At 72.5% G+C, this 55,408-nt stretch carries 54 protein-coding genes and 1 riboswitch (1 of these 55 only partly in view); of the genes, 32 read left to right on the top strand and 22 right to left on the bottom strand.

All coding sequences use genetic code 11. The features are described from left to right. From ACIBQ6_RS11280 to ACIBQ6_RS11255, 6 genes are all read left to right on the top strand, one after another. Nucleotides 1-613, top strand: the 3' portion of a protein-coding gene (locus ACIBQ6_RS11280) for a DUF58 domain-containing protein (RefSeq protein WP_352350747.1). It extends 320 nt beyond the left edge of the window; 613 of the gene's 933 nt are visible here — the last part of the coding sequence; its start codon lies beyond the left edge, outside the window; its stop codon occupies nt 611-613. Beyond that, a complete protein-coding gene (locus ACIBQ6_RS11275) occupies nt 610-1,557 on the top strand; it encodes a VWA domain-containing protein (protein WP_387675369.1) in 948 nt (315 codons plus the stop codon). Before ACIBQ6_RS11280 ends, ACIBQ6_RS11275 begins: the two co-directional genes overlap by 4 nt. Nucleotides 1,558-1,568: 11 nt before the next feature. Beyond that, nucleotides 1,569-2,159, top strand: coding sequence for a class I SAM-dependent methyltransferase (locus ACIBQ6_RS11270; protein ID WP_397211315.1), 591 nt, complete (start codon nt 1,569-1,571; stop codon nt 2,157-2,159). Then, on the top strand, nt 2,156-2,695 hold the full coding sequence (locus ACIBQ6_RS11265; protein WP_352350753.1) for a TrmH family RNA methyltransferase: 540 nt from the start codon (nt 2,156-2,158) through the stop codon (nt 2,693-2,695). Before ACIBQ6_RS11270 ends, ACIBQ6_RS11265 begins: the two co-directional genes overlap by 4 nt. A 34-nt stretch (nt 2,696-2,729) precedes the next feature. Next, a complete protein-coding gene (locus ACIBQ6_RS11260) occupies nt 2,730-3,530 on the top strand; it encodes a glycerophosphodiester phosphodiesterase (RefSeq protein WP_358286606.1) in 801 nt (266 codons plus the stop codon). 144 nt (nt 3,531-3,674) lie between these two features. Further along, the gene (locus ACIBQ6_RS11255) at nt 3,675-5,108 is read left to right on the top strand and encodes an MFS transporter (RefSeq protein WP_397211313.1); all 1,434 of its coding nucleotides are present in this window, start codon (nt 3,675-3,677) and stop codon (nt 5,106-5,108) included. A gap of 6 nt (nt 5,109-5,114) precedes the next feature. On the opposite strand, the gene ACIBQ6_RS11250 is transcribed toward ACIBQ6_RS11255, so the two are convergent. Together ACIBQ6_RS11250 and ACIBQ6_RS11245 are read right to left on the bottom strand one after the other, a co-directional pair. Beyond that, nucleotides 5,115-5,570, bottom strand: a complete 456-nt coding sequence (locus ACIBQ6_RS11250) for a hypothetical protein (protein ID WP_397211311.1) — start codon at nt 5,568-5,570, stop codon at nt 5,115-5,117. A 114-nt stretch (nt 5,571-5,684) separates the two neighbouring features. Beyond that, nucleotides 5,685-6,164, bottom strand: a complete 480-nt coding sequence (locus tag ACIBQ6_RS11245) for a helix-turn-helix domain-containing protein (protein WP_352350760.1) — start codon at nt 6,162-6,164, stop codon at nt 5,685-5,687. 33 nt (nt 6,165-6,197) lie between these two features. Here ACIBQ6_RS11245 and ACIBQ6_RS11240 point away from each other — a divergent pair, with 33 nt between their 5' ends. The 3 genes from ACIBQ6_RS11240 to ACIBQ6_RS11230 all read left to right on the top strand — a co-directional run bounded on the left by ACIBQ6_RS11240 (nt 6,198) and on the right by ACIBQ6_RS11230 (nt 7,918). Next, nucleotides 6,198-6,692 carry a hypothetical protein gene (locus ACIBQ6_RS11240; protein WP_397211309.1) on the top strand — a complete coding sequence of 165 codons (495 nt, stop codon included), beginning with the start codon at nt 6,198-6,200 and terminating at the stop codon, nt 6,690-6,692. A 113-nt stretch (nt 6,693-6,805) separates the two neighbouring features. Then, nucleotides 6,806-7,420: a hypothetical protein gene (locus ACIBQ6_RS11235; RefSeq protein ID WP_397211307.1), complete on the top strand. Its 615-nt coding sequence runs from the start codon at nt 6,806-6,808 to the stop codon at nt 7,418-7,420. A 153-nt stretch (nt 7,421-7,573) separates the two neighbouring features. Continuing rightward, nucleotides 7,574-7,918 carry an RNA polymerase-binding protein RbpA gene (locus ACIBQ6_RS11230; RefSeq protein ID WP_043625492.1) on the top strand — a complete coding sequence of 115 codons (345 nt, stop codon included), beginning with the start codon at nt 7,574-7,576 and terminating at the stop codon, nt 7,916-7,918. 60 nt (nt 7,919-7,978) lie between these two features. On the opposite strand, the gene ACIBQ6_RS11225 is transcribed toward ACIBQ6_RS11230, so the two are convergent. The 4 genes from ACIBQ6_RS11225 to ACIBQ6_RS11210 are packed head-to-tail and all read right to left on the bottom strand — an operon-like array spanning nt 7,979 to nt 13,550. After that, nucleotides 7,979-8,962: a DUF2804 domain-containing protein gene (locus ACIBQ6_RS11225; RefSeq protein WP_358286596.1), complete on the bottom strand. Its 984-nt coding sequence runs from the start codon at nt 8,960-8,962 to the stop codon at nt 7,979-7,981. Beyond that, nucleotides 8,949-10,655 carry a glycoside hydrolase family 2 protein gene (locus ACIBQ6_RS11220; RefSeq protein ID WP_397211305.1) on the bottom strand — a complete coding sequence of 569 codons (1,707 nt, stop codon included), beginning with the start codon at nt 10,653-10,655 and terminating at the stop codon, nt 8,949-8,951. Before ACIBQ6_RS11220 ends, ACIBQ6_RS11225 begins: the two co-directional genes overlap by 14 nt. Further along, a complete protein-coding gene (locus ACIBQ6_RS11215; protein WP_397211303.1) occupies nt 10,652-12,271 on the bottom strand; it encodes an alpha-amylase family glycosyl hydrolase in 1,620 nt (539 codons plus the stop codon). Before ACIBQ6_RS11215 ends, ACIBQ6_RS11220 begins: the two co-directional genes overlap by 4 nt. 28 nt (nt 12,272-12,299) lie before the next feature. Beyond that, complete coding sequence (locus tag ACIBQ6_RS11210) at nt 12,300-13,550, bottom strand: MFS transporter (protein ID WP_397211301.1); 1,251 nt, start codon at nt 13,548-13,550, stop codon at nt 12,300-12,302. Nucleotides 13,551-13,624: 74 nt separating this feature from the next. Here ACIBQ6_RS11210 and ACIBQ6_RS11205 point away from each other — a divergent pair, with 74 nt between their 5' ends. From ACIBQ6_RS11205 to ACIBQ6_RS11165, 9 genes are all read left to right on the top strand, one after another. Next, on the top strand, nt 13,625-14,260 hold the full coding sequence (locus tag ACIBQ6_RS11205; protein WP_358287560.1) for a TetR/AcrR family transcriptional regulator: 636 nt from the start codon (nt 13,625-13,627) through the stop codon (nt 14,258-14,260). A gap of 76 nt (nt 14,261-14,336) precedes the next feature. After that, complete coding sequence (locus ACIBQ6_RS11200) at nt 14,337-15,461, top strand: zinc-binding dehydrogenase (RefSeq protein WP_397211299.1); 1,125 nt, start codon at nt 14,337-14,339, stop codon at nt 15,459-15,461. A 30-nt stretch (nt 15,462-15,491) separates the two neighbouring features. Further along, nucleotides 15,492-16,850, top strand: a complete 1,359-nt coding sequence (locus ACIBQ6_RS11195) for an ABC transporter substrate-binding protein (RefSeq protein ID WP_397211297.1) — start codon at nt 15,492-15,494, stop codon at nt 16,848-16,850. Then, on the top strand, nt 16,847-17,731 hold the full coding sequence (locus tag ACIBQ6_RS11190) for a carbohydrate ABC transporter permease (RefSeq protein WP_397211295.1): 885 nt from the start codon (nt 16,847-16,849) through the stop codon (nt 17,729-17,731). Before ACIBQ6_RS11195 ends, ACIBQ6_RS11190 begins: the two co-directional genes overlap by 4 nt. Then, entirely contained in the window at nt 17,725-18,543 is an 819-nt protein-coding gene (locus ACIBQ6_RS11185; protein ID WP_352324937.1) for a carbohydrate ABC transporter permease, read from the top strand. The genes ACIBQ6_RS11190 and ACIBQ6_RS11185 overlap by 7 nt, the downstream gene beginning before the upstream one ends. A 7-nt stretch (nt 18,544-18,550) precedes the next feature. Continuing rightward, nucleotides 18,551-19,711, top strand: coding sequence for a mandelate racemase/muconate lactonizing enzyme family protein (locus ACIBQ6_RS11180; RefSeq protein WP_397211293.1), 1,161 nt, complete (start codon nt 18,551-18,553; stop codon nt 19,709-19,711). A gap of 14 nt (nt 19,712-19,725) precedes the next feature. Beyond that, entirely contained in the window at nt 19,726-20,391 is a 666-nt protein-coding gene (locus tag ACIBQ6_RS11175) for a GntR family transcriptional regulator (protein WP_358286581.1), read from the top strand. Continuing rightward, a complete protein-coding gene (locus ACIBQ6_RS11170) occupies nt 20,384-21,787 on the top strand; it encodes an NAD-dependent succinate-semialdehyde dehydrogenase (RefSeq protein ID WP_397211291.1) in 1,404 nt (467 codons plus the stop codon). Before ACIBQ6_RS11175 ends, ACIBQ6_RS11170 begins: the two co-directional genes overlap by 8 nt. 11 nt (nt 21,788-21,798) lie before the next feature. After that, the gene (locus tag ACIBQ6_RS11165; RefSeq protein ID WP_387675411.1) at nt 21,799-22,812 is read left to right on the top strand and encodes a DUF2804 domain-containing protein; all 1,014 of its coding nucleotides are present in this window, start codon (nt 21,799-21,801) and stop codon (nt 22,810-22,812) included. A gap of 5 nt (nt 22,813-22,817) precedes the next feature. Here ACIBQ6_RS11165 and ACIBQ6_RS11160 read toward each other — a convergent pair whose 3' ends face one another. From ACIBQ6_RS11160 to ACIBQ6_RS11145, 4 genes are all read right to left on the bottom strand, one after another. After that, nucleotides 22,818-23,315: an FxsA family protein gene (locus tag ACIBQ6_RS11160; RefSeq protein WP_358286576.1), complete on the bottom strand. Its 498-nt coding sequence runs from the start codon at nt 23,313-23,315 to the stop codon at nt 22,818-22,820. A gap of 97 nt (nt 23,316-23,412) precedes the next feature. Beyond that, nucleotides 23,413-24,159 carry a polyprenol monophosphomannose synthase gene (locus ACIBQ6_RS11155; RefSeq protein ID WP_358286574.1) on the bottom strand — a complete coding sequence of 249 codons (747 nt, stop codon included), beginning with the start codon at nt 24,157-24,159 and terminating at the stop codon, nt 23,413-23,415. Further along, nucleotides 24,156-25,874: an apolipoprotein N-acyltransferase gene (lnt, locus tag ACIBQ6_RS11150; RefSeq protein ID WP_397211289.1), complete on the bottom strand. Its 1,719-nt coding sequence runs from the start codon at nt 25,872-25,874 to the stop codon at nt 24,156-24,158. Before lnt ends, ACIBQ6_RS11155 begins: the two co-directional genes overlap by 4 nt. Before the next feature lie 519 nt (nt 25,875-26,393). Further along, the gene (locus tag ACIBQ6_RS11145) at nt 26,394-28,586 is read right to left on the bottom strand and encodes a HelD family protein (RefSeq protein ID WP_397211287.1); all 2,193 of its coding nucleotides are present in this window, start codon (nt 28,584-28,586) and stop codon (nt 26,394-26,396) included. A 314-nt stretch (nt 28,587-28,900) separates the two neighbouring features. Between ACIBQ6_RS11145 and ACIBQ6_RS11140 the strand changes: the two genes are divergently transcribed. From ACIBQ6_RS11140 to ACIBQ6_RS11115, 6 genes are read left to right on the top strand one after another with little or no spacing between them, the layout of a single operon-like run. Continuing rightward, entirely contained in the window at nt 28,901-30,097 is a 1,197-nt protein-coding gene (locus ACIBQ6_RS11140) for an ROK family transcriptional regulator (protein ID WP_358286568.1), read from the top strand. 46 nt (nt 30,098-30,143) lie between these two features. After that, complete coding sequence (locus tag ACIBQ6_RS11135; RefSeq protein ID WP_358286566.1) at nt 30,144-31,475, top strand: ABC transporter substrate-binding protein; 1,332 nt, start codon at nt 30,144-30,146, stop codon at nt 31,473-31,475. 6 nt (nt 31,476-31,481) lie between these two features. Beyond that, a complete protein-coding gene (locus ACIBQ6_RS11130) occupies nt 31,482-32,423 on the top strand; it encodes a sugar ABC transporter permease (protein WP_358286564.1) in 942 nt (313 codons plus the stop codon). After that, nucleotides 32,420-33,310, top strand: a complete 891-nt coding sequence (locus ACIBQ6_RS11125; RefSeq protein WP_352326807.1) for a carbohydrate ABC transporter permease — start codon at nt 32,420-32,422, stop codon at nt 33,308-33,310. Before ACIBQ6_RS11130 ends, ACIBQ6_RS11125 begins: the two co-directional genes overlap by 4 nt. Further along, nucleotides 33,307-34,566 (top strand): 6-phospho-beta-glucosidase, encoded by a 1,260-nt coding sequence (locus ACIBQ6_RS11120; RefSeq protein ID WP_397211285.1) that lies wholly within the window; start codon nt 33,307-33,309, stop codon nt 34,564-34,566. The genes ACIBQ6_RS11125 and ACIBQ6_RS11120 overlap by 4 nt, the downstream gene beginning before the upstream one ends. Further along, on the top strand, nt 34,566-35,540 hold the full coding sequence (locus ACIBQ6_RS11115; protein ID WP_397211283.1) for an N-acetylglucosamine kinase: 975 nt from the start codon (nt 34,566-34,568) through the stop codon (nt 35,538-35,540). Before ACIBQ6_RS11120 ends, ACIBQ6_RS11115 begins: the two co-directional genes overlap by 1 nt. Before the next feature lie 75 nt (nt 35,541-35,615). Here the strand turns inward: ACIBQ6_RS11115 and ACIBQ6_RS11110 are convergent, their stop codons facing one another. From ACIBQ6_RS11110 to ACIBQ6_RS11090, 5 genes are all read right to left on the bottom strand, one after another. Further along, entirely contained in the window at nt 35,616-36,101 is a 486-nt protein-coding gene (locus ACIBQ6_RS11110; protein WP_358007428.1) for an Lrp/AsnC family transcriptional regulator, read from the bottom strand. A 23-nt stretch (nt 36,102-36,124) separates the two neighbouring features. Beyond that, entirely contained in the window at nt 36,125-36,718 is a 594-nt protein-coding gene (locus ACIBQ6_RS11105) for an ATP/GTP-binding protein (RefSeq protein WP_352326803.1), read from the bottom strand. A 248-nt stretch (nt 36,719-36,966) separates the two neighbouring features. After that, nucleotides 36,967-37,833, bottom strand: coding sequence for a terpene synthase family protein (locus ACIBQ6_RS11100; RefSeq protein ID WP_397211281.1), 867 nt, complete (start codon nt 37,831-37,833; stop codon nt 36,967-36,969). A 238-nt stretch (nt 37,834-38,071) separates the two neighbouring features. Further along, entirely contained in the window at nt 38,072-38,836 is a 765-nt protein-coding gene (locus ACIBQ6_RS11095) for a protein phosphatase 2C domain-containing protein (RefSeq protein WP_397211279.1), read from the bottom strand. 4 nt (nt 38,837-38,840) lie between these two features. Further along, on the bottom strand, nt 38,841-39,956 hold the full coding sequence (locus tag ACIBQ6_RS11090) for a Xaa-Pro peptidase family protein (RefSeq protein ID WP_358286554.1): 1,116 nt from the start codon (nt 39,954-39,956) through the stop codon (nt 38,841-38,843). 176 nt (nt 39,957-40,132) lie between these two features. Here ACIBQ6_RS11090 and ACIBQ6_RS11085 point away from each other — a divergent pair, with 176 nt between their 5' ends. Both ACIBQ6_RS11085 and ACIBQ6_RS11080 read left to right on the top strand, forming a co-directional pair. After that, nucleotides 40,133-41,377, top strand: a complete 1,245-nt coding sequence (locus ACIBQ6_RS11085) for a PP2C family protein-serine/threonine phosphatase (RefSeq protein ID WP_397211277.1) — start codon at nt 40,133-40,135, stop codon at nt 41,375-41,377. 10 nt (nt 41,378-41,387) lie between these two features. After that, the gene (locus tag ACIBQ6_RS11080) at nt 41,388-42,281 is read left to right on the top strand and encodes a 5'-3' exonuclease H3TH domain-containing protein (protein ID WP_387675590.1); all 894 of its coding nucleotides are present in this window, start codon (nt 41,388-41,390) and stop codon (nt 42,279-42,281) included. Here ACIBQ6_RS11080 and menD read toward each other — a convergent pair. Both menD and ACIBQ6_RS11070 read right to left on the bottom strand, forming a co-directional pair. After that, nucleotides 42,271-43,932, bottom strand: a complete 1,662-nt coding sequence (gene menD, locus ACIBQ6_RS11075) for a 2-succinyl-5-enolpyruvyl-6-hydroxy-3-cyclohexene-1-carboxylic-acid synthase (protein WP_358286550.1) — start codon at nt 43,930-43,932, stop codon at nt 42,271-42,273. The two genes, ACIBQ6_RS11080 and menD, sit on opposite strands and share 11 nt — an antisense overlap. Continuing rightward, the gene (locus ACIBQ6_RS11070; RefSeq protein WP_397212164.1) at nt 43,929-44,822 is read right to left on the bottom strand and encodes an o-succinylbenzoate synthase; all 894 of its coding nucleotides are present in this window, start codon (nt 44,820-44,822) and stop codon (nt 43,929-43,931) included. Before ACIBQ6_RS11070 ends, menD begins: the two co-directional genes overlap by 4 nt. Before the next feature lie 82 nt (nt 44,823-44,904). On the opposite strand from ACIBQ6_RS11070, the gene ACIBQ6_RS11065 reads away from it, so the two are divergent. The 3 genes from ACIBQ6_RS11065 (at nt 44,905) to ACIBQ6_RS11055 (ending at nt 47,943) form a co-directional block, all read left to right on the top strand. After that, nucleotides 44,905-46,050: an AMP-binding protein gene (locus ACIBQ6_RS11065; RefSeq protein WP_397211275.1), complete on the top strand. Its 1,146-nt coding sequence runs from the start codon at nt 44,905-44,907 to the stop codon at nt 46,048-46,050. A 46-nt stretch (nt 46,051-46,096) separates the two neighbouring features. After that, on the top strand, nt 46,097-46,435 hold the full coding sequence (locus ACIBQ6_RS11060; protein WP_397211273.1) for a hypothetical protein: 339 nt from the start codon (nt 46,097-46,099) through the stop codon (nt 46,433-46,435). Nucleotides 46,436-46,605: 170 nt separating this feature from the next. Then, on the top strand, nt 46,606-47,943 hold the full coding sequence (locus ACIBQ6_RS11055; protein ID WP_397211271.1) for an RNA polymerase sigma factor: 1,338 nt from the start codon (nt 46,606-46,608) through the stop codon (nt 47,941-47,943). A gap of 146 nt (nt 47,944-48,089) precedes the next feature. Here the strand turns inward: ACIBQ6_RS11055 and ACIBQ6_RS11050 are convergent, their stop codons facing one another. Continuing rightward, complete coding sequence (locus ACIBQ6_RS11050) at nt 48,090-48,488, bottom strand: hypothetical protein (RefSeq protein ID WP_358286540.1); 399 nt, start codon at nt 48,486-48,488, stop codon at nt 48,090-48,092. A 109-nt stretch (nt 48,489-48,597) separates the two neighbouring features. Here ACIBQ6_RS11050 and ACIBQ6_RS11045 point away from each other — a divergent pair, with 109 nt between their 5' ends. Both ACIBQ6_RS11045 and ACIBQ6_RS11040 read left to right on the top strand, forming a co-directional pair. Then, nucleotides 48,598-49,158, top strand: coding sequence for a TetR/AcrR family transcriptional regulator C-terminal domain-containing protein (locus ACIBQ6_RS11045; RefSeq protein WP_358286538.1), 561 nt, complete (start codon nt 48,598-48,600; stop codon nt 49,156-49,158). 198 nt (nt 49,159-49,356) lie between these two features. Next, a complete protein-coding gene (locus tag ACIBQ6_RS11040) occupies nt 49,357-49,554 on the top strand; it encodes a DUF5999 family protein (RefSeq protein WP_125637444.1) in 198 nt (65 codons plus the stop codon). On the opposite strand, the gene ACIBQ6_RS11035 is transcribed toward ACIBQ6_RS11040, so the two are convergent. Then, entirely contained in the window at nt 49,511-50,146 is a 636-nt protein-coding gene (locus ACIBQ6_RS11035) for an alpha/beta family hydrolase (RefSeq protein WP_358286536.1), read from the bottom strand. The two genes, ACIBQ6_RS11040 and ACIBQ6_RS11035, sit on opposite strands and share 44 nt — an antisense overlap. A gap of 82 nt (nt 50,147-50,228) precedes the next feature. On the opposite strand from ACIBQ6_RS11035, the gene ACIBQ6_RS11030 reads away from it, so the two are divergent. After that, entirely contained in the window at nt 50,229-50,585 is a 357-nt protein-coding gene (locus tag ACIBQ6_RS11030; protein ID WP_358286534.1) for a hypothetical protein, read from the top strand. Nucleotides 50,586-50,600: 15 nt separating this feature from the next. Here ACIBQ6_RS11030 and ACIBQ6_RS11025 read toward each other — a convergent pair whose 3' ends face one another. From ACIBQ6_RS11025 to ACIBQ6_RS11015, 3 genes are all read right to left on the bottom strand, one after another. After that, nucleotides 50,601-51,401, bottom strand: a complete 801-nt coding sequence (locus tag ACIBQ6_RS11025) for a hypothetical protein (protein ID WP_358286532.1) — start codon at nt 51,399-51,401, stop codon at nt 50,601-50,603. Nucleotides 51,402-51,528: 127 nt separating this feature from the next. Then, nucleotides 51,529-54,354 carry an aminomethyl-transferring glycine dehydrogenase gene (gene gcvP / locus ACIBQ6_RS11020; protein ID WP_397211268.1) on the bottom strand — a complete coding sequence of 942 codons (2,826 nt, stop codon included), beginning with the start codon at nt 54,352-54,354 and terminating at the stop codon, nt 51,529-51,531. 166 nt (nt 54,355-54,520) lie between these two features. Next, a riboswitch (glycine riboswitch) is annotated at nt 54,521-54,617 on the bottom strand. A 48-nt stretch (nt 54,618-54,665) separates the two neighbouring features. Continuing rightward, nucleotides 54,666-55,286 (bottom strand): MerR family transcriptional regulator, encoded by a 621-nt coding sequence (locus ACIBQ6_RS11015; protein ID WP_352325612.1) that lies wholly within the window; start codon nt 55,284-55,286, stop codon nt 54,666-54,668. Between the last annotated feature and the right edge of the window lie 122 nt (nt 55,287-55,408).

Raw genomic sequence — 55,408 nt, 5'->3', positions numbered from 1 at the left:
GATCGGCTTCCTGTCCAGCCGCATGGGCGACCGGTTCGGCGCGCTGGTGCTGCACGAGGAGTACATCCACCGCATGCCCGCCCGTACCGGCCGCCCGGCCCTGTACGGGCTGCTCAACTCCCTCATGGACGCCCCGCGCGGCCGGGCCGTGCCCGACGCCCCCGACCTGGCCGAGGGCATCGACGTGCTGGCGGCCACCCGCCGCCGCAGGGGCCTGCGGCTGATCGTCTCCGACTTCCTCGACGACCGCCCCGAGCTCGACCCCGACGCCGAACGCCCCTGGGAACGCCCGATCAGGCGGCTGGCCGCCCGCCACCAGGTGCTGGCCGTGGAGGTCATCGACCCGCGCGAGCTGGAGCTGCCGGACGTCGGCCGGGTGGCGTTCACCGATCCCGAGACCGGGAACGTACGTGAAGTGCATCTTTCTCCCAAAGTCCGGCAAGCATATGCGGAGGCCGCCGCCCTCCAGCGTGAGGGCACCCGGCTCGCCCTGCGCCGCGCCGGGATCGCCCACCTGGTGCTGCGGACCGACCGGGACTGGGTGTTCGACGTGGCGCAGTTCGTCCTGCGCCAGCGCCGCATGAGCCACCTCGCCCACCGGAGACCCGTATGACGTTTCTCGCGCCCGGCTGGTTGTGGCTGTTCGTGCTGGTGGCGCTGCTGGTGGCCGGATACGTCGTGGCGCAGTTCGCCCGCCGCCGCTACACCGTGCGCTTCACCAACCTGGCGCTGCTCAACCTCGTCGCCCCCGCCGGGCCGGGCTGGCGCCGGCACGTGCCCCCGGCGCTGTTCCTGGTCATGATGTCGTTCCTGGTGGTCGGCGCCGCCAAACCCGCCGACCAGGTACGCGTCCCCCGCGACCGCGCGACCATCATGATCGCCCTCGACGTCTCCCTGTCCATGGACGCCGGCGACGTCCAGCCCAACCGCATCAGCGCCGCCAAGGCCGCAGCCCAGGCGTTCGCCAGGGAGCTGCCCGACCGCTTCAACGTCGGCGTGGTCTCCTTCGCCCGCTCGGCCAACGTCGTCATCTCCCCCACCACCGACCACCAGGCCGTCGTCACCGCCATCGGCAACCTGACCACCCGGCCCGGCACCGCGATCGGCGAGGCCGTCTTCAACTCGCTCGACTCGGTGCGCTCCTTCGACCAGCAGGCCGCCACCGACCCGCCGCCCGCCGCGATCGTGCTGCTGTCCGACGGCGACAACACCTCCGGCCGGTCGGTGACCGAGGCCATCGAGGCCGCCCAGCAGGCGCACGTCCCGGTCTCCACCATCGCGTACGGCACCCAGGAGGGCACCGTCGACATCGACGGCAGGCCGGTGAACGTCCCGGTCAACAAGCAGACCCTGCAGTCGCTCTCCGACGGCACCAGCGGCCGGGCCTACGCCGCCGAGTCCGGCAGCGAACTGCGCGACGTCTACGAGCAGATCGGCACCTCCCTGGGGTTCAAGCTGGTCAGCCAGGAGATCACCCAGTGGTTCATCGTGGCCGCGATCGTGCTCGGGCTGCTGGTGGCCGGCGCCGCGGTCTTGTTCGGCACCCGCATCCCGTAACGTTTTCCCACGTGGCCCACTACTTCTCCGAACGTCCCGAGACCGCGAGCAGGCCGGGCTCGGTCGACCTGGTCCTGCCCGACCTGCACCTGCGGCTGGAGACCGACCGGGGCGTGTTCTCGCCCGACCGGGTCGACGTCGGCACGCGCGCGCTGCTGGAGTCGGTCCCGCCGCCGCCGCAGGAGGGCGACCTGCTCGACCTGGGCTGCGGCTACGGGCCCATCGCGCTGACGATGGCCTCGCGGGCGCCCGGGGCGACGGTGTGGGCCGTCGACGTGAACCGGCGCAGCCTGGAGCTGACCGGACGGAACGCCCAGACCGCCGGCCTTTACAAAGTAAGACCCGTTCATGTTGATGAAGTGCCGGATGACGTGAAATTTCGGGCCATCTGGTCCAATCCCGCCATCCGGATTGGCAAGCCGGCTCTGCACGAGATGCTCACCAGGTGGCTCACCCGGCTGACGCCCGACGGCGTCGCCTACCTGGTCGTCCAGAAACACCTCGGCTCGGACTCCCTGCAGCGCTGGCTCGGCGAGCAGGGCTGGCAGGCCTCCCGCGAGGCCTCCCGAGCCGCCTACCGCATATTGAAGGTGGCCCGATGAGAAGGCAGCTGCGCCCCACCGACGTCAAGCGGCTCAACCGCACCTGGCGCAGGAACACCGACAACCGGCTCGCGCTGATCCTGGAGTCGGTGACGGGCCCGTTCAACGTCGGCTCGATCTTCCGCAGCGCCGCGGCGTTCGGCGTCGACCAGATCTGGCTGGCGGGCAACGCCACGCCGCCCACCAACCCCAAGGCGGGCAAGACGGCGCTCGGCACCGAGCGCCTGGTCACCTGGCACGAGCCGGTCCCGGCCACCGAGGCGGTCAAGGCCGCCAAGGACGACGGCTACGCCGTGCTGGCCATCGAGCTGACCGGCGAGGCCGTGCCGCTGCACCGCGCCGACCTCGGCCGCGACGTGTGCCTGGTGGTCGGCAGCGAGGACCACGGCTGCTCCCCCGCCCTGCTGGAGGCCGTCGACGGCGTCTGCTACATCCCGCAGGTCGGGCGGGTCGGCTCGTTCAACGTGTCGGTGGCCGCGGCCATCGCGCTGGCCGAGGCGCGCCGCCAGGAGTGGGAGAATCTCCCCGAACCGTGACCGAACCGTCCACCATCGGAAGGGACACCGGGTCGTGCTCAGCCGTCGTTTCGCCTTTCTCGACCATCCGGGGCCGCTGGCCTTCGCCCACCGCGGCGGCGCGCTGGAGGGCGCCGAGAACTCCCTGGCGGCCTTCGAACGCGCGGTCGGGCTCGGCTACGACTATCTGGAGACCGACGCGCACGCCACCGCCGACGGCGTGCTGCTGGCCTTCCACGACCACACCCTCGACCGGGTGACCGACCGGCGGGGCCGCATCTCCGAGCTGCCCTACCGGGAGGTCCGGCAGGCCCGCATCGCCGGCGTGCACGAGATCCCGCTGCTGGAGGACCTGCTCGGCACGTGGCCGCAGGTGCGCTTCAACATCGACGTCAAGGAGGCGGCGGCCATCGCGCCGCTGGCCGAGGTGGTCCGCCGCACCAACGCCTACGACCGCGTCTGCCTGACGTCCTTCTCCGACGAGCGCCTGGTCATGGCCAGGGCCGCCATGGGCCGCGAGGTGTGCTCGGCGCTCGGCCCGCGCGGTGTGGCCGCGCTGCGGGCCGCCGCCACCACCTCGGGCTACGGCCGGCTGCTGGCCCGTCTGTCGCGGGCCGGGATCCCGTGCGCGCAGGTGCCGGTCGGCTTCCGCGGCCTGCGCGTCACCACCCGCCGCCTGGTCCGCACGGCCCACGCCATCGGCATGCAGGTGCACGTGTGGACGATCAACGACACCGTCCGCATGGAGCACCTGCTCGACCTCGGCGTCGACGGCATCATGACCGACAACGTCACCGGCCTGCGCGACGTCCTCGAACGGCGGGGCCTGTGGCACCCGCGCGGCATGGCGGCCTGACCCGCCCGGCGGCGGCCACCTTCCTCTCCTGAGGTGATCACTGTAAGGTCATGGGCACGACACGTGGACGTGACCCACGACCTGCGAAGATGGGCACTTCGTCAGGCATGACCCCCCGTGGCCGCAGAGGAGCGACACGACACCATGGCCTCCACCGCACCCCCCGCGGCCCTCGACGACTCCCCCGCGGCGCGCCGCCGCGAGCAACGCGGCTGGTACTTCTACGACTGGGCCAACTCGGCGTTCTACACCACGATCATCTCGGTCTTCCTGGGCCCGTACCTGATCCCGGTCGCCAGGACCGCGGCCTGCGCCAAGGACTTCCCCAGCCTCGCGCCCGAGACGTGCGCGTCCCAGTTCGACGCGCTGGTCCTGCGCCACCCCGGCCTGGGGTACGTCGACGTGCTCGGCGCCGACATCAGGCCCGCGGCCTTCTTCGGGCTGACGCTGACGGTGGCGGTGTTCCTGCAGATCGTGTTCCTGCCCATCGTGGGCGCGCTGGCCGACCACACCGGCCGCAAGCGGGAGCTGCTCGGCGGGTTCGCCTACGTCGGCGCGCTGGCCACCATGGGCCTGTACTTCGTCGAGGGCGACCGCTACCTGCTGGGCGGCGTGCTGTTCGTGGTGGCCAACCTGGCCTACGGTTCCTCCGTGGTGGTCTACGACTCCTTCCTGCCGCAGATCTCCACCCCCGAGGAGCGCGACGGGGTCTCCTCGCGCGGCTGGGCGATCGGCTACCTCGGCGGCGGGCTGCTGCTCCTGCTCAACCTGGCGCTGTTCCTGCAGCACGACAGCCTGGGGCTGAGCGAGGGCATGGCGGTGCGCATCAGCATGATGTCGGCCGGCCTGTGGTGGGCGACGTTCACGGTCATCCCGCTGCTGCGGCTGCGCAACCGTCCCGTGGCGGCGCACGAGACCACGGCGCTGCGCTCGGTGCGCGGGAGCTTCCGCCAGCTCGGCCGTACGCTGGCCGAGCTGCGGCGGTACCCGCTGACGCTGCTGTTCCTGGTGGCCTACCTGGTCTACAACGACGGCGTGCAGACGGTCATCGGCAACAGCGCGGCCTTCGCCTCCGAGGCGCTCAAGCTGGACAAGACCGTCCAGATCACGGCGATCCTGATGGTGCAGTTCGTGGCGTTCTTCGGGGCGCTGCTGCTGGGGCGGCTGGCGCGCAGCTTCGGCACCAAGCGCACGGTGCTGGCCAGCCTGGTGTTGTGGACCGGGATCGTGGTGGTGGCGATGTTCGTCGGCGAGGGGCGGGCGCTGCAGTTCTACCTGATGGCCTTCGCGATCGCGATCGTGCTGGGCGGCACGCAGGCGTTGTCGCGGTCGTTGTTCTCGCAGGTGATCCCGAAGGGGCGGGAGGCGGAGTACTTCAGCCTGCTGCAGATCAGCGACAAGGGGTCGGCGTTCATCGGGTCGCTGACCGTGACGATCGCGCTGCAGGTCACCAACAGCTACCGGATCGCCATCGTGTCCATGATCATATTCTTCGTGGTGGGCTTCGTGCTGCTCGCCCTGACGAACCTGCCCAAGGCCATCAGGGCGGCCGGCAACGAGGTCCCGTCGCGGATCTGACGCCCGTCAGGGGCCGTATCGGCGCGAGAGCCAGTACGAGGCGCCCACCAGGGCGCCGGTGCCCAGGATGGCCAGCAGCACCAGCGGGCCGACGTGCCCGCCGCCGGTCATGGCGCCGCTCTCCAGCCGGATCTCGGCCCGACCGGGGGCCTCGGCCGGGCGGGTGACGGGCTCGGGGGGCCGGGAGTCGCGGGCCTCCAGGCCGGGGATGGCCTCGACGTCGTCGTCCCGGCGGGGGGCGTGGGCCTGTTTCGTGGCCGGTTCGCGCCGCCCGGACCGGGGGGCCGCGCGGTCGTCGTCACCGTCATCGTCGTCGTCGCCGTCGTCGTCGCCGTCATGGACGGCCTGGACGAGCGCCGGGGGCGGCCCGGCCGCCGCCTGGGCCGGAAGCAGCATCCCTCCCCCGGCGAGGACGAACGCGAGCGCGGCGGCCGCCGCGGGCCAGCGTGGCATGAGATCCATCTACGCCTCCTGATCGACGTCGCGGTCCCCTGAAGCCTGCGGGGCCGCCGTGGGGCGGCCGTGAGCGGGCCATGAGAGTCCTCTCACGAAGGGTCGCGGGTCAAACACCGAGCGTCACAGATCGGCGGCCAGCACCATGGTGCCCGGCCCCCGGGCCGCTCCGGGACCGGGCATCGGCAGCACGGTCTCGGCCGTGGCCTCGCCGCCGCAGTGGGGGCAGGTGACGACGGGCGTGAACTCCCGCCCGCAGGAGTGGACGAGCAGCGCGGGCGGCCCGCCGGGCGGGGTGGACCACCGGTCGCCCCAGGCCATGAGCGTCAGCAGGGCGGGCACGACGTCACGCCCGGCCTCGGTCAGCAGGTATTCGTGGCGCACCGGACGCTCCTGGTAGGGCCGTTTCTCCACGACCCCGGTGGCGACGAGATGGTCGAGCCGGCGGGCCAGCAGGTTGCGCGAGATGCCCAGGTCCTCGGCGAGGTCGTCGAACCTGCGCAGGCCGAGGAACAGGTCGCGCAGGATCAGCGGGGTCCACGGCTCGCCGATGACGCCGACGGCCTGGGCGATGGAGCAGTGCATCTCACCGAACCTGTTCATGCACCCATGATAGTGGGTTGATAATGTGAACCCATGACAGTTCACATTCAGGACTCACCCGCCGGCGCGTACCGCCGGGCCGGCGAGGCGCACGACGCCCAGGCACTCAAGGCCACCCTCGCCGACGGCGTGGTGTTCCACTCCCCGCTGAGCTACCGGGCCAGGTTCGAGGGTCTGACACAGGTGGGGGCGTTGTTCGAAGCCGTCTTCGACGTGCTGTCGGACCTGCGCTACCAGAGCGACATCGGCGACGGCCGCACCCGCATGCTCACGGCGACCGCCCGGGTGGGCCGCCAGCCGCTGAACGAGGTGGCCCAGCTCGAACTGGACGACGACGGCCTGGTCCGGGAGATCACCATGTGGATCAGGCCACTGCCGGGACTGACCGCGCTGATGGCCGCCCTGGGCCCGCGCATCGCCAGAGACAAGGGCAAACCGGGCCTTCCGCTGCTGGTGGGGGCAGCCTCCGCGCCGCTGGCCGCGATGACGAGGTTCGGCGACCGGACCCTGGTGCCGCTGCTGACCTGACATCCGGGTTGCGGTCGTCGCTCTGAACAGAGAGCAGTGCTCTTGACACGGGAACACCTGTCACGAGAGCATTGCTCTCACAACAGAGCAACGCCCTCAGCCAGGAGTTATCCATGACCTCCCCCCGCCTCACCTCCGCCGCCTTCGCCCTCGGCGGCGTGCTGCTGTTCGTCTACCCGGTGGTGCGGCCGTCCGGCGACGACGCCGTCGCCATGGCCTCGACCGCGTGGGTCACCGGCCATCTGGCCGCCATGCTCGGCTTCGTGCTGCTCGGGCTGGGCACGCTCGGGCTGCACCAGGTGCTCGGCGACCGCCTGTCGCTGCGCGCGGCCGCGGTGACCTGGGCCGGCGCCGGCCTGACACTCCCCTACTACGGGGCCGAGGACTTCGGCCTGCACGTCATCGCGCAACGTTCGCTGCGCGACGGCGCGCCCGCGCTGATGGAACTGGCCGAGCAGTTCCGCTTCGCCCCGACGGCGGTCACCATGTTCGCCGCCGGGCTGGCGCTACTGGGCGCCGGAACGGTGATGGCGGCCGTGGCCGTGTGGCGTTCGGGGATCCTGCCCAAGGGGGCCGGGACGGCGCTCGCGCTGGGTCTGGCGCTGTTCATCCCGCAGTTCTTCGGCCCGTACCCGGTGCGGATCGCGCACGGGGCGCTCATCATGATCGGCGGGTTGTGGCTGGCGGCGAGCCTGCTCAGAGCCCCGCGGACGACCGCCGCGGCCTGAGGACGAGGGACCGCTGGGAGCGGGCTCGAATACCCGAGGCCCCAAGCGCGATTGGATCACCCCGCGGGTGGGAATCCCATCACGGTACCAAGCGTTAGACACCGTGGGAGACAGACCCCCCACGTATGGGGGCCCTGTAGGAGGCATTTAGACATGGGCGAGCGCGCGCTTCGTGGCACCCGGCTCGGGGCAACCAGCTACGAGAACGACCGTAACACGGATCTGGCCCCACGCCAGGAGGTGTCCTACACCTGTCCTAAGGGCCATCGCTTCGAGGTTCCGCTTGCCGCCGAGGCCGAGATCCCCGCGACCTGGGAGTGCCGCATGTGCGGCGCGACCGCGGTGCGGGTCGACGGTGAGCAGCCGGAGTCGAAGAAGACCAAGCCCCCACGGACTCATTGGGACATGCTGCTGGAGCGGCGGTCCATCGAGGATTTGGAAGAGGTGCTCAACGAGAGGCTCGCGGTCTTGCGCGCCCAGCGCCGCAAGAGCGCCTGACCACTTCTCACGGTGAAAACCCCCGGGCGACGCCCGGGGGTTTTGCTGTGCCCGTCCCCGCTACCAGCGCTGACGCGCCTCCTCGGCCCAGCCGGTGAGGCCGTCGAGGTCCACCCACGCGCCGTCGTCGTCCTGGACGCGGCCGGAGAAGTGGCCGAAGCACTGGTGGGTCTCGCTGGCCACCACGCCCAGCTGGGTGCGGGCCACCTTCTCGTGGAACGGCCGGAACTCCACCTCGACCCGCGGGCCGGTGATCCGCCAGGGGCGCAGCCAGTCGCCGCGGTCGTAGGTCCACTCCAGCTCGTCACCGATCTTGTGCAGCCGGCCGCCGGTGAACAGGGCGTTCTCGGTGACGCCGGTGCCGTCGGTCCACTTGCCGCCGAGCTGGACGGACCGGCCGGGCCCGCTGCCGGCCGCCCAGTTCCAGGTCACCGCGTACGGCCACTTCCCCCGGCCGTGGTCGAGCACCGCGAAGGAGTCGGCGGGGTCGATCGCGAACTCGTCCGGGCCGAGGCGCAGGCGTCCGCGTGCCGGGCGGCCGACGTCCTTGACCGTGTACTGGAACCGGTTCGGGCCCCAGGGGACGACGACGCCGAGCGACTCGTGGCCCTCCGGCAGCGGCACCTCCAGGTCGATCCGCACGCCGGGGGCGGTGGCGCGGATGACGGTGGCGGCCGGGTCCTGCCGGATGTCGATCGCCAGCCCGCCGCCGCGCACGGACACCGTGCCGGCGCCGCTGCGGTCGGGGAAGGAGGCGCCGCGGGCCAGCGGCACGACGACGTCCTTGGCGAACTCCGCGCCGGTGGCCCGGTCGAGCACGTAGACGCCGTGCACCCCGGCGTAGTCCAGCGAGGAGGCCACCAGGCCGATGATGTGGGAGGGGGTGACGACGCCCCAGTACTCCCAGCGCTTGCGCCGTCCCCAGCCGCGCAGGTTGGCCCGGTGCAGCGGCGTGCGGGTCCAGCCGACGGCGGCGGGGTTCAGCCGGCCGCCGGGCAGGCACAGGTCGGCGGGGGCGGTGAGCTCCCGTTCATGGGTGGTCATGGAAGGCGAGCCTCCTCGTGACGGAGCGGATGAGGTCGGCGGGCAGCTTCAGCTCGGCCCGGTCGTAGGTGAGCAGGCCGTTCAGCTCGTCCTCGACGTCGGAGAGCTGGGTGTAGACGGTGGCGCTCAGACCCTGGCGGATGGCCGGGACGATCTGCTCCTCGTGCAGCCGGACGAACGCCGCGCCCAGCTCGTCGGCGGTGCGGTAACGCCGGTAGCCGAACTCCTTCTCGCCCCAGGTGTGGCCCTCGACGGCCAGGCTGTAGCCACCGTACTCGGTCAGGGCCAGGACGCGGCCGTCCGGGCGGGGCGGGCGGAAGCGGCGGAAGTAGACGTGCAGGCTGAGCAGGTCGCCCGCGCCCTGGTCGTGCCAGCCGCTGGCGTGGTCGATCGTGCGGGTGGGGTCCAGGCGGGCCAGCTCGCCGGCGATCCGCGCGGCGTCGAACTGGCCCCAGCCCTCGTTGAACGGCACCCAGACCGCCAGGCCGACCACGTTGCGCAGGTGCTCGACGGTCTCGCGCAGCTCGGCCTCGAACGCGGCCCGCCCGGCGGCGTCGGCCCGTCCGAAGCGGTGGTGGCGGCGGTCGTCCAGGCGCAGCGGCAGCAGCGCGGGGGTGGTGACGACCAGCGGCCGGTAGGTCTCCCCGCCGTTGACCAGGTCCTGCCAGACGAGCATGCCGAGCCGGTCGCAGTGGTGGTACCAGCGCAGCGGCTCGATCTTGATGTGCTTGCGCAGCATGGTGAAGCCGAGCTGCTTCATCATGACGATGTCGTCCACCATGGCCTCGTCCGAGGGCGGCGTGTAGAGGCCGTCGGGCCAGTAGCCCTGGTCGAGGATGCCGGCGTGGAAGTACGGCCGGCCGTTCAGCAGCAGCCGGGGCACGCCGTCGGCGTCGGGGCCGACGGAGAAGGAGCGCATGCCGACGTAGCCGCGGACGCGGTCCTCGCCGAGCGAGACGCTCACGTCGTACAGGAAGGGGTCCTCGGGGCTCCACGGACGCGCGCCGGGCAGCGGGACGCGCACCGGCCGCCCGGCGGGGACGGTGGCGCGGGCCGCCACCCGGCCGCCGGCGAGGATCTCGACCTCGGCCTCGCCACCCGCGGCGTGCACGGTCACCTCGACGCACTCCTCGGCGAGCACGGGCGTCAGCGTGAGCCGTTCCACGTGCCGATCCGGCACGCGCTCGGCCCAGACGGTCTGCCAGATGCCCGACTGGGCGGTGTACCAGATGCCGCCGCGGCGCAGCCGCTGCTTGCCGCGCGACTGCCGGCCGGTGTCGCTGTCGTCCTGGACGGCCACGTCGAGGGTGTTGGCGCCCTCGGTCAGCGCGTCGGTGACGTCGAAGGAGAAGGGCAGGTAGCCGCCGCTGTGGCCGCCCACCTCGACGTCGTTGACCCACACCCGGCAGGTCTGGTCGACGGCGCCGAAGTGCAGGAGCACCCGCCCGCCCGCGGGCCCGGCGGGCGGCTCGAACGTGCGCCGGTACCACAGGGTCTCCCCCGGCAGCAGCTGCCGGCCGACGCCGGACAGCGGCGCCTCCGGCGAGTACGGCACGAGGATGTCGCCGTCGTACGACGCGGGCCGCGAGCCGTCGTTGATCGCGTACCGCCAGCGGCCGTTGAGGTTGACGTAGCTGTCGCGGACGAGCTGGGGCCGGGGGTACTCCGGCAGCGGGATCGGGTCGCCGGTCACGAGAGCCACACCGCCGTGTCGGCGGGCAGGGCGCCGCTGTCCAGGGGGCCGCTGGCCAGCAGGACGTCGTGGTGCGGGGGCAGCGGCACCGTGTCCGGGCCGAAGTTGACCATGAGCGTGAAGCCGGGCTCGCGGCTGAGGGCCAGCACGCCGGGCGGCGCGTCGAGCCAGGTCAGGTCGCCGTCGCCGAGCGCGGGGTGCTCGCGGCGCAGGGCGATGGCGGCGCGGTGGAGGTTGAGGGTGGAGCCGGGGTCGTCGCGCTGGGCGGCGACGGTGAGGTGCGCCCAGTCGGCCGGCTGGGGCAGCCAGGTGCCGCCCGGCCCGAACCCGTACGGCGCGGACGTGCCCGACCAGGGCAGCGGCACGCGGCAGCCGTCCCTGCCGATGAAGGCGCGGCCGGTGCGCTCGAACATGGGGTCCTGCCGCGCCTGCGCCGGCATGTCGAGGTATTCGGGCAGGCCGAGCTCGTCGCCCTGGTAGAGGTAGGCGGCGCCGGGCAGGGCGAGCAGCAGCAGCGTGGCGGCGCGGGCGCGCCTGAGGCCGAGCTCGCGGTCCACGGCGACCTTGCCGAGCAGCACGTCGGCGGTGGGGGCGCGGACGAGGTCCTGGTCGATGCCGAACCTGGTCGCCATCCGCGGCACGTCGTGGTTGCCCAGCACCCAGGGGATCGAGCCGCCCGTCTCGCGGGCCAGCCGGTGGGACTCCTCGATCACCGCGCGGAACTCCCCGGCCGACCACGGCAGGGGCATCAGGCGGAAGTTGAACAGCTGGGCCAGGCCGTCGCCGGTGAGGTAGGGCCGGGCCTGGGCGGGGTCGGCGAACCAGATCTCGGCCACCGTGCCGCGCGGCCCGGGGTAGGCGGCCAGGATCTTGCGCCAGGACCGGTACAGCTCCAGCAGCTCGGGCTGGTGCTCGTACGGCACCGCGGACTGTCCGGGCGCCAGCGGCGCGCCCTGGCTGCCGGGGACGACGTCGGGCAGGCCGTCCTCCTTGAACAGCATGGCGGCGACGTCGATGCGGAACCCGGACACGCCGCGGTCCAGCCAGAACCGCAGCACGTCCTCGAACATGGCGGTGACGCCGGGGTGCCGCCAGTTCCAGTCGGGCTGGGCGGAGTCGAACAGGTGCAGGTACCACTGGCCGTCGGGGGCCTGGGTCCAGGCGGGGCCGCCGAACATGGACTGCCAGTTGTTGGGCTCGTCGCGGAAGACGAACCAGTCGCGCTCGGGGCTGCCGGGGCCGGCCGCCAGCGCCTGCTGGAAGCGCGGGTGGGCGGCGGAGCAGTGGTTGGGCACGATGTCGACGATGACCTTGATGTCCCGGGCGGTGGCCGCGGCCACGTAGGCGTCGAAGTCGGCCAGCGTGCCGTAGCGGGGGTCCACGTCGGTGTGGTCGGCGACGTCGTAGCCGCCGTCGGCCAGTGGTGAGGGGTAGAACGGGCTCAGCCAGACGGCGTCCACGCCCAGGTCGGCCAGGTGGTCCAGGCGGGCCAGCGCGCCGGGCAGGTCGCCCTGGCCGTCGCCGTCGGCGTCGGCGAAGCTGCGGGGGTAGATCTGGTAGACGACGGCCTCGCGCCACCAGGCGTCGCCGTCGAAGGCGACGGATCGGTCGGGCACTGCGTTATCGGACGCTTTATCGGACGCTTTATCGGACACTGCGGATTCTCCAGATGAGGCAGGCGCCGAGCGCGGCGAAGGCCGCCGCGACGGCGTACATGAGCGGGTAACCGCCCGCGGAGGTGACCAGGGGCGCGGCGATGACCGGCCCGAACGTGCTGGAGGCGGAGTTGGCCAGGCTGACGATCCCCAGGTCCTTGCCGCGGTCGGCGTCGGCGGGCAGGAGCTGGGTGACCATGGCCTGGTCCACGGCGGCGAACATGCCGTAGCCCGCGCCGAGCAGGACGCTGGCGGCGATGGCGGCGGGCCAGCTGGTCAGGAAGGTCAGCACGAGCCCGGAGGCGGCCATCGTGAGCCCGCCGACGAAGACGGCCGTGCGGCGGTTGCCGAACCGGTCCGACAACCAGCCCGCGACCAGGGTGGGCGCGACGCTGCTCAGCGTGAAGACCGCGACCAGCACCACGACGCCCTGCTCGACGGTGGAGCCGGGGAAGAGCGCCTCGTAGCCGACGCCGTCGCGCAGGTAGTACTGCAGGTAGCCGATGGCCATGGCGAGGGTGAGGGTGATCAGGAAGCGGCTCAGCCAGGCCCAGGCGAAGTCGGGGTGCTTGCGCGGGCTCACCTTGAAGCTGCGCAGCAGCGCGCGCGGCCCGAACGGCGGCAGGTCGGCCGGCGCGCTCTCGGGCTCCTTGGTGAACAGGCTGAACGGCAGCACCAGCAGCAGCACCAGGACGGCCATCGCGACGAACCCGGCCTGCGAGCCGGTCGCCACGACGGTGACCACGACGCCGCCCAGCAGCGGCCCGGCGAGCTGGCCCACGCCCGCCAGCGCCGAGGCCTTGCCGCGCTGGCTGATCGGCACCTGGTCGGGCACGGTGGCGATGGCGGTGGCCAGGGCGGCGGTGAAGGCGAGCTGGGCGACCGCCCAGCCGACGACCAGCCCGGCCAGGGAGTCCTGGCGGGACAGGAAGACCAGGGACGCGGCGCAGACCAGCGCGCCGCCCGCGATCCACGGGCGACGCCGGCCCATCCGGGCGCGGGTGCGGTCGGACAGGGCTCCGAACAGCGGGTTGGCCACGATCGTGCAGACGGCGGCGACGGCGAAGACCACCGCCAGCGACGCCTCCTTGTGCTGCGGATCGATGCGCGCCACGTGGGAGGGGAGCAGGATCTGGTTTCCGACGGTCATCGCCATGATGACCCCCATCTGGGCCAGCGCCAGCAGGGACATCCAGCCCGCGGACACCCGTCTGTCAGGCGCGAGGCGCGGTTCGGCCATGCAGGTCCTCCCTGGGGGGAACGTGAGAGGATGTCACGTTAGAACATGACAGGTCGTTATGTTAAGACTTGTTCGTGGAGAACCCCGGCATCCGGCGCCGACCGGTCCAGCGGCGCAGCATCGACAGGGTCGAACGCATCCTCGACGCCTGCGCCCGCCTGCTGGACGAGGTCGGCCTGGACGCCCTGACGATCTCCGACGTCGCCAGGAGCGCCGGCGTGCCCTCCGGCACGATCTACCAGTTCTTCGACGGCAAGCCGGGCATGCTGCGCGAGCTGGCGCTGCGCAACCTGGAGGTGCTGCTGGCCCGGCTGCGGGCCAGGGTCGCCGAGGAGCCGCCGCTGACCTGGCCGCGGGCGGCGGAGCTGGTGCTGGCCGAGACGGTGGAGATGCGCAGGAGCGTGCCGGGCTTCACCGTGGTCGACTTCGCCGACACCCGGCCGGGCGGCCCGTCGTTCCTGCCCGCCGGGCGGGTGCGGGAGAGCGGGGACGTGCTGGCCGAGCGGCTCTACCACTTCGCGCTGGAGGAGGCGGGGCTGCCGGCGCTGCCCGATCCGTACCGGGTGATGCGGCTGGCGATCCAGTCCACGGCGGCGGTGTTGCACCTGACGTTCTCCGCGACGCCGCAGGGCGATCCGGCCATGATCGAGCAAGGACGCAGGCTGCTGCGGGCCTACTTCGTGGACGTGGCCTCAGAAACATTCCGGTAACAAGGATTGACCGTTCAAAACCGGACGAACTACCGTCTTCCACATTCTATAGAAAGCAGAATGCAGGAGGCGGTGCATGGACGCGACGGCACGCGCGGCGATCGTCACCGACGTCGCGGGAGCGGTGGAGGTGCGCGAGTACGGCCTGCCGCAGCCCGGTCCGGGAGAGTTCGTCCTGGAGGTCGAGCTGTGCGGCATGTGCGGCACGGACGCCCACATCTACCGGGGCCGGCTGGCCAGCGTGCGTTTCCCCGCGCTGCTCGGGCACGAGATCGTCGGCCGGCTGGCCGCGCTCGGCGACGGCGTCGCGACCGACCACGCGGGACGGCCGGTGGCCGTCGGCGACCGGGTGGGCGTCTTCCCGTCGCTGAGCTGCGGCCGGTGCTTCGAGTGCCAGGTGCGCCGCAGGCCGGGCAGCTGCCCGGACCGGCGGCCGTCCTACGGGTTCGCCTCCCCCGCCGACCGGCCGCCGTACCTGACCGGCGGCTTCGCCACCCACCTGTACGCCTCGAACGCGGGAACGGTGTTCTACCGGACCGATCTGCCCGCCGAGGTCGCCGTGCTGCAGGAGCCGCTGTCGGTGGCCCTGCACGGTGTGGAACGTTCCGCGATCCGGATCGGCTCCACCGTCGTGGTCCAGGGGGTCGGTGCGATCGGCCTGATGGCCGTGGTCGCCGCCCGCGCGGCCGGGGCGGCCAGGGTGGTCGCCGTCGGCGCGCCGGGCGCCCGGCTGGAACTGGCCGCGCTGCTCGGCGCGGACACCGTCGTCGATCTCGGTGAGGGGCCCGCCGGGCGCCGCCGGGCGGTGTTCGACGCGCTGGGACGCGCCGGCGCCGACGCCGTCATCGGCACCGCGGGCTCGCCCGAGGCGTTCACCGAGGCGCTCGGCCTGGTCGCCGACGGCGGCGTGCTGGCCGAGCTGGGCAACTTCACCGACCGCGGCGCCGTCCCCTTCAACCCCTACAGCGACCTGCTGAAGCGGGACCTCACGATCGCCGGCGTCTACGGCGCCGGCCCCGACATGCAGCGCCGCTACCACCAGGCGCTGACGATCCTCGAACGCGGCGGCAGCCCCTTCGAGCGCGTGGTCAGCCACCGCGTGCCGCTCGGCCGGGTCCGCGAGGCGCTGGAGGCCCTGGGCTCGGGCCACCCGCTGGACGGCCGGGACGTCGTCAAGCTCGCCGTCGACCCCTCCGCCTGAAATCCCCCATTCCCCTCCGGGAGGACACCCGTGTTGAACAACACCCGGCTCGTCACGGCCGCGGCCGTGCTCGCGCTCAGCGTCGCCGCCTGCGGCTCGTCGTCGCAGGAGGTCGCGGCCGACGGCGGCGGCCTCGGCACGGCGCAGGCCCCGGTGTCGATCCGCGTGATCGCCAACGACGCGTTCGCCAAGCAGTGGCAGGACAAGCTCGTGCCGGAGTTCGCCAAGAAGTACCCGAACATCAAGGTCACCGTCGACGGCATCCCCTACAACGACCAGCTGCCCAAGACGATGCTGGAGCTGACCGGCACCACCGCCACCTACGACGTGGTGCTCGCCGACGACCCCTGGCTGCCGCAGCTCGCCAAGACCGGCGCCCTGTACGACCTCAAGGGCCCCGAGCTGGCCAAGTGGAACGACCCCGGCTACGACTGGGCCGACTTCAACCCCTCGCCCCTGGCCGCCGGGGAGTGGGAGGGCAAGCAGTACGCCGTGCCCGTGCGCTCCAACCTGCTGCTGATGTTCTACAACAAGTCGCTGTACAAGAAGGCCGGCGTGGCCGAGCCGACCGCGCAGACCACCTGGGAGCAGTACTTCAAGGACGCCCCCAAGCTCGTCCAGGACACCGACGGCGACGGCAAGACCGACTCCTGGGCCGTGGGCACGTACTTCACCAAGGACCCGCTGACCCCCACCGTGTGGCAGACCGTGCTCAACTCCGACGGCGGCAAGATCCTGGACGGCACGAAGGTCGCCTTCGGCGGCCCCGCGGGCGTCAAGGCCCTGCAGACGCAGGTCGACCTGCTCAAGTACGCGCCGCCCGGGGCGAGCACGTACCAGTTCAACGAGCCGCTGGAGGCCTTCCGGCAGGGCAAGACGGCCACCATGTTCATGTGGGGCAGCGTCTACAAGGGCACCGCCGTGGACAAGGAGACCACCACCCTGACCCCCGAGCAGGTGGGCCTCACCACCCTGCCCGCCGGATCGACCTCGCCGGGCGCCCACCGCGGCATCTGGACGGCGGGCATCTCCAAGAAGTCCACGCACCCGGCCGCCGCCTGGACGTGGCTGCAGTGGGTGACCTCCAAGGAGGGCGAGCAGTTCACCGGCAAGGCGTTCGGCACCTTCCCCGCCCGCGACTCCAGCCTCGACGGCACGCCGCCGGCCGAGTGGGCCGGCCCGGTCTACAAGGCGCTCAAGGACGGCTACGAGGTCGTCTCCAAGGGTGAGATGTGGCGGCCCAGGCTGCCCGAGTCCGACGCCGTGCAGCAGATCCTGGCGCTGCAGACCAGCCGGGCCATGTCCGGGCAGGCCACCGCGCAGCAGGCGATCGACCAGGCCGCCAAGGAGATCGGCGACCTGCTGACGGCCAAGGGCTACAACCAGTGAGGCGTGCCCGACTGGGAGAGCCGGGCACGGCCTGGCTCTTCCTGGCCCCCGCCCTGCTGCTGCTGGCGGGCATGCTGCTCTACCCGATCCTCTACACGGCCTGGGTGAGCGTGTCCGACTTCGACCTGGCCTCCTTCCAGCCGTCCGGATGGGTCGGCTGGCGGCACTACGAGGCCGTGCTGCGCGATCCGGGCTTCCTGGACTCGCTCCGGGTCACCGGCGTCTACCTGGTGATCGCGCTGCCGCTGCAGATGGTGCTCGGGTTCGCCATCGCGTTCCTGCTCAACGTCGCCTGGCGGGGCCGGGGCGTGCTGCGCGCCCTGTTCCTCATCCCGATGGTGGTGGCCCCCGTGGTCGCCGGCGGCGTGTGGCGGATGTTGCTCGACCCGCTGTGGGGCGTCGTCAACTACGCCCTCGGCCTGGTCGGCGCCGGGCCCGTCGAGTGGATCGGCGACCCGGCGCTGGCCATGGTCAGCCTGATCGTCATCGACACCTGGCGCTGGACGCCGTTCGTGGTGCTCATCGCCTCGGCCGGGATCATGGCGTTGCCCGGCGACGTGTACGAGGCCGCCCGCTCCGACGGCGCCGGCCGCTGGGCGATCCTGCGGCGCATCACGCTGCCGCTGCTGGTGCCGGTGATGGCCGCCGCGTTCGTGGTGCGCTGGCTGGGCGCGGTCAAGATGTTCGACATCGCGCTGGCCGCCACCAGGGGCGGGCCGGGCAACGCGACCAACGTCATCAACCTCTACATCTACGAGAAGGGGTTCCGGAGCCTGGAGTTCGGCTCGGCCTCCTCGATGGCGACGATCGTCCTGGTCCTGACGATGCTGATCACCTTTGTCCTGTTCCGCGTGACCCGGCGTCTGGAGAACCGATGGTGAGACGGTACGCGGCCGTCACCGGGGCCGTCCTGGTGACGCTGGCCTTCCTGTTCCCCGTGCTCTACATGGTCTCGATCTCGTTCAAGCTGCCCAGGGACATCTTCACGGTGCCGCCGCGGTGGCTGAGCGAGTTCACCCTCGACAACTACGTCAGCTACTTCCAGCAGGCGCGCATCCTGCCCCGCATGGTCAACACGGTCATCGTGGCGGCCGGCGCCTCGGCCATCTCCATGGTCGCCGGCTCGATGGCCGGGTACGCGCTGTCGCGGCTGCGGATGCGCGGCGCGGGCGTGGTGGGCGGGCTGATCCTGGCCTCGCGCGCGGTGCCGCCGATCGCGCTGGTGGTGCCGCTGTTCCTGGTGGCCAGGAAGCTCGGGCTGACCGACCAGTACATCACCGTGATCCTGGCGTACGTGACCTTCCTGGTGCCGTACGTGGTGTGGCTGATGCGGGCCTTCTTCCGCGGGCTGCCCAAGGAGCTGGAGGAGGCGGCGATGATCGACGGCTGCTCGCGGTTCGGGGCGTTCTTCCGGATCATCGTGCCGACGAGCCTGACCGGCCTGGTCTCGACGTTGATCTTCTGCATCATCCTGGCCTGGGAGGAGCTGCTGTTCGCGCTGATCCTCACCAACGACCGGGCGGTCACCATCCCCGTCGCCATCGCCGGGATCGCGGCCGACACCGAGAAGGGCGGGATGTGGGGGCCGCTGGCCGCGGTCGGCGTGCTGACCGTGCTGCCCGTGGTGGTCTTCGCGCTGCTGGTGCAGAAGTACCTGATCAAGGGTCTCGCGGACGGCGCGACCAAGGGGTGAGGAGCCGATGAGGATCACAGACGTCCGCGCGCGGGTCATCGAGCTGCCCTATCCCCGGCCGTTCGTGCCGTCGTGGGCCCCGGAGGGCGCGCACCGGGCGATGTCGGCGGTCATCGTCGAGGTCGAGACCGACGAGGGCATCGTCGGGGTGTCCGGCGGCGACATGGGCCACGGCACCGGGCCGATGCTGCTGGAGGCGATCCGCGGCTGGATCCGCCCGCAGCTGGTCGGCCTGGACGCCTTCGACACCACGCACGTCGCCAACCGGCTGCGGTACGTGGCCGAGTACGTCTTCCCCCGGCCGTGGGTCGTCGGCGTCGCCGTGTGGGACGCCGTCGGCAAGGCCTGCGGGCAGCCGCTGTACAAGCTCTGGGGCGGGCACTCGGGAGCTGTCCGCGCGTACGCGAGCTTCGGCGAGCTCCGCGACCCGGCCCAGCGGGCCGAGGACGCCCTGGCCGCCGTCGAACGGGGCTTCCAGGGGATCAAGTTGCGCGTGCACGCGGCCACGATCGCCGAGGACGTGCGGCAGGTCGCCGCCGTGCGCGAGGCGGTCGGCCCCGCCGTGGCGATCATGGTGGACGCCAACCAGGCGGCCGCCCGCTGGCGCTACGCCCCCGACGGCACCCGCCTGATCTGGGACTTCGACCGCGCCCTCAGCACCGCCAGGGAACTGGCCGGGCTCGGTGTGGCGTGGTTGGAGGAGCCGCTGCCCCGGCACGACTACCGCGCCCTGTGCGAGCTGACCGCGGCCTCACCGATCCCGATCGCGGGCTGCGAGCACAACCGGGGCATCGGCCAGCTCGTGCGCATGCTGGAGGATGGTTGCTTCGACATCTTTCAGCCCGACGCGAACGAGAGCGAGGAGATCGGCGCGCTGCGCGACTTCGGCGCCATGGCCGCCGCCCGGCAGCGCAAGGTCATCCCGCACGCCTGGGCCACCGGGCTCGGCGTGGCGGGCAACCTGCAACTTTGCGCCTCGCTGCCGAACTGCGACTGGCTGGAGTACCCCTACGATCCGCCGGTGATCGTCCCGGAGGTGTTCCACGCCATGCTGACCGAACCGCTGCTGCCCGACTCCCGCGGTCTCGTCGCCGTTCCGACGGGGCCCGGAATCGGTGTAGAGCTGGACCACGCGGCGATCGAGCCGCTCACCGTCCAGCGGGTCTGAAGGGCTCCTCAACCATGGCCGAATCGCGTTCCCCCTTCCGCACCAAGGCGGATCTTGCGGCGGAGCACATCAAACATCTGATCATGAGCGGCGAGGCGCCTCCCGGCACCAAGATCACCACCAGGGTGGTGGCCGAGGCCGTGGGCATCAGCGAGACGCCCGTGCGCGAGGCGATCAAACAGCTCTGCTCCGAGGACTGGCTGGTCGAGCGCCCGCACGTCGGCGCCGTGGTCGCCGAGCTCACGGTGGCCAACGTGCGCGAGCTCTACAGCGTCCGGGCCGCGCTCACCGCGCTGGCGCTGGAGCTGGGCGGCGTGCCGCTGGAGGGCGCGCGGCTGGCCGAGGTCGACGCGGTGCTCGCCGAGTGCGAGACCGCCGTCGCCCGCGAGGACGTCGCCGCCTTCGCCCGCCTCAACCGGCGCTTCCACTCCCTGCTGTGCGACACCGAGCACAGCAAGCTCACCCACCGCATGCTGCAGAGCCTGTGGGCCCGCACGGAGACCGCCCAGCGCGGCTTCCGCCTGGTGCCCTGGCGGCTGCCCAAGTCGCACGCCGAGCACATCGCCATCAGGAACGCCCTGGTCGAGGGCGACATCCCGCTGGCGGGCAGGCTGCAGCACGCGCACGAGATGGCCGCCATGAAGGCCCTCATCGAAGGAATCCAGGAGACACATGGCTGACACCCGCAAGGCTCTCATCGGAGCCGCATGGCAGGAGGCCGACCAGACCTTCACCGTCCGCTCCCCCGCCACCGGCGAGCCGCTGGCGCAGGTCGCCGACTGCGGCCCCGAGCTGGCCACGCGGGCGGTCGACGCGGCCGCGGCGGCGCTGCCCGGCTGGCGGGCCATGCCCGCGCACGAACGTGCCGGTCTCATGCGGGCCGCCGCCGGCGAGCTGACCGCGCGGGCGGACCGGATCGCCGCGATCATGACGGCCGAGCAGGGCAAGCCGCTCGCCGAGGCGACCGGCGAGGTGCTCTCGGGCGCCGACCACCTGTTGTGGGCCGCCGAGGAGACCCGCCGCCTGTACGGCGAGACCGTGCCCGGCGCGCACGAGGGCAACCGCATCTGGCTGCTGCCCGAGCCGGTCGGCGTGGTCGCGGGCATCACGCCGTGGAACTTCCCGGTCTCGATGATCACCCGTAAGCTCGGCCCGGCGCTGGCCGCGGGCTGCACGGTCGTGCTCAAACCGGCCGAGCAGACCCCGCTGTCGGCGATCGCGGTGGCCGAGGCGTTCGTCGCGGCCGGGCTGCCGCCGGGCGTGTTCAACCTGGTCACCACGTCCCGGCCGGCCGGGTTCGGCCAGGCGGTGATGACCGACCCGCGGGTGCGCAAGGTGTCCTTCACCGGCTCCACCGAGGTCGGCCGCGAGCTGATCAGGCAGAGCGCCCACGACGTCAAGCGGCTCAGCGTCGAGCTGGGCGGGCACGCGCCCGTGCTGGTCTTCCCCGACGCCGACCCGGTCGCCGCCGCCCGCGCGGTGGCCCGCAGCAAGTTCCTCAACGCCGGGCAGGCCTGCACCTCGCCCAACCGGATCTTCGTCCATTCCTCGCTGGCCGCCGCCTTCACCGACGAGCTGGTGCGCCAGGCGCGGGCGGCCGAGCTGGGCCCGCTCATCGACGAGGCGGCCGTGGCCAAGGTGAGCAGGCACGTCGAGGACGCCGTCGCGAAGGGCGCGGCCGTCCTGACCGGCGGGCGACGGCCGGACGGGGCGGGCACGTACTACCCGGCGACCGTGCTGGGCGGGGTGAGCGAGGACATGCTGGTCTGCCGCGAGGAGACGTTCGGGCCGGTCGCGCCGGTGCTGGAGTTCGACGACTGCGACAAGGTCGTCGAACGCGCCAACGCCACCCCGTACGGGCTGACCGCCTACGTGTGGACCAACGACCTGACCAGGACCCTGCGCGTGGCCGAGGAGCTGCAGTTCGGCATGGTGACCGTGAACGGCGGCCCGCTGGCGCCGCCGCAGGCGCCGTTCGGCGGGATCAAGAGCAGCGGCTACGGGCGCGAGGGCGGCCACCACGGGGTGGCCGACTACCTGGAGTACAAGTACCTCAGCGTGGGGCTGGGACGATGACGGAGAGCACGATGAAGACGAGCCCGCGCGCGGTCGCCGAGCGCGAGATCACCCGCCGGGTCGACCTGTGCCTGCCCGACGGGCGGCTCAACCCGGCCGCGGTCGGCTGGAGCCGCACCCCGCTGCACCGCGCCAACATCCGCGGCTGGGGCCGCACCATGCGCTGGGACTACTGGTGCGTCACCAGCCCCGGCCACGTGTTCGCCTTCAGCGCCAGCAGCCTCGACTACCTGGCCGGCGAGTCGGCGTTCTTCCTCGACCGGCGCACCGGCGAGCAGGTCTCCAGCCGGGGCCTGCTCGTCCCGGCCAGGGGCGTGGCCTTCTCCGAGCGCGGCGGCGAGGGCAGCGTGCGCATCGGCGCCGGCCCGGTCCGCATCAGCGTCGACGAGACCGCCGACGGCACCCGGCTGCGGCTGAAGTCGGCCGAGATCGCCGCCGACGTGCTGGTGCGCCGGGTGCCGGGCCGTGAGAGCCTGTCGGTCGTGGTGCCCTGGGGCCCGCGCCGCTTCCAGTACACGGTCAAGGACGTCGGGCGGCCCGCCGAGGGCACCGTGCGCGTGGGCGGCCTGACCTACGAGTTCGACCCCGCCGACGCCCTGGCCACGCTCGACCTCGGGCGCGGGCGCTGGCCCGGCGACATCCGCTGGAACTGGGGCGCGGCCGCCGGACGGCCCGGCGGCCGCGACGTCGCCCTGCAGATCGGCGGCAAGTGGACCGACGGCACCGGCAGCGTGGAGAACGGCCTGATCCTCGACGGCCGCCTGCACAAGATCAGCGAAGAGCTGGTCTGGCGGTACGACACCACCGACTGGCGGGCGCCCTGGCGCATCGAGGGCGAGCGCGTGGACCTGGAGTTCGTCCCCGAGCACGTGCGCGAGGCCGACGTGCGGCGCGCGTTCTACATGCGCAGCCAGGAGGCCCAGGCGTTCGGCCACTACCGCGGCACGGTCGTCGCCGACGACGGCGAGCGCGTCACGATCGACGGCCTGTACGGCTGGGCCGAGGAGGTCTACCGGCGCTGGTAACGCCGTCAGGCGTCGCGGTCGTCGTGGATGACCTCGCCGCGGATGACCTCGCCGTGCACGACCTTGCCGCCCTGAGAGGCCCGGTCCACGCCGGGCGCCGACGGGAACATGTTCGCGTACGGCGACGCCGCCGCCACCCGCTTGACCCGCCGGTCGAAGAACGACGACGCCAGCCGCCGCATCAGCGGCCGGGTGAAGGGCAGCACGAAGACGAAGCCGACGACGTCGGTGAAGAAGCCCGGGATCATCAGCAGGGCGCCGCCGGCCAGCACCAGGCCACCGTCGGCCAGCTCCCGGTCGGGCACCCGGCCCTCCGACAGCGCCGCCTGCAGACGCCGCCAGACCCGGCGGCCCTCACGGCGCACCAGCCAGGCGCCCAGCAGGCTGCCCGCGACGAGCAGGCCGACGGTCGGCCATCCGCCGATCATCGATCCGACCTGGATCAGCAGCCAGACCTCCAGCACCGGGACGCCCAGCAGGGCCAGCAACAGCAGCAGCCGCATCGTTTCCTCGATTCCGCGCACACCTACATCAGGAACAACGTCCGGCGGGCCGCGCGCGTTCCTGGACGCGGATCCTCGGGCGCCCGTCAGCCGCCGGTCAGCCGCGGGTGCGGCGCAGGCGGCGGGGCAGGCCGGTGACGCCCCACATGCCGATGCGCCACAGCGCCTCGGACATGACCTTGCCGTTCATCTTGCTCTTGCCGACCGTGCGCTCGACGAACGTGATCGGCACCTCCACCACCCGCAGCCCGTGCCTGGACGTGCGGAGCGTGAGGTCGACCTGGAAGCAGTAGCCCTGCGACTCGACCCCGGCCAGGCCCACCTTCTCCAGCGTGGCGGCCCGGTAGGCGCGGAAACCGGCGGTGGCGTCGCGCACCGGCAGGCCGAGCATCACCCGGGTGTAGATGTTGGCGCCCTTGGACAGCAGCTCGCGCCGGTGGGGCCAGTTGACCACCTTGCCGCCGGGCACGTAGCGGGAGCCGATCGCCAGGTCGGCGCCGTCGGCCAGCGCCTGCAGCAGCTTGGGCAGCTCCTCGGGCTGGTGGGAGCCATCGGCGTCCATCTCGACCAGCACGTCGTAGCCCTCGCCCAGGCCCCAGCGGAACCCGGCGATGTAGGCCGCGCCGAGCCCCTGCTTGCCCGGCCGGTGCAGCACGTGGACGTGCTCGTCGGCCTCGGCCAGGGCGTCGGCGACCTCGCCGGTGCCGTCGGGGCTGTTGTCGTCGGCCACCAGCACGTGGGCGTCCGGCACGGCGGCGCGCACCCGCTCGACGATCGCGGGCAGGTTGTCGCGCTCGTTGTAGGTCGGGACGACGACGAGCACCCGGCCGACAGTCTCCATCATGAGCCGTTTTCCATTCGGTCGCCTCGCCTGCCGCGCCGTGCGGCGACTCCCACAGCCACCGCTCCCATCAACATCAATGCCCATTCAGGAAGCTCGCCCACCTTTGTGGCGATCGTTTCCTGGGTGCGTACGGGCACCTTGACCACGTTCATGTCAGGGACAAGTTCACGGGTCTGCCAGGAGACCTTACCGTCAGGCGTGACATATGCGGAGATCCCGGTCGTGGCGGCCGTGACGACGGCCCTGTTGTGCTCGACGGCCCGCAGCTTGGACATCGCGAGCTGCTGCGGGGGCAGGTTGGACAGCGCGTAGCTGGCGTTGTTGGTCTGCACCACCAGCGGGGTGCCGCCGGCGCGCACGGTGCCGCGCACGGTGTCGTCGTAGGCCACCTCGTAGCAGTTGACCGCGCCGATGGTGACCGGACCGAGCTTCAGGTCGCCCGGCTCGGTGCCCGCGACCGACTGGCGGCCGACCAGGTTGGCCCGCTCCCACAGGGCCAGCACGATCTCCTTGAACGGCGTGTACTCCCCGAACGGCACCAGGTGCTGCTTGTCGTAGTAGGCGCCGGGACCGCTCACCGGGTCCCACACCAGGCTGCGCGTGGCGCGGTGCTCGTCGCCGATGGCCACGACGGCGCCGACCAGGGTGGGGACGCCGACGTACTTGACCGACTCGTCGATGACCTGGCGGGCGAAGGCGCTGGTGTAGGGGTCGATGTCGGTGGAGTTCTCGGGCAGGACGACGATGTCGGGCTTGGGCAGGGCCCCGGCGCGCACGGCGTCGGCCAGCCGTTTGGTCTCCTCGGCGTGGTTGCGCAGGACGACGGCCGGCTCGTCGCCGAGCGGGTGCATGCCGCGCCCCGGGACGTTGCCCTGCACGATGCCGACGTTGATCGAGCGGCCCTCGTCGCCCGGCCTCGGGATGGCCAGCGTGAGCAGCGGCACGGCCAGCGCCGCGGCCACCGGGACGGCCCTGCGCACCGCCTTGTTCATGGCCTTGCCCGCGGCCTTGTCCGCAGCTGTGTCCGCGGCTCTGCCCGCGGTGGCGGCGGGCCGCACCAGGACGGCGTGGGCCAGCAGGGCGCCGCACAGCGTGACGGCGAAGGACACCAGCGGCGCGCCGCCCAGCGCGGCGTAGGAGGTGAACAGCGACTCGCCCTGGCTGAAGGCCACCCGCGCCCACGGGAAGCCGCCGACGGGCACCAGGCCGCGGGCCCACTCCATCGTCACCCACAGCGCGCCGAACCACAGCGGCCACAGCCGCAGCCGGAACACCAGGGCCGCCAGGGCGGCCATGACGGCGTAGAACACGCTCTCGGTGGCCACCAGCATGACCCAGACGTCGTCGCCGATCGTGCGCACCCAGGCCAGGGCCGGGAACAGGAACACGGCGGCGCCCAGATAACCCAGCCACGCGGCGCGCCGGGGACGGGCGCGGTAGAGGCCGGCGACGATCAGCCCGATGCCGACCGGCGCGCACAGCCACCAGTCGAGCGGCGGGAAGGCGGTGTAGAGCAGCAGCCCGCCGGCGACCATGGCCGCGACCCGCGCGGCGAGCACCCACCGGCCCTCGCCCTTGACGCGAACGCCGTCGCCCTCACCCGAAGAAGAGGCGGAGTCGGTGTCGGCAGGGGTGTCGGCGGTGTCGGGGGCGTCCGCCTCGGGAGCCGGTTCGCGCCCGGGGACGGGCGGAACGCTCGTCTTGTCCTGAACCACGCCGGGTCTCCTCGCAAAATCGCACGCCTGCTTGCGAAAACGCTACCGCCCCGGGGCCGCGCTCAAGCCAGCGGCGCACGCGGAGATCGAAAACGGCCGCTCACAGGCGGCCGGCTGGGTGATCCCGTTGGGACGGGATCACCCGGCGCGATCCGCGATCCTGCGCACGAGAGCGGGAAGAGGGCCCGGAAACCCTTCGGACCGGACCCGTCTCGTCGGCGGCGAGCGCGGAATTCCGTTGTCTACTGGGCTCCCGGACCCGTCCCGGGTCCAACCCCCCAACCGGTTGGGGTGCCCCGACTCGACGGACCGACGGCCCTGCACCTGGCTGTGTGGACGAAGTCACGCTCCGTCACGGACGCAGGATCCGGCGATGTCAGAGACGGCCAACCGGCCAAGTCCCGTGCTGGACTGCGCAGCAAACTACCGACTCCACCTCAGATGTCAACCGTGTCCCGATCAGCGGGAACATCAAGTTTCCGCAGGTGGGACATGTTCGGCCTGCCGTCGTAAAGCGGGTCAAAGCCCATTTGCCGACGTCGGGGACCTGCCCGGCAGGCCCGACAGCGCCTGCGACAACGGCCCTTCGTGGACGACGCCCAGCCGTTGCGTGGCACGCGTCAGAGCAACATACAGGTCGCTCGGCCCGCGTGGCGACTGGGCGGCGATGAGGTCCGGCTCGGCCACGATCACCGAGTCGAACTCCAGGCCCTTGGCGTCGGCCACGCCCATCACCGCGAGGGGCGCGTCGAGGGCGGCGGCCCCGGCGGCCCGTCCGGCGCCGGGCGTGACCACCGCGGCGCCCTCCACCGCCGCGACCAGCCGCGCGCCGAGCGTGTCCAGCAGCGCGTCGGGCACCACCACGGCGACCTTGCCGCCCTCCCCGACCTCGGACCTGGCCAGCTCGGGCAGCGCGGACAGCGGCGCCGACCAGGGCCGCGCGCCGAGCTCGCGCACGGACGTCGGCGCCTCCAGGGCCGGGTCGATGGTGGCCAGCACGCGCGCGGCCACCTCCATGAGCTCCACGGGCGTGCGGTAGTTGACCGTCAGCCGCTCCTGACGCCAGCGCCCGGCCACGTACGGGTCCAGCACCTGCGCCCACGAGCGCGCCCCCGCCGCCGAGCCGGTCTGGGCGATGTCGCCGACGATCGTCATCGACCGCGTCGGGCAGCGCCGCATGACCGCCCGCCAGGCCATCGGCGACAGCTCCTGCGCCTCGTCCACGATCACGTGCCCGTAGGCCCAGGTGCGGTCGGCGGCGGCGCGTTCGGCGGTGGTGAGGTAGGGGCCGTCGCCGCGCTGGCGCTCGGCCAGCCGCTCGGCCTCCATGACGTCGGACAGGCCGGTCAGCTCCAGCACCTCGCGCGCGTAGGCCAGCTCGGCCTCGCGCTGGTGCTCCTCGGCCTGGCGGGCCGCGGCCAGCTCCTCCTCGGCCTGCATCGCCGAGGCGCGCAGCACGTGCTCGTCGATGTCGCCCAGCAGTTCGGCGGCCTCGTCCAGCAGCGGCACGTCGGCGTCGGTCCACTCGGCCGAGTCGCGGCGCAGCAACGCCCTCTCCGCGGGGCTGAGGACGCCCCCCGCCGCGTCGAGCCGCTCGGGCGACCCGTACAGGCCGAGCAGCAGCCGCTGGGGCGTCAGGTACGGCCACAGCCGGTTGAGCGCCGCCTTGACCACCGGCTCGGTCCGCAGCTCCTCGCGCAGGTCGGCCAGCTCGTCGTCGTCGATGAGCCCCTTGCCGATCTTGCGGGCCTGCTGCCGGGCCAGCGCGTTCAGCAGCGACCTGACGAACACCGCGCGCGCCTGGTTGTGCGGGCGGCGCGAGCGCACGGCCTTGTTCTTGGCAGCGTCGAGCATGGCGCGGTCGACGGTGAGCGTCAGCCGGCCCATCGTCAGCTCGATGGGCTTGCGCGGCACCTTCTGCCGCTCGCGCACCGCGCGCTCGATCACCTGGGCCATCCGCGGGTCGCCCTTGACCGCGGCCACCTCCGGACGGTCGCGCCGGGTGGCGGTCACGCCCGGGTACAGCTCGCCCACGGTGGACAGCAGCACGTCGGTCTCGCCGAGCGAGGGCAGGACCTGCTCGATGTAGCGCAGGAAGGTGAGGTTGGGGCCGAGGATGAGCACGCCGCGGCGCTCCAGGCGCTCCCGGTGGGTGTAGAGCAGGTAGGCGGCCCGGTGCAGGGCCACGACGGTCTTGCCCGTGCCGGGGCCGCCCTGCACGACCAGGACGCCGTTGAGGTCGCTGCGGATGACGCGGTCCTGCTCGGCCTGGATGGTGGCGACGATGTCGCGCATGCGGCCGGTGCGGCGCTCGTCGAGGGCGGCCAGCAGCGCGGCCTCGCCGTTGAGGGTGGCGCGGTCGTCGTCGGTGAGCGCGTCGAGGTCGAGCAGGTCGTCGTCGACGCCGACGACGCTGCGTTCCCTGGTCTGCAGGTGGCGGCGCCTGGTCACGCCCATGGGCGCGGCGGGGGTGGCGCGGTAGAACGGCTGCGCGACGGGCGCGCGCCAGTCGATGAGCAGGCGTCGTTGCTCGTCGTCGGTGAGGCCGAGCTTGCCGATGTAGAGCCGGCCCTCCTCGACGTGGTCGAGCCGGCCGAAAACCAGGCCGCGCTCCACCGCCCAGAGCCGGGCCAGCCGCCCGGCGTACATGTCGGCGAAGGAGTCGCGCTCGGATCTGTTCTGCATCGTGCCGACGGCGCCCGTGGCCAGCACCTCCTTGAGCCGGCGCTGGGTGCGCTCGCGCAGCTCGTCGAGGCGGTCGTACAGACCGGTGACGTAGGACTGCTCCTTGGCGAGCTCCGTTTGACGAGTTGCCGCCTGACCATTATTGTGGTTAATGGGACACTCCGGGCCATTCTGCTTGTTGTTGCGACAAACGATGACATTAGCACGCCTGTCGAGGCACTCCCATCTTCCCTTCCCCCTTCCGGGTCACGGCTTGGTTTCGCCCTCTTGACCAGTATGGGAGAACTCCCTATGTTCACGAGTTAGGAAAGTTTCCTAACTTCGTCGAAGGAGTCCTCCTGATGAGCGGTCCGGTTCCGGGAACGCCCAGCCTGCTGCGCGCGATCAACGACCGCGCGGCCCTGCGGGCGCTCCTTGAGCGCGGGTCGCTGACCCGCCCGGAGCTGGGCGCCCTGACGGGCCTGTCCAAGCCCACCGCCTCCCAGCTGCTGTCGCGCCTTCAGGACGCCGGGCTGGTGGTCCTGGACGGCATCAGGGAGGGCCTGCCGGGCCGTACCGCCGAGGTCTACCGGATCAACCCGGCGGCGGCCTACGTGGGCGCCCTCGACGTCACCCCCGACCGCATCGAGGCCCGCGTCGCCGACATCACCGGCACGGTCGTGGGCTCGTACACGCTGCCCACGCCCCGGCGGCCGGGCGGCGAGCTGGTCGACCGGCTGGGCGCGGCGCTGGCCGGCGCGAACCCGCCGGACAAGCTGCGCCGGGTCGTGATCGGCGTGCAGGCGGCGATCGACCCGGCCACCGGCCGGCTCGGCTACGCCGCCGCCAAGGACGTGCCCGGCTGGCAGATCGACGACCTCGTGCCCACCCTCAGCGCGGGTCTCGGCACGGCCGTGGACGTGGAGAACAACGTCAACCTCGTCGCCCTGGCCGAGCAGGCGCACGGCGCGGCGCGCGGGCACTCCGACTTCGTGCTGCTGTGGGCCGACGAGGGCATCGGCTCGGCCATCGTGCTCGGCGGGCGCATGCACAGGGGCGCGACCGGCGGCGCGGGCGAGGTCGGGTACATGCCGACCCCGGGCGCGCCGACGGCCCGCGAGGCCGGCCGCTACGCCAACCACGGCTACCAGGCGCTCACCGGCGGCCCGGCCGTGCTGCGGCTGCTGCGCTCCTACGGCGTGCACGGCACCGACTTCCGCCAGGCCATCGCCAAGGCGGTACGCGTGTCGGAGGGCTCGGGGCAGAAGGCCGACGACGCCAGGGCGGGGCTGCGCGACATCGCCGCCCGCCTGGCGGTGGGCCTGGCGGCCATCACCTCCGTCATCGACCCCGGCCTGATCGTGCTGACCGGCGGCGTCGTGCTGTCGGGCGGCGAGCCGCTGCGCGAGCTGGTCGAGCACGAGCTGCACGCGCTCACCATCCCCCGCCCCGTCGTGCGGCTGTCGCACGTGGAGGGCAACCCGGTGCTGGCCGGCGCGCTCGACCTGGCCCTGGACACCGTACGCGACGAGGTCTTCAGCTCGACCGTCCCTTCGTGAGCCATTTTTCCCTTTCATGATCCCCCAGCGGCAGGAGGCACCCCCCGTGCGCTTCGTCCCCCTGGCGGCTGTCGCGATCCTCGCGCTCGCCGCCTGCACCGCCGGCAGGGAGGCCGGGCCCTCGCTCGGCTCCCAGCCCAGACCCTCGGGCTCGGCCTCCGCGGCCCTCCCGGCGGCCACCATCCAGCTCTGGCACGGATTCTCCACCGACGCCGAGGTCAAGGCGTTCGAGGAGGCCATCGCCGGGTTCCACGCCAAGTTCCCGCAGATCACCGTCAAGGCCACCAAGGGCGTCCAGGACGACCAGATCACGCAGGCCATCCGGGGCGGCAACGCGCCGGACGTGGCGGCCTCGTTCACGACGGACAACGTCGCCCAATGGTGCAGGTCGGGATCGTTCCAGGACCTCACCCCGGTCATCAAGCAGGACGGCATCGACCTGTCGGTGCTGCCCGAGGTGGCACGTTCCTACACCGGCTTCGGCGGCCGGCAGTGCACGCTGCCGCTGCTGGCCGACGCCTACGGCCTCTACTACAACAAGGCCCTGATGAAGGGCAACCAGCCGCCCAAGACGCTGACCGAGCTGGCCGAGCTGGCCAAGAAGCTGACCGTCCGGGACGCGAACGGCGACATCAAGGTGGCCGGGTTCGTCCCCAGCACGCAGTACTACGAGAACAGCCCCAGCCACCTGGCCCCCATGGTCGGCGCCACCTGGTACAACGCCGACGGCACCTCGGCCATCGGCACCGACCCGGCGTGGAAGGCCCTGCTGCGCTGGCAGAAGGACCTCATCGACTGGTACGGCTACGACAAGCTGGAGAAGTTCCGCAAGAGCCTGGGCGACGAGTGGAGCGCCGACCACCCGTTCTACAAGGGCAAGATCGCGATGGTCCTGGACGGCGAATGGCGCAACGCCATGATCGCCAACGACGCCAAGAAGCTCGACTACGCCACCGCTCCCCTGCCGGTCGCCGACGACAAGCCCGACCTGTACGGCAGCGGCTTCACCGCGGGCACCGTCATCGGCGTCCCCAAGGGCGCCAAGAACCCGCAGCAGGCCTGGGAGCTGGTCAAGTACCTGACCACCGACACCAGCTCGCTGGTGACGCTCTCCAACGCCCTGCGCAACGTGCCCACGACCAAGGCCGCGATGGAATCGCCCGACCTGGCCAAGGACGAGAACTTCGCCACCTTCCTCGACGTCTTCTCCCATCCCAAGACCTCGACGCTGCCGCCGAGCGTCAACAGCGTGTTCAACCAGGAGGCGCTGGCGACCTTCGTCGTCAAGTGGGAGAAGGGCGCGGTCACCGACCTCGACGCCGGGCTCAAGGGCGTGGACAAGCAGATCGACGACAAGCTGAAGCTGTCCGGGGGCTGATCGGCGATGGCCTCCTCCCCCCACGCCGCGCCGCCGAGGCGGCGCGGCGAGGGCCTGCGCGCCCTGCTGTGGTTGTCGCCGTGGATCGCCGGAGTGTCGATCTTCTTCGTCTATCCGCTGCTGTCCACGGTGTACTTCTCCTTCTACCGCTACGACATGACCAGCACGCCGGAGTTCATCGGGCTGGACAACTACGCCTACCTGCTGCACGACCCGCGGGTCGCGATGTCGGCCAAGAACACGCTGTGGCTGGTGGCGATCATGGTGCCGGCCACGGTGCTGTTCTCCCTGGCCCTGGCGCAGCTCGTGGTCCGGCTCAAGGCCGGCGTCGGCGTGCTGCGGACGATCTTCTACCTGCCGTCGCTGGTCCCGCTGGCGGCCGGGACGATCACCTTCGTCTTCCTGATGAACCCGGCCACCGGGCCGTGGAACAAGTTCCTGGCCCTGTTCGGCATCCACGGGCCGGACTGGTTCGGCGACCCGGCCTGGTCCAAGCCGAGCCTGACGCTGCTGTCGCTGTGGAGCTGCGGCCAGCTCGCCGTGATCTTCATGGCGGCGCTGCTGGACGTCCCCCGGCACCTGTACGAGGCCGCCGCCATCGACGGCGCCGGGGCCTGGCGGCAGTTCCGCAGCGTGACGCTGCCGACGATCGCGCCGGTGCTGATGTTCGCCCTGGTCACCAACGTCATCTACGCCCTGCAGTACTTCACCCAGGCGATGATCGCCTCCCGGGTGGCCTCGGGCTCGACCGACTCCCCCGGCTCCACCTTCACCCCCGGCTACCCGGACGAGTCGCTGCTGACACTGCCTCAGTGGCTCTTCCAGTCGGGCTTCCGCGACTGGACGATGGGCTACGCGTGCGTGCTGGCGCTGCTGCTGTTCGCCACGTCGATGATCTTCACGTTGATCCTGCTGCGGCAGTTCCGCCGGGCCGAGGAGGCGATATGAGCGCGACCATGACCGCCCCCGCCCCGCCCGCGGCCCCCGCGCGGCGGCAGGGGGTCAGGGCGCGGCGGCGGCGCACGCTGATGTGGGTCGCCACGCACGCGACGGCGATCGTGCTGGCCCTGATGTTCCTGGCGCCGGTGGTGTTCCTGACGCTGACCGCGCTGATGACCGACGAGCAGGCGCTGACCGGCGACCTGTGGCCGCGCACGTGGAACTTCGACAACTTCGTGGTGGTGTTCGAGAAGTCGAAGCTGCTGCGCTGGGGGATCAACACGCTGCTGTACGCCGGCCTCGGCACGGTCTTCACGCTGGCCTCCTCGATCCCGGTGGCCTACGCGCTGGCCCGCTTCCGCTTCCGGGGACGCCGGGCGGCGTTCCTGCTGGTGATCACCGCCATGATGCTGCCGCCGCAGGTCATCGCGGTGCCGATCTACCTGGTGTGGGCCCGGCTGGGGCTGACCGACAGCCTGTGGCCGCTGATCCTGCCGATGTTGTTCGGCGACGCGTTCTCGATCTTCCTGCTCCGCCAGTTCCTGATCACCATCCCGCGCGAGTACATCGACGCGGCGAAGGTGGACGGCTGCTCGGACTTCAGGACGCTGGTGCGGGTGATCCTGCCGATGGCCCGTCCGGCGGTCGCCGCCGTCGCCCTGTTCCAGTTCTTCTACTGCTGGAACGACTACTACGGCCCGCTGCTGTACGCCGGCGTCGAGCAGGAGGGCTGGACGCTCTCGCTCGGCCTGGCCACGTTCAAGGCGTTCCACAGCGTCCAGTGGAACCTCACCATGGCCGCCACCCTGCTGGTGACCGCCCCGGTGATCATCGTGTTCTTCCTCGCCCAGAAAGTCTTCATCGAGGGCGTGACCTTGACAGGAGTGAAGGGTTGAAACTCGCCGTGGTCGGGGGCGGCTCGACGTACACGCCGGAGCTGGTCGACGGGTTCGCGCGGCTGCGTGACGAGCTGCCCGTGACGGAGATCGCCCTCATCGATCCGGATCCGTCCCGTCTTGAGCTGGTGTCGGGGATGTCGCGGCGCATGCTGGCGCACGCCGGGCATCCGGCGCGCGTGCTGGCCACCTCCTCGGTGGCCGAGGGGGTCGCGGGGGCCGAGGTCGTGCTGTTCCAGCTCCGGGTGGGCGGGCAGGCGGCCAGGAACGTCGACGAGACGCTGCCGCTGGAGTGCGGCTGCGTGGGCCAGGAGACGACCGGCGCGGGCGGCCTGGCCAAGGCGCTGCGCACGGTCCCGGTCGTGCTGGAGCTGGCCGAGACCGTACGCCGGCAGGCCCCGGACGCCTGGATCGTCGACTTCACCAACCCGGTCGGCATCGTCACCAGGGCGCTGCTCGACGCCGGCCACCGGGCCATCGGGTTGTGCAACGTCGCGATCGGCTTCCAGCGCCGCTTCGCCGCGGGGCTGGGCGTCGACCCCGGCCGCATCTCGCTGGGGCATGTCGGGCTGAACCACCTGAGCTGGGAGCGTTCGGTCCATCTCGACGGCCGGGACGTGCTGCCCGACATCATCGACCGGGCCGGCGAGGAGATCGCCGAATCCCTCGGGCTGCGGGTGGAGCTGATCCGGCGGCTCGGCGTCATCCCGTCGTACTACCTGCGTTACTTCTACGCCCACGACGCGGTGGTGCGCGAGCAGCGCGACAAGCCGTCCCGGGCCGCCGAGGTGGCCGAGATGGAGGCGCGGCTGCTGGAGATGTACGGCGACCCGTCGGTGGTGACCAAGCCGGAGCTGCTGGACCGGCGGGGCGGCGCGTTCTACTCCGAGTCGGCGGTGGCGCTGATCGCCTCGCTGCTCGGCGACCGGGGCGACACCCAGGTCGTCAACGTGCGCAACCAGGGCACCCTGCCCTTCCTGGACGACGACGCCGTCATCGAGGTGCCCGCGGCCATCACCGCCGCCGGCGCCGCGCCGCTGCCGGTGCCGCCCGTCGAGCCGCTGTTCGCGGGGCTGATCGCGCACGTGTCGGCGTACGAGACCCTGGCCCTGGACGCCGCCCGCCGGGGCGGCGCGGACCGGGTGCGCGACGCCCTGCTGGCGCACCCGCTGATCGGCCAGGACGACGTCGCCGAGGAGCTGACCGGCCTGCTGCTGGCGGCCAATCGCGAGCACCTGCCCTGGACGGTGGGCTAGTGGCGGGCCCCCGGCTGCTCCTGGCCGTCGACGGCGGCAACAGCAAGACCGACGTCGCGGTGGTCGCGGACGACGGCGAGGTGGTCGCGACCGGCCGGGCGGGCGCCTTCGAGCCGCAGAGCGCGGGCGTGGCGGCGGCCGTGGACGTGGTGGCCGAGGCGGCGACCCGCACCGGCCGGCCGGCCCAGGCGTTCTGCCACGTGTCGGCCTGCCTGGCCGGGGCCGACTTCCCGGTGGAGGAGGAGGCGCTGGCCGCCGAGTTCGCCGCCCGCGGGTTCGGCGACGTGGTGGTGCGCAACGACACCTTCGCGCTGCTGCGGGCCGGCACGTCGGCCCCGTGGGGGGTCGCGGTGGTGTGCGGCGCGGGCATCAACGCGGTCGGCGTCTCACCCAGCGGGCAGGTCGCCCGCTTCCCCTCGCTCGGCCGGATCAGCGGCGACTGGGGCGGCGGCCAGGGCGTGGCCGAGGAGGCGCTGTGGCACGCCGTGCGCGCCGAGGACGGCCGCGGCGCCCCGACGGCCCTGGCGGAGCTGGTCACGGCCCACTTCGGCACGGCCACCGTCGAGGAGCTGGTGCTCGACCTGCACTTCGGGCGCGTGGACGAAGGGCGGCTGCACGAGCTGGCCCCCGGCGTGCTGGCCGCCGCTGCGGCCGGGGACGCGGTCGCCCGGTCGCTGGTCCAGCGGCAGGCCGAGGAGGTGACCGTGATGGCCGAGGTGTGCCTGCGGCGGCTCGGCCTGCTGGGGACGCCGGTCGAGGTGGTGCTCGGCGGCGGCATGCTGACGGCCCGGGACCCGCTGCTGACGCCGCTGCTGGAGGCGGCGTTCGCGGCCAGGGCGCCGCGGGCCGAGCTGGTGGTGGCCGACCTGCCGCCGGTGGCGGGGGCGGCGTTGCTGGGGCTGGAGCACCTGGGCGCTCCGGAGGCCGCGCTGGCCCGGCTGCGCTCCCACTTCGCGCTCCCGGTCACCCGCTGACCCGGCCGCCGAGGTGCGTGTCCGGTTTGCCGGGTACGGGCGCCGGTCCTGCGGGGGGCGGCGCCCGGTGGGCTTTCAGGCGGAGGCGTTCTGGTCGGGCTCGGCGGGTGTGACGTCGGGGGCGACGACGGGGGCGCGGTGCTCGTAGGGCGTGCTCAGCACCACGGTGGTGCGGGTGGAGACGTTGGCCGAGGCGCGGATCTGCTGCAGCAGGTCCTCCAGCGCCACCGGCGAGGCCACGCGCACCTTGAGGATGTAGCTCTCGTCCCCGGCGACGCTGTGGCAGGCCTCGATGGCGCTCAGATGGGCCAGCCGCACGGGGGCGTCGTCGGGCGCGGCGGGGTCGATGGGCTTGATCGACACGAACGCGGTCAGCGGCAGCCCGATCGCGTCGTGGTCGATGACGGCGGCGTAGCCGCGGACGACGCCGCGCTTCTCCAGGCGGCGTACGCGCTGGTGGACCGCGGAGACGGAGAGCCCGGTCTCCCTGGCCAGGTCGGTGAAACTCATGCGGCCGTCGTGGGCGAGCAGCGTGACGATCCGGCGGTCGATCTCCTCCATCGGTCAAAGGTAGCCGGTGATGGTCACGACATGGTCCCGACGGGAGCGACCCCTCGGTTCATCGCGTGCTCGACCAGGGTGATGAGCACCTGGCGGCCGGAGTCGCGCCTGCGGGCGTCGCACAGCACGATGGGCACGTCGGGCTCCAGCCCGATGGCCGAGCGCACCTCGCCGACGGTGAACGGGCGGGTGCCCTCGAAGCAGTTGAGCGCGATGATGAACGGCTGCTCGCGCTTCTCGAAGTAGTCGACGGCCGGGAAGCAGTCGGCCAGGCGGCGGGTGTCGGCCAGCACCACGGCTCCCAGCGCGCCCATGGCCAGCTCGTCCCACACGAACCAGAAACGTTCCTGACCCGGGGTGCCGAACAGGTAGAGCATGTAGTCGTCGCGGATGGTGATGCGGCCGAAGTCCATCGCGACGGTGGTGGTGAGCTTGCGCTCGACGCCCGACAGGTCGTCGACGTGCGTGCCGACGTGGGTGAGCGCCTCTTCCGTGCGCAGCGGGCGGGTCTCGGAGACGGCGCCGACCATGGTGGTCTTGCCCGCGCCGAATCCGCCGGCGATCAAGATCTTGATCGCGGTCGGCAGCCGCCAACGGTCGACGCGACCGAATTCCATCCAGCACCGCCCGTACAGGTCCCGCGCACGTCGCGGCCTTCGCGCCTGGTCAGTGAAATCTGTCAAGGCGCGTGGTGAAGGCCGTACGACGTGCCTGGCATCGAGCCACCCTAGCAACGCCACATTTTCCACTCAAGACATAAACTTTTACAACGAACCAAATGTCACGATTTATCGTCGGTAGTCCTATAAATCGCCTCGCGGGCGACGGGCGGTCAAGAGGCTTGTCAGCTTATTCGACGAGATCGTTAGGTTGCGGGGCCCAGGTCCGAAATGCCGGTGAAGCCGGCGTTGAAGCCGATCCGTCGGCCCAGGTAGGCGGCCGTCCGCGGGCTGCAGCCGCGCAACGCCTCGATCAGGCCGGTCGCCTCGCCGGCCAGGCCGGCCATCGCCGCGGTGACCTCGCCGCCGGTGACGCCGAGCCCCAGGACGTTCAGGTCGCCCCAGCTCAGGTCCCTGCGGTAGGAGGCGACGTCGCCGAGCAGGTGCAGGTATCGCTGCACCTGGCGGCTGACCGTCCGCAGCTCGTCCAGGTGGCCCCTGGTCCAGCCGTCGCCGGTGTAGATCCAGTGGGACAGGTCCACGAAGCAGGAGCCGCGGCTGTCGGCGTTGTCGAGGTAGCGCTCCAAGGTGGGCACGGCGCTGGTGTCCCGCCACACCCAGGCCCTGGCCATCCCGGCCAGCGTCCGGGCGAGCTGGTCGTGCCAGAGCCGCCGCGCCGGCCCGAACCCCTCGACGGTGGCCAGCTCGTCACGCAGGTCGGCCAGGAAGCGGGTGACCGGCGACCGCGGCACCGCGCCGCCGGCGACCTCCATGCACTCGCGCGTCAGCCGGTCGACCTGCTCGCGGGTGGTGGCGGTGTGGTCGACCAGACGGCCGACGGCCAGCACCCACAGGGCGCTGCGGTTGACCGCCTTCAGCCCGCCCGCGCCCGCCCAGGGGGCGCTGAAGGCGGTGCCGAGCGTCAGGGCCTGGTAGAACTCGGTGTCGAAGGCGGCGCCGGGGAACAGGCCGTCGTACAGCTGGGCGCAACGCCGCAGGTCCCTGCCGCACTCGGCGGCCAGGGCGCAGGTGCGGCCGAGCCGGTACGCCTCCTCCAGCTCCTCGCCGGGCATCCTAGGGCCACCCGCACGGTACACAGCTCATGGCGACGCCCCCCAACAGCCGGCCGGACGAATGCACCTGCCGAAGAATTCTTTCATGATCACATACACCCATCAAGCCATTCCCACCTCCGCGAACCGGCGGAGGGGCGGCGGCGCAAGCCAGACGGAAGGGCGGCGTCACGCAAAGGGCACCGCCAGCCGGAAGGCGGCGTCAGATGGGAGCGCGGCGTCAGGCGGGAGCGGGGCGTCAGGGGGAAGGGAAGGCGGCCCAGAGGGCGGTGGCGTCGTCGTGGGGTTTGCCGCGCACCGCCCCGCGTTCGACCTCCAACCCCCGTACGGCCGAGATCACCGCCCCCGGCCCCCCGCCGGCCAGCTCGGCCAGCACGGACTCCCAGCTCCACCCGTACCACTCCACCAGCCGGGTCACCCCGTCGGTGAACAGCCCGGCCCCCAGCAGCCCGGACGCCTCCACGACCCCGCTGACCGCCTGACCGGCGGCCTCGGGCCGGGTGGAGGCCACCCAGAACCCGCCCTCGGCGTTGCGCATGCGCCGCACCAGCTCCGCCGAGTACGGCCGCCCGCCCGGCAGCCGTTCCACCCGGTCGTCGCCGATGACCTCGGCCCCGCCGTCGGCCCGCGCGAGCACCACCGGGGAGTCCCCCAGCACGAGGTACTCCACCACTCCCCCGCCCAGGCGCATCATGGCCACGGTCGTGGACGGCGAGTCGGGGTCGCCCAGGTCGCACGTGCCCGCATGGGCGCCCATGGTGACGGAGATGGCCTCGGCCAGGAGGTCGGCCAGCGGCGAGCGCCCGCCGGCGGCCAGTCCGGCGGCCAGCGCCCCGCCGAGCCGCCCGACCAGCCAGGCGACCCCGTGGGCGCACCCGCCGCCGGCCCCGGCCGCCGCCGTGGCCCCGTCGAGCACGACCGCCCACGAGGGCCCGGCCACCGCCAGGTCCTCGTTGGGCCGCGCCGACCCGGGCCGGGTGGCGTACCTGACCTCGGTGAACATGCCGTTACGGCTGGACGGTCACCAGCTCGCGCGGCGTGTTGTTCAGCCGCTCGCCGCCGGTCTCGGTGCAGACGACGATGTCCTCGATGCGGGCGCCGTGGCGGCCGGGCAGGTAGATGCCGGGCTCGACGGAGAAGGCGAACCCGGCCTCCATCGGCTCGTCGTTGCCCGAGACGATGTAGGGCTCCTCGTGCGTCTCGATGCCGATGCCGTGGCCGGTGCGGTGGATGAAGTAGTCGCCGTAGCCGGCCTCGGCGATGACCTCGCGGGCCGCCGCGTCGATCGACTCGCACGACACGCCCGGCCGCACCGCGGCGCAGGCGGCTTCCTGGGCGCGGCGCAGCACCTCGTAGTAGGCGGCGAACTCGGCGGGCGGCTCGCCCACGCTGTAGGTGCGGGTGGAGTCGGAGCAGTAGCCGTTGTGGAGCTGGCCGCCGATGTCGACCACGACCGGCTCGCCGGCCTGGATCACCCGGTCGGACACGTCGTGGTGGGGGCTGGCGCCGTTGGGCCCGGAGGCGACGATGACGAAGTCGACCGTGGCGTGGCCGGCGGCCAGGATCGCCTCGGCGATGTCGCGGCCCACCTCGCGCTCGGTGCGACCGGCGCGCAGCAGCTCGGGCACCTGGCGGTGGACCGCGTCGATGGCCTCGCCGGCCTCGCGCAGGGCCGCCACCTCGGCCGGCGACTTGCGCATGCGCAGGTCGCGCAGCACCGTGCCGGCCAGCACCTGCTCGGCCTCCGGCAGCACGTCGCGGAAGCGCAGCGACGACATGGCCCACATGCGGTCGGCCAGCCCCACCTTGGCCACCCGGCCCAGCCGGGAGGCGGCGATGCCGTAAGGGTCGTCGGTCTCGTCCCAGGCCACGAACTCCAGCCCGAGCCGGGCGGCGGGCGAGGCCTGCGCGGCCGGCAGCTCAAGGCGGGGCACCATCATGTACGCCTCCCCCGAGGCGGGCACCACGAGGCAGGTCAGCCGCTCCAGCGGCTTGGCGTCGTAGCCGCTGACATAGCGCAGGTCGGGCCCGGGGGTGAGCAGCAGGGCGTCGAGGCCGGCCTTGGCGGTGGCCTCCTGCGCGGCGGCAAGACGGGACACGGGATACAGGTCTGAGGACGTCACGAGCCAAATCTACTCGGACGCCCGGCGCCCCCACTCCAGCAGGCCGCTTGTCCGCCGAGGGCTAAAATCCGCGAAAACTTCTCACAACATGAGAGCCCATGACTACACTCCGTTCCACATTGATCACGTAGTGTGGGACCAATTGTCCAGTTCCACTGCACTTTGAGAGTGAGGCCATGGTCGACTTCGCAGGCGCGGCAGAGCTGGTCAGGGAGGCCCCGCACGGGCGGGCGCGCGGGGCGGGGGCGGAGCTGCTGGCCGTCCGGCTGGCCCACGCCGAGCGGCTGGGCAACATGGGCTGGGCCGAATGGAACCTGCGCACCGGGGCCGCCATCTGGTCCGACCAGGTCTACGCGATCTTCGGAAGAGACCGTGAGGAGGGGCCGCTGTCCCTGCCCGACCTGGCCGCCATGGTCGAGCCGGCCGACCTCGACGCGCTCGACCGGCTGCTGTGGCACGTGGTCGAGGGGGTCGAGCCCGTGCACGCCGAGTTCCGCGTCAGGCGCGGCACGGGCGAGCTGCGCGACCTGCGCGTCGTGCTCGAACCGCTGATGTCGCCCGGGGGCCCGGTCGGCATGCACGGCGTCATCCAGGACATCACCGGCCGCCGCCGGGCCGAGCGCATGATGTCGGAGTCGCGCCGCCAGCTCCTGGAGGCCCGCGAGCAGGCGGCCGAGGAGCGCCACGTGATGCTGGCGCTGCGCGAGGCCATCCTGCCCGCGCCCACCGGCTGCCTCGACCTGCCGGGGGCCAGGATCGCCGTCCGCTACGTGCCGGCCGAGAAGACCGCGAGCCTGGGCGGCGACTGGTTCGAGGCCGCGACCACGCCCGACGGCCGCCTGCTGCTGGCCATCGGCGACGTGTCGGGCCACGGGCTGCCCGCCATCGCCCACATGGCCCACCTGCGCCACGCCCTCGTCGGCCTCACCATGACCGGCCGGCCCGCCGACCGCCTGCTGTCGTGGCTCAACGACCTCGTCCTCCACCAGCTGAAGGACACCACCGCCACGGCCGTCATCGGCCACCTCGACCCCGGGACGTTGCTGTTCAGCTGGGGGCAGGCGGGCAACCTCGCCCCGATCCTGGTGCGCGGGGGCCGGGCGGCCCTGCTGGGCAGGCCGCGCGGCGTGCTGCTCGGCGCGGACTCCGGGCGGCCCTACGAGCTGGCCCACACCCGGCTGCGCCCCGGCGACCTGCTGCTGATGTTCACCGACGGGCTGGTCGAGCGGCGCACCCGCGACATCGACGTCGGCCTGGAGCTGGTCCTCGCCGCCGCCGGGGGCCTGTCCGCCCACGACCTCGACGCCGGGCTCGACCGCCTGCTGGCCGGCATCGGCGGCCCCAACCCCGAGGACGACGCGTGCCTGCTGGCCGTCGCCGTCCCGGAGCCGGACGGGAGGGCGACGGGAGTGCGACCATAGACGGGTGCTCATGCTTCTGGACACACCGTCCCTCTACTTCCGCGCCTTCTACGGCGTGCCCGAGTCGGTCAAGGCGCCCGACGGCTCCCCGGTCAACGCGGTGCGCGGGCTCATCGACATGATCGCCACACTGGTCCGTCAACATTCCCCGGCGGCGCTGGCCGCCACCATGGACGCCGACTGGCGGCCCGCCTTCCGGGTGGCGGCGATCCCGACCTACAAGGCGCACCGGGTGGCCCACGGCGACGTCGAGGAGGTGCCCGAGGCGCTGGTGCCGCAGATCGCCGTGATCAACCAGGTCCTCGACGCCGTGGGCATCGCCCGTCCCGAGTCGCCCGGCTACGAGGCCGACGACGTGATCGGCACCCTCACCCACCAGGCGCGGGGCGCCGTCGAGATCGTCACCGGCGACCGCGACCTGTTCCAGCTCGTCGACGACTCCCGCCCGGTCCGCGTCCTGTACACCGCGCGCGGCATCCGCAACCTGCAGTTCGTCGACGAGGCGTTCGTCACCGCCAAGTACGGCGTGCCCGGCCGCGCCTACGCCGACTTCGCCACGCTGCGCGGCGACCCCAGCGACGGTCTGCCCGGCGTGCCCGGCGTCGGCGAGAAGACGGCGGCGGCCCTGATCACCCGGTTCGGCTCGCTCGCCGCGCTGCTGGAGGCGCTCGACTCCGGCGTCACCGAGGGCTTCCCGGCCGGCAGCCGCAACCGCCTGGCCGCCGCCCGCGACTACCTCGACGCCGCGCCCGCCGTGGTGGAGGTGGCCTCCGACGCGCCGCTGCCCGCCGCCGACCTGACGCTGCCGGACAAGCCGCGCGACCCGGAGGCCCTGGTGGCCCTGGCCGACCGATACGGCCTCGACAGCCCGCTCAACCGCCTGCTGGAGGCGCTCAGGAGCTGAGGAACTCCCGCACGGCGTCCTGGGCCGCCTCGCGCAGGCGGCCGTGCACGGCGGCGTTCTCCTCGCGGTCGGTGCGCACCTCCACCACCCGCGGCCCCTCGCCGCGCATCGCCTTGGACAGCTCGCTGACGTCCCCGAGCAGCGTGTACGGCGTCCCGCTCGCGGCGGCGGCGTAGGCCAGGTCCACGCCGTGCGGCGTGCCGAACACCCGCTCGAACGGGTCGCGCACCGCCGCCTGCGGCAGCAGCGAGAAGATGCCGCCGCCGTCGTTGTTGACGACCACCACGCACAGGTCCGGCCTGGGCTCCCGAGGGCCGAGGATCAGCCCGTTCTGGTCGTGCAGGAACGACAGGTCGCCGAGCAGCGCGTACGAGGGCCCGTTGTGCGCCAGCGCGGCCCCCATGGCCGTGGACACCAGCCCGTCGATGCCCGAGGCGCCCCGGCTGGCCATCAGCCTGATGCCGCGCCGCGGCCGCATGAACTGGTCGAGGTCCCTGATCGGCATCGAGGAGCCGCAGAACAGCAGCGCGCCGTTGGGCAGCGCGTCGGCCAGGTCGCGGGCCAGGCGCGGCTCGGAGGTGCCGGAGACGTCCAGGACCGCGTCGAGGGCCGACCGGACGGCCGCGTCGGCCTGCCGCCAGGCGTGCAGCCAGCTGTCGTCGCCGGAGGCCACCGGGATCTCCACGGCCTGCGCGACCTGGGTGGCCGACCTGGTCGGGTCGGGCCAGCGGTCGAGGTCGGGGGCGACCACGATGTGCTCGTCCGTCCGTTTCAGCCAGGACAGCAGCGGCCGCGACAGCCCGGGCCGGCCCAGCGTGACGACCACGTCGGGACGGTGGGAGTCGGCGAACTCGGGCGTGCCGAGCAGGTAGTGGTAGCTGGAGATGGAGTGGTCGCCGTAGCGGGCGCCGCCGTTGGGCTCCGACAGCACCGGCCAGCCGGCCATGCCGGCGGCGGCCACGTAACGCCGGACGTTGGCCGCGCCGTCGCCGACGACCAGCACGCCGCGCCTGGTGGGCGGGATGTGCAGGGCGATGGGCGGAGGCGCGACGCGGGCCCGCACCCAGGGGCCGTTCGCGCCGCCGTCGAGCGGCTCGGACCAGCTCGTGTCGCCGTCGGGGATCAGCGGCTCCCGGAAGGCCAGGTTGAGGTGCACGGGGCCGGGGTTGGCCGCCCCGGCGGCCCGCTGGTAGGCGCGGCAGGCCAGCGAACGCCAGTAGGCGACCATGCCGGGACGGTCTTCCGGCACGCCGACCTCGGCGAACCAGCGGACGGCGGTGCCGTACAGCTTGACCTGGTCGATCGTCTGGTTGGCGCCGGTGCCGCGCAGCTCGGGCGGACGGTCGGCGGTCAGGACGAGCAGCGGCACGCCCGACTCGTCGGCCTCGATCACCGCCGGATGGAAGTTGGCCGCGGCCGTGCCGGAGGAGCAGATCAGCGCCACCGGCCGCTCGGAGCGCTTGGCCAGGCCGAGCGCCAGGAAGGAGGCCGAGCGCTCGTCGATGCGCACGTGCAGGCGCACCCGCGACTCGGCGTGCAGCGCCAGGGCGAGGGGGGCCGAGCGGGAGCCGGGGGCGAGCACCACGTCGGTCAGGCCACAGCGCACCAGTTCGTCGACGAGCACGGTGGCCAGCGCGGTTGCGGGGTTCAAAGCGACGCCTCCTGCATCCGGCCGAGCCACTGGGGAGATTCAATCTCAAATTCCGACAAATGCTGAAAATTCACCGAGGGGCGGCGCACCGGGAGCCATCCGTCCACGGGCGCCAGCGAGTCGTCCACCACGTCGCCCGCCAGCAACGACATCGTGCCCAGCCCGCACGCGTACGGCAGCGACGGCAGCGCCGCCGCCAGCGCGACCCCCGCGGCCAGCCCCACCGACGTCTCCACGGCGCTGGAGACCACGGCGGGCAGCCCGCACGCCTCCACCACCCGCAGCGCGGCGCGCACCCCGCCCAGCGGCTGCACCTTGACCACCGCGATGTCGGCCGCCTCGGCCGCCCTCACCTTCAGCGGGTCCTCGGCGCGCCGGATCGACTCGTCGGCCGCGATCGGCACGTCGACCGCCCTGCGCACCGCCGCCAGCTCCTCCAGGGTCGCGCACGGCTGCTCGGCGTACTCAAGACCGAACCGGTCGAGCCGCTTGAGCCGGGTGACGGCCTCGTCGACCTCCCAGGCGCCGTTGACGTCGACCCGGAGCCGCCCGGACGGCCCCAGCGCGTCACGCACCGCCTCCACCCGCGCCAGGTCGTCGGCGAACGTCTGGCCGCGCTCGGCCACCTTGACCTTCGCCGTGCCGCAGCCGGAGCGCCGCACCAGCTCGTGGGCCTGCTCGGCGTCGACCGCCGGGACGGTGGCGTTGACCGGGACGCGGTCGCGCACCGGCTCGGGCCAGCCGTCGAAGGCGGCCTCACGGGCGCACGCCAGCCAGCGGGCGCACTCGCGCGGACCGTACTCGGGGAACGGGGAGAACTCGCCCCAGCCCGCCGGGCCGTGCAGCAGCACGCCCTCCCTGACGGTCTGCCCGCGAAACCGCGTCCGCATCGGAATCCGGAAGACCACGGGAGAACGCGTCACGACCCTACCCTGCACCTGTGTCCGACCTGTCGCCATTAACCTTACGAGCATGTGGAGGAACCCGTCGCATCCGGACCGTCCGCTGCATGCCATTGTGCAGCCTCCCGGCCCCGGCCTTTTCACCGCGATCCGCGACGCCCTCTCCGGCGACGGCCCGGCCGTCCTGCCGCTCCAGCCGGGCCACGAGCACCAGGCCCTCCAGGCTCTGCGGCCCACGCACGCCGGCGGCGAGCCGTGGCCCGGCGGCGAGGGCGTCCCCGGCGACGTGGCGGTCGTCATCGCCACCAGCGGCAGCACCGGCGCGCCCAAGGGCGTGCAGCTGTCGGCCTCGGCACTGCGCGCCTCGGCGTCGGCCTCGCTGAGCAGGATCGGGGCCGCCGAGGGCGACCGGTGGTTGTGCTGCCTGCCCGTCTCCCACGTCTCCGGCCTGCAGGTGCTGGTCCGCGCGCTGCTGTCGGGCAGCGAGCCGATCATCCACCCCTCCTTCGACGTGCGGGCCGTGCTGTCCTCCGGCGCCCACCACGTCTCCCTGGTGCCGACGCAGCTCCACCGGCTGGTCGAGACGGGCGCCGACCTGTCGGTGTTCCGCACGATCCTGCTCGGCGGCGCGGCGCCCAGGGCGGGGCTGGTCGAGCGGGCCGTGGAGCTCGGCGCCCGGGTGTTCACCACGTACGGGATGAGCGAGACGTGCGGCGGCTGCGTCTACGACGGCCGCCCCCTTTACGATGTAGATCTCAAAATCGGCGCGGACGGCCTGATCAGGATCGCCGGGCCCGTGCTCTTCTCCGGCTACCGCTTCGCCGGCCGGACCGCCTTCGACGGCGACTGGTTCGTCACCTCCGACCTCGGCGAGCTGAACGGCGGCCGGCTGCGCGTGCTCGGCCGGGCCGACGACGTCGTCAACACCGGCGGCGAGAAGGTCGTGGCCGCCGTGGTGAGCGCGGTGCTCGGCACCCACCCCGAGGTCGCCGACGTGGCGGTGGCCGGCCTGCCCGACCCGGAGTGGGGCGAGGCGGTCACGGCGTTCGTGGTGCCGGCCGACCCGGCCGCGCCGCCCACGCTGGCCGAGCTGCGCGCCTACTGCCGCGACCGGCTGCCCGCCCACGCCGCGCCGCGCGACCTGCGTCTCCTCCCCCGCCTGCCGCTGCTGCCCAACGGCAAGACCGATCTCATGCGGCTGCGGACAGGAACCTGACGCGGCGCGGCTGCGTCATAACGGGGAGAGAAGGAAGGGAGCCTTCATGAACCAGACCCGCAAGATGTGGGCGTCCGCGGCGGTCGTCGGCGTGATCGTCGTCGGCGGCGCGTCGGTCGCGGCGGCCGCCTCGGCGGGCAAGCTCGACGCGGTCGCCAGGGAGACCCGGGCCGTGGTCGACCAGAGGGCCGACCGGAGCGCCGAGCAGACGTCGCCGACCGGCCGTCCGGTGCCCTCGCCCGGCGACACCGAGGGCGTCGTGGTCTCCGCGGAGGTCAATCCCGATCCACGCGAGGTCATCGACTACTGGACCGACAAGCGCATGGAAGAGGCCGAGCCGATGCCCATGCCGGAGGGGACCGGAAGCTTCGAGGTGGCGGAGTAGTTCCCGCCTTCCGGGGGTGGCGCGCCCTCTGGGCGTTCCGCCCCTTTTTCATCCCTCCGGGAACAAATAACGGTGGATGGCGTTATTGATACTGGTGCGCCGTGCGGAGTGACCACCGCCCCACCACAACCTGCCTGATCGCTTCGACTCCGTACGGAGGAGGTGTCCTCATGCCCAGAACCGCCGTGGCGACCCCACCCGCGACTCTCGACCAGCTCATTGAACGAGGGCGAGCCCAGGGTCACCTTTCTCTGGCGGAGCTGCGCGACGCGTTCGCCGAGGCCGGCATCAGCCCCTCGGAAGGCCGCACGATTCTGCGCGAGCTCTCGGAGGCCGGTGTGAGCCTGGCTGCCGAGAACGAGCCGTCGCTGGCCCAGACCGCCGCCAGGAAGACCACCCAGAAGACCGCGAACAAGAGCGCCCCCAAGCCGAGGAAGGCTTCCGGGGCAAAGGCTACCGGCCGCACGGCCGCCGAGGCAAAAAGCCCGGTGGACGGCAAGCCGGAGCACGAGGAGGACGTGGCCCCCGACGACCTCGAACTCACGGCCGAGGACGCCGAGATCGAGACCGAGGCCATGGACCTGGACGACAACCAGTCCGTGATGGGCGACTCGGTGCACACGTACCTGAAGTCGATCGGCCGTCGTACCCTGCTCACCGCCGCCCAGGAGGTCGAGCTGGCCCGCCGGATCGAGGCCGGCCTGTACGCCGAGTACAAGCTGGAGACCCACCCCGACGTGCCGCCGTCCGTGCGCGACGACCTGCACCTGGTCATCGAGGACGGCCGGCAGGCCAAGGACCACATGCTGGAGGCCAACCTGCGCCTGGTGGTCTCGGTGGCCAAGAAGTACACCGACCGCGGCATGTCCCTGCTGGACGTCGTCCAGGAGGGCAACCTGGGGCTGATCAGGGCCGTGGAGAAGTTCGACTACACCAAGGGCTTCAAGTTCTCCACCTACGCCATGTGGTGGATCCGGCAGGCCATCCAGCGCGGCTTCGCCGACTCCGCCCGGACGATCCGGCTGCCCGTCCACGTGCTGGAGATGCTCTCCAAGCTGTCGCGGGTCGAGCGGGACATGCACCAGAGGCTGGGCCGCGAGCCCACGCCCGAGGAGCTGGCCGTCGAGCTGGACAAGACGCCGGACCAGATCGAGGAGCTGCTGCGCACCAGCCGCCAGCCGATCTCGCTCAACGCGACCATCGGCGAGGACGGCGAGACCACGATCGGCGACCTCATCGAGGACGTCGACTCGCCGGAGGCGTCGGAGATCGTCGACCGCCAGCTGCTGGGCGACCAGCTGCGCGGCGTGCTCGACAACCTCTCGCCGCGCGAGGCGAAGATCATGGCCCTGCGGTTCGGCCTGGTGGACGGCAAGCCGCACACCCTGGACGAGATCGGCAAGCACCTCGGCCTGACCCGCGAGCGCATCCGCCAGCTGGAGAAGGAGTCGCTGTCGAAGCTGCGCCACCCGAGCAACACCCGCCCGCTGCTCGACTGGGCCAGCTGACCCGCACCGCCCCGGCCGTCGCCGTCAGGACCTGACCGCGACGGCCCAGGAACGCGCCCCCCGGCCGTCAGGACCTGACGGTCACGGGCCTGGAACACACGAAGAGCCCCGGCGCGCACGGCGCCGGGGCTTTCGTGTGCCTTCGGTCAGACGGTGGCGGGCACCGGCCGGGGCACGCGCGGGATGCCCCACATGCGGTTCTCCTCGCGCAGCGTGCGCAGCCGGTCGACCTCGGCCGTCCACATGGCCCCGCGGGGGGTGGCCTTGGCCTTGCGGCGCGCGATGCGGTCGTCGTACGAGCGCACGCCGAACGTGGCCCGCTGCCCGGCCTCGGCGGCCCGCAGCGCCTCGGTCAGCGCGACGTCGAACGCCTGGCCCGCCGCCAGCAGCTCGATCTCGTCGGCCGCGGCCGCACGCAGGTCGCGCACGATCTGCTCGGCCTGCCTGGCCTTGTCAAGCAGCTGCGGGAAGCCCTTGGAGATCTCCTGGTCCGCGTGGTAGCGAACCTCGGCCTCCCGGCTCACCCGCGGACGGAAAAACGCCATCGACCCTGCCCTTCACGCAGTCTTTGCTGTTCAACCCACAAGGGTACGCCGTCCGACACCGCCCCCGAACACCGGGCGACGGACGGGGCCGCCCAGTAAGATGATCACCATGCCCGCAAAGAGACCTCCCGTCCCACTCTCCCGCGAGCGCATCATCGAGGCCGCACTCCACATCGCCGACAGCCAGGGGCTGCGCCGGCTCACCATGCGCCGGCTGGGCGACGCCCTGGAGGTGGAGGCCATGGCCATCTACCACCACCTGCCCCGCGGCAAGGAGGCGCTGATGGACGCGCTGGCCGAGCACGTCACGTCCGTGCACGTGGAGCAGGCGGCCACCTGGCAGGAGACGGCCAGGGCGTGGTGCCGGGCGGGCCGGGAGCTGCTGCGCGAGCATCCGGGCGTGCTCGCGCTGGCCCTGACCAAGCCGCCCAAGGGCGCCACCGCCGTCGCCATCAGGGAGCAGACCGAGCAGCTCGCCGACGGCGGCCTGAACGACGCCCCCGAGGCCGTGCGCGCGCTGCGGGCGTTCGTGTTCGGCAGCGTGGCGGTCGAAGTCCAGCAATCCGGATGGGCTGACCCGGAAGTCGATGAATGGGTCAGGCGGGACGAAAGGGCGGATGTGGACTTCGAAAGAGGACTCGACGCTTTGCTCAAGGGGTTGCAAACGTAGTGCGCGTGTCGCGCTTGGCCCGTTATCCTGCATAAGGCACGCTGTGTCGAAGGTCACACGACCGGGGGATCCTCCTGTAACAGTCCGAACGGGCTATGTCGGACCGTGTGACACACGTCGCACACTTGCCAGAACAACAAACCCGAGCCGCTCCCGTCCCTCTCCCGGGAGCACCCACGAGATATCGGAGGCACGCCGATGTGCCCGCACGACCCGGCCTGTCCGTCTGCCGAGGCGCCGGACCGCGAGGCAGCACGCACCCTCGCATGCCACCCCGAGCAGGGGTGGAGCCTTCTCTGCAACGGCGTCGTCCTGTTCGAGGACACCGGGGAGCTGCTGCCCAGCGGCACCGTCATCGCGCCGCACCGGCCCGACCCCCTGGTGGGCGCCGCCTGACGGCGGCGTAATCACCGATCCACCGGGCCACGACCTCGCCCACCCGGGCGGGGTCCCGCTTCAGGTCGTGGCCCTCGCCCGGCAGCACCACCAGCCGGGCGCAGTCCGCGGGATCCGGCACTCCGAACGGATCCCGGTCCCCGTTGACCACCAGCACGTCGACCCCGGCCCCGCGCAGCTCCTCGGCCCTGGAACGCTCCGGCCTGCCGGGCGGGTGCAGCGGGAAGGCCAGCGCCACCACCGCCGCCGCGCCCACCGCCGAGGCCGTACGGCAGGCCACCCGGGCGCCGTTGCTCCGGCCGCCCTGCACCAGCGGCAGCCCCGGCCACCCGGCGCGCAGCTCGCCCAGCACCGCTTCCCACGCCTCGTCCTGCCGGGCGGCCGAGCCCGGCGCCCGCGCCCCCGCGACCCGGAACGCCTGCGACACCCTGGCCACGGTCGCCCCCACCCCGAGCGCGGCGTCACGGACGGCCAGCAGGTCGGGCGCGTCCACTCCCCCGGCCGAGCCGTGGGTCAGCACCAGCAGCAGCCGGGGCTCGGCCGCCTCGTCGACCTGCACCAGCGCCGGCCCCCGCGGAGTCATGATCTCCATGGCAGCACCGTACCTGGGGAGGATCCGCCCTTGGCCCCCAGGTCTGATGACGGCGCGCCGGACAACCGGGATGATGGCTTGCATGCCAGAGATGCGCCCCATCCGGGATGACCTGCAGGCCACCCTCGACGCCCGCCGCGACCTCGGCCCCGACTACGAGGCCGCGCTCGTCGAGTCCTTCGTCGAACGGCTCGACGCCACCATCGCCGCCCGCGTCCAGGCGGAGCTGAGCGGCCACGGCCTTCCCCCGGCCAAGCCCAGGCAGCGGCAGAACAACGGCGCGGCGATGATCCCCGTCGCGCTGGGCTCGATGGGCCTCGGCATCCCGCTGACCGCCATCGCGTCCGGCAATTCGGGGCTGGTCGGCCTGACGATCACGTGGCTGGCGATCGTCGCCATCAACGTGGCCGCCGCCGTGGCCATCATGCGCCGCGGCTGAGCCGCCTCACGGCACTCAGGTGTCGCGGTGGAACCGCAGCCGGACCTCGGCGGCCATGGTCTGGTCCTCGTGTTCGAGGCCGTAGGTCCACACCTGGCCGGCGTCCTCGGTGCGGCCGCGCAGCGGCAGCGTGCGCGCCAGCAGCTCGATGGCCAGCGCGCCCGTCTGGGGGTCGGCCCCGCTCTCGACGGCCTCGGCGAACTCGGCGCAGGCCAGTTCCAGGTGCGCGATGCCGAGCAGCACCCGCAGCCCCGGCAGCTCCCGCGCCGGGGCGAACTCCAGCGCGTCCAGCAGCAGCCCGGCGGCCTCTCCCGGGTCGCCGTACTCCAGCAGCGTCTCGGCGAGCTGGCGGGCCGCGTGCGCGGCGGCCTCGGCGTCGCCTGAGTCAAGGCTCGCCTCAAGGGCGGAGCGCAGCTCCCTGCCGGCCTCCTGCGGGCTGCCGGCCAGCCGGGCCAGCGCGAGGTGCGCCAGTGGGACGTAGGCCGGCGTGCCGACGCCGAGCACCGCCTGCCAGGCGGCCCTTGCCTGGTCGTCGCGGCCCTCGCGCTCGAAACCCTGGGCCAGGTGGCAGGCGGCCTGGGCGGCGTACTCGGGATGGCCGGTGGCCAGCGCGGTGCGGGCCGCGGCGCGGGCGGCCTCGGTGTCGCCGCGCTCGTCGAGCACCACGGCCAGCCCCACGGCCGCCTGGGCCCGGTCGGGGCTGTCGGGGTCGGCGACCAGCTCGGTCAGGATCGCCGCCGCACCCTCCAGGTCGCCGCCCTCGGCCAGGCGGCGGGCGGTGTCGAGAGGCGGGGTCTCCAGCTCTGAGAACGTCAAGAGAGCTCCTTCAGGCGACGGATCGCACCGAGCCTAACGGCTCGTCGCGATCATGTCTGCTCACTTGACGGTGCCGGACTGGGCCAGATCCGGCGCGGGCCCCCGGCCGGGGACCCGCGTGGACGGATCAGTCCTCGTACGCCTCCAGCGGCGGGCAGGAGCACACCAGGTTGCGGTCGCCGTACGCCTGGTCGATGCGGCGCACCGGCACCCAGTACTTGCCCTCGCGCAGCGAGGCCACCGGGTAGGCCGCCTCGGTCCGCGAGTACGGGTGGGCCCACTCGTCGGCGGTGACCGACTCGGCCGTGTGCGGCGCGTTGCGCAGCGGGTTGTCGGTCTTGTCGTAGTCGCCGGAGGCCACCTTGGCGATCTCGCCGCGGATGGCGATCATGGCGTCCACGAACCGGTCGAGCTCGTCCAGGTCCTCGCTCTCGGTCGGCTCGATCATCAGCGTCCCGGCCACCGGGAACGACATGGTCGGCGCGTGGAAGCCGTAGTCGATCAGGCGCTTGGCCACGTCGTCGACGGTGACGCCGGTCTCCTTGGTGATCTGGCGCAGGTCCACGATGCACTCGTGGGCCACCAGGCCGCCGCGGCCGGTGTAGAGCACCGGGTAGTGCGGGGCCAGCCGCCGGGCCAGGTAGTTGGCCGACAGGATGGCCTGCTCGGTGGCCGCCGTGAGGCCCTCGGAGCCCATCATCCGCACGTACGCCCACGAGATCGGCAGGATGCCCGCCGAGCCGTACGGGGCGGCCGAGACCGGGCCGACCGGGCCGCCGTCGCGCAGCGGGTGGCCGGGCAGGTAGGCCGCCAGGTGGCCGCGGACCGCGACCGGGCCGACGCCGGGGCCGCCGCCGCCGTGCGGGATGCAGAACGTCTTGTGCAGGTTGAGGTGGGACACGTCGGCGCCGAACTCGCCCGGCTTGGCCAGGCCCACCAGGGCGTTGAGGTTGGCGCCGTCGACGTAGACCTGGCCGCCGGCCTCGTGCACCTTGGCGCAGACCTCGGTGATCGACTCCTCGTACACGCCGTGCGTGGACGGGTACGTCACCATGATCGCGGCGAGCTTGTCGCGGTGCTTGGCGATCTTGGCGTCCAGGTCGGCCAGGTCGATGTTCCCGTCGCTGTCGCAGGCCACGACGACGACCCGCATGCCCGCCATGACGGCGCTGGCCGCGTTCGTGCCGTGGGCCGAGGACGGGATCAGGCACACGTCCCGCTCGGCGTCGCCGTTGGCCTGGTGGTAGGCGCGGATGGCCAGCAGGCCGGCGAACTCGCCCTGGGAGCCGGCGTTCGGCTGGATGGAGACCGCGTCGTAGCCGGTCACCTCGGCCAGCCAGCCCTCCAGGGTGCCGATGAGCTCCCGGTAGCCCTCGGTCTGGGCCTCCGGCGCGTACGGGTGCACGCCGGCGAACTCCGGCCAGGTGATCGGCTCCATCTCGGTGGTCGCGTTCAGCTTCATCGTGCACGAGCCGAGCGGGATCATCGAACGGTCGAGCGCGATGTCCTTGTCCTGGAGCCTGCGCAGGTAGCGCAGCATCGCGGTCTCGGAGCGGTGGCTGTGGAAGACCGGGTGGGTCAGGTAGTCCGACTCGCGCAGCAGGTCGGCCGGCAGCGCGTCGGCCTCCAGCGCCACCTCCTCGCGCTCGACGCCGAAGGCGGCCCACACCTTGACCAGCTCGGCGGCGCCGGTCTTCTCGTCGCAGGCGATCGAGACGTGGTCGTCGCCGGCCTGCCACAGGTTGACGCCCCGCTCGGCCGCGGCGGCCACCACCTCGGCGGCCCTGCCGGGAACCCGGACGAGCACGGTGTCGAAGAACTCGCCGTGCACGACCTCCAGGCCGGCCTCGCGCAGCCCGCCGGCCAGCGCGACGGCGTGCCGGTGCACGCGGTGCGCGATCCGGCGCAGGCCCTCGGGGCCGTGGTAGACGGCGTACATGCCGGCGATCACGGCCAGCAGGACCTGGGCGGTGCAGATGTTGCTGGTGGCCTTCTCGCGGCGGATGTGCTGCTCACGGGTCTGCAGGGCCAGCCGGTAGGCGGGGTCGCCGTCGACGTCGACCGACACGCCGACCAGACGGCCGGGCATCTGCCGCTGCAGGCCCTCGCGTACGGACATGTAGGCCGCGTGCGGCCCGCCGAACCCGAAGGAGACGCCGAAGCGCTGGGAGGAGCCGACGGCGATGTCGGCGCCCAGCTCGCCGGGGGCGGCCACCAGCGTGAGGGCCAGCAGGTCGGCGGCGGCCACGACGAGCGCGCCCGCCTGGTGCGCCCTGGCGGCCACGTCGCGGAAGTCGCGCAGGCGGCCCGAGGCGCCCGGGTACTGGACGAGCACGCCGAAGCACTCGGGCAGCTCGCCGTCGAGGTCGTGCTCGACCAGCGTGATGCCGAGCGGCTCGGCGCGGGTGGCCAGCACGGCCTTGGTCTGGGGCAGCGTGTCGGCGTCGACCACGAACACGTCGCTCTTGGACTTGCCGGCCCGGCGGGCCAGCGTCATGGCCTCGGCCGCGGCGGTGGCCTCGTCCAGCAGGGAGGCGCCGGCGACGTCGAGGCCGGTCAGGTCGGAGACGACCGTCTGGAAGTTCAGCAGCGCCTCCAGGCGGCCCTGCGAGATCTCCGGCTGGTACGGCGTGTAGGCGGTGTACCAGCCCGGGTTCTCCAGCAGGTTGCGCCGGATGACGGCGGGCGTGACGGTGTCGTAGTAGCCCAGGCCGATCATGGAGGTCAGCACCCGGTTGCGGGAGGCCAGCTCGCGCAGCTCGGCGATGGCCTCGGTCTCGCTCGCGGCGGCCGGCAGCTTGAGCCGGTCCTTGACCCTGATGGCCTCGGGCACGGCCACGGCCACCAGATCGCCGACGGACTCGAAGCCCACGGCCTCGAGCATGCGCTGCTGCTCGGACTCCGATGGGCCGATGTGCCTGGACGAGAACGGCGGAGCGGACAGGTCGGTCATGGAGGTTGCCTCCCGAGGCTTGGAGACCGGCGCCAGGGCGCGGGCGAGTGCCGGATCTCCCCCTCTGTCATCGCGACGTCATCGCGACCTGAGAGCTTCACCCCACCGTGGGGCTTGCACCGTCGGTGAGGTGCGCCTGGCGGGCGCACCTGCTTTCCAGAGTTGCCTCACCCGAGCGGTACGGGATGCCTGAGAGATTCCGGGGAGGGTTGCTCCTTCGGCGCCCCAGGACCGAAGCCCAGGGACTCTCCCGCACGGGGTCATCAGCCTTACTCTGTCCTAGATTACTACGGTGTGTTCAGCGGTTCAGCTCACCCCGTGCGGCGTGCGCGACGCCGCTTGGCGAGCTCGTCAGCGGGATGGTCGGCCGGGACGGTGTCCTCGACCGCCGCCCGTTCCCCCGGCAGCTCCGCGAGGGAGCCCTCGACCTCTCGCCAGACCCGGCCGAGGGCGATGCCGAACACGCCCTGGCCGCCCTGGAGGAGATCGATCACCTCGTCGGCCGAGGTGCACTCGTAGACGCTGACACCGTCGCTCATGAGCGTGATCTGCGCGAGGTCGGCGACCCCGCGGTCACGCAGATGCTGCACCGCGGTGCGGATCTGCTGCAACGACACCCCGGTGTCGAGCAGCCGCTTGACGACCTTGAGCACCAGGATGTCGCGGAAGCTGTAGAGCCGCTGTGAGCCCGAGCCGTGCGCGGCTCTTATCGTGGGCTCGACCAGGCCCGTGCGCGCCCAGTAGTCGAGCTGCCTGTAGGTGATGCCGGCCGCCGAGCAGGCTGTGGGCCCGCGGTATCCGATGTCGTCGGGCACCGTCGCGGGCTGCTCGTCGAAGAGCAGTCCCTGCTCTCCGGCACGCTGCCGCGCGCTCTCGCGCCGCACCGGATCTTCCTGGCCGGCCGTCTTTCCCTCGCCGCTGCTGACCGCCACGCGGACCTCCGGCTTTCTCTCATCCCATGGCCTGATCTGGGGGTTCGTAAAGGGCGACCACGGGTTTCACTTGCACCGTAGGACCGTGACCATGCTCAGTCAACGATCCGGCTCGGCGCGTC

The organism is Nonomuraea sp. NPDC049655 (assembly GCF_044465465.1).
Classification (GTDB): Bacteria; Actinomycetota; Actinomycetes; order Streptosporangiales; family Streptosporangiaceae; genus Nonomuraea.
The sequence above is the reverse complement of the archived record's forward strand: the minus strand, read 5'-3'. Positions and strand labels throughout refer to the sequence as shown.

Coding starts and splice junctions, on each gene's coding strand:
- ACIBQ6_RS11275 (WP_387675369.1), top strand. CDS start 610: ATGACGTTTCTCGCGCCCGGCTGGTTGTGGCTGTTCGTGCTGGTGGCG.
- ACIBQ6_RS11265 (WP_352350753.1), top strand. CDS start 2,156: ATGAGAAGGCAGCTGCGCCCCACCGACGTCAAGCGGCTCAACCGCACC.
- ACIBQ6_RS11255 (WP_397211313.1), top strand. CDS start 3,675: ATGGCCTCCACCGCACCCCCCGCGGCCCTCGACGACTCCCCCGCGGCG.
- ACIBQ6_RS11250 (WP_397211311.1), bottom strand. CDS start 5,570: ATGGATCTCATGCCACGCTGGCCCGCGGCGGCCGCCGCGCTCGCGTTC.
- ACIBQ6_RS11245 (WP_352350760.1), bottom strand. CDS start 6,164: ATGAACAGGTTCGGTGAGATGCACTGCTCCATCGCCCAGGCCGTCGGC.
- ACIBQ6_RS11240 (WP_397211309.1), top strand. CDS start 6,198: ATGACAGTTCACATTCAGGACTCACCCGCCGGCGCGTACCGCCGGGCC.
- ACIBQ6_RS11235 (WP_397211307.1), top strand. CDS start 6,806: ATGACCTCCCCCCGCCTCACCTCCGCCGCCTTCGCCCTCGGCGGCGTG.
- ACIBQ6_RS11230 (WP_043625492.1), top strand. CDS start 7,574: ATGGGCGAGCGCGCGCTTCGTGGCACCCGGCTCGGGGCAACCAGCTAC.
- ACIBQ6_RS11225 (WP_358286596.1), bottom strand. CDS start 8,962: ATGACCACCCATGAACGGGAGCTCACCGCCCCCGCCGACCTGTGCCTG.
- ACIBQ6_RS11210 (WP_397211301.1), bottom strand. CDS start 13,550: ATGGCCGAACCGCGCCTCGCGCCTGACAGACGGGTGTCCGCGGGCTGG.
- ACIBQ6_RS11200 (WP_397211299.1), top strand. CDS start 14,337: ATGGACGCGACGGCACGCGCGGCGATCGTCACCGACGTCGCGGGAGCG.
- ACIBQ6_RS11185 (WP_352324937.1), top strand. CDS start 17,725: ATGGTGAGACGGTACGCGGCCGTCACCGGGGCCGTCCTGGTGACGCTG.
- ACIBQ6_RS11180 (WP_397211293.1), top strand. CDS start 18,551: ATGAGGATCACAGACGTCCGCGCGCGGGTCATCGAGCTGCCCTATCCC.
- ACIBQ6_RS11175 (WP_358286581.1), top strand. CDS start 19,726: ATGGCCGAATCGCGTTCCCCCTTCCGCACCAAGGCGGATCTTGCGGCG.
- ACIBQ6_RS11170 (WP_397211291.1), top strand. CDS start 20,384: ATGGCTGACACCCGCAAGGCTCTCATCGGAGCCGCATGGCAGGAGGCC.
- ACIBQ6_RS11165 (WP_387675411.1), top strand. CDS start 21,799: ATGAAGACGAGCCCGCGCGCGGTCGCCGAGCGCGAGATCACCCGCCGG.
- ACIBQ6_RS11160 (WP_358286576.1), bottom strand. CDS start 23,315: ATGCGGCTGCTGCTGTTGCTGGCCCTGCTGGGCGTCCCGGTGCTGGAG.
- ACIBQ6_RS11155 (WP_358286574.1), bottom strand. CDS start 24,159: ATGATGGAGACTGTCGGCCGGGTGCTCGTCGTCGTCCCGACCTACAAC.
- ACIBQ6_RS11140 (WP_358286568.1), top strand. CDS start 28,901: ATGAGCGGTCCGGTTCCGGGAACGCCCAGCCTGCTGCGCGCGATCAAC.
- ACIBQ6_RS11130 (WP_358286564.1), top strand. CDS start 31,482: ATGGCCTCCTCCCCCCACGCCGCGCCGCCGAGGCGGCGCGGCGAGGGC.
- ACIBQ6_RS11125 (WP_352326807.1), top strand. CDS start 32,420: ATGAGCGCGACCATGACCGCCCCCGCCCCGCCCGCGGCCCCCGCGCGG.
- ACIBQ6_RS11110 (WP_358007428.1), bottom strand. CDS start 36,101: ATGGAGGAGATCGACCGCCGGATCGTCACGCTGCTCGCCCACGACGGC.
- ACIBQ6_RS11105 (WP_352326803.1), bottom strand. CDS start 36,718: ATGGAATTCGGTCGCGTCGACCGTTGGCGGCTGCCGACCGCGATCAAG.
- ACIBQ6_RS11100 (WP_397211281.1), bottom strand. CDS start 37,833: ATGCCCGGCGAGGAGCTGGAGGAGGCGTACCGGCTCGGCCGCACCTGC.
- ACIBQ6_RS11095 (WP_397211279.1), bottom strand. CDS start 38,836: ATGTTCACCGAGGTCAGGTACGCCACCCGGCCCGGGTCGGCGCGGCCC.
- ACIBQ6_RS11085 (WP_397211277.1), top strand. CDS start 40,133: ATGGTCGACTTCGCAGGCGCGGCAGAGCTGGTCAGGGAGGCCCCGCAC.
- ACIBQ6_RS11080 (WP_387675590.1), top strand. CDS start 41,388: ATGCTTCTGGACACACCGTCCCTCTACTTCCGCGCCTTCTACGGCGTG.
- ACIBQ6_RS11070 (WP_397212164.1), bottom strand. CDS start 44,822: ATGCGGACGCGGTTTCGCGGGCAGACCGTCAGGGAGGGCGTGCTGCTG.
- ACIBQ6_RS11065 (WP_397211275.1), top strand. CDS start 44,905: ATGTGGAGGAACCCGTCGCATCCGGACCGTCCGCTGCATGCCATTGTG.
- ACIBQ6_RS11060 (WP_397211273.1), top strand. CDS start 46,097: ATGAACCAGACCCGCAAGATGTGGGCGTCCGCGGCGGTCGTCGGCGTG.
- ACIBQ6_RS11055 (WP_397211271.1), top strand. CDS start 46,606: ATGCCCAGAACCGCCGTGGCGACCCCACCCGCGACTCTCGACCAGCTC.
- ACIBQ6_RS11050 (WP_358286540.1), bottom strand. CDS start 48,488: ATGGCGTTTTTCCGTCCGCGGGTGAGCCGGGAGGCCGAGGTTCGCTAC.
- ACIBQ6_RS11045 (WP_358286538.1), top strand. CDS start 48,598: ATGCCCGCAAAGAGACCTCCCGTCCCACTCTCCCGCGAGCGCATCATC.
- ACIBQ6_RS11040 (WP_125637444.1), top strand. CDS start 49,357: ATGTGCCCGCACGACCCGGCCTGTCCGTCTGCCGAGGCGCCGGACCGC.
- ACIBQ6_RS11035 (WP_358286536.1), bottom strand. CDS start 50,146: ATGGAGATCATGACTCCGCGGGGGCCGGCGCTGGTGCAGGTCGACGAG.
- ACIBQ6_RS11030 (WP_358286534.1), top strand. CDS start 50,229: ATGCCAGAGATGCGCCCCATCCGGGATGACCTGCAGGCCACCCTCGAC.
- gcvP (WP_397211268.1), bottom strand. CDS start 54,354: ATGACCGACCTGTCCGCTCCGCCGTTCTCGTCCAGGCACATCGGCCCA.